Genomic DNA, 57,671 nt, shown 5'->3' with positions numbered 1-57,671 from the left:
TTCTGCGCGCTTTTTATTACACACAACTATCCAGTTTGTGGGGTGATGTCCCATTAATATTGGAACCATTAGAAATCAATGACCATAGAGGTCGTGATGCTAAAGTCAAAGTGGTTGATTTTGTAATTAGTGAATTAGACCTTATTATTACTTCCAATGCTCTTCCCAAAAGTTATAGCAGTGCTGATGTCGGAAGGGTAACCCATGGAGCAGCATTAGCATTAAAAGCAAGAATAGCTCTCCGTAATGGTCGGTTTGGGGTAGCGCGCGATGCTGCACAAGCGGTGATGAATTTAGGAGTATATGAGTTGTATCCGAATTATGGTAAGCTGTTTCAGTATGCCGGTGAAAATTCTAAAGAAGTAATTTTTGACAGGCAATACACAGTAGGTGGTAATACATATAATGCTTTTGCTTACTCTGCGGCTACCATAGGTGGAAGTTCTGTTGTAGAACCAATTCATAATTTGTTTAAAAAATATGAATACAAGGGGACGGTAAATCCAAATAATCCTTATGAGAACATTGATCCTCGATGGAACTTTACTGCTTATTACACCGGAGAGCCCATCGGTAACAGTGTATATAACTCCTGGCCGGATAGTAAAACGACTGATAGGGTAAGTGCTAATGAATGGGCTACTGATCATGGCTATAATCTTAAAAAATGGATTGACTATGACTTGGATAAGGGTAATCCGGGAATTGGAGCCATTAATATGATTCTTATACGATATGCTGACGTACTTTTAATGTACGCTGAAGCAAAAATTGAATTGAATGAGCTTGACCAATCAGTATACAAGGCAATAAATGATGTTCGTGGACGACCTAGTGTTGAAATGCCTCCCATTACTACGGGTAAGACTCAATCTGAATTAAGGCAAATAGTCAGAAATGAACGTGCCGTGGAACTGGCGTTTGAAGGGTTGCGTCTATTTGATATGAACCGGTGGAAAATTGGTGATGAAAAAGCTGGGCTGGTACAAGGAATGTATTACCAGGCTCAGGGTAGCACGAATTGGATAATTTGGAATAATGGCTTTGTAAGAAAATTTAGAGCTGACAGGGACTATCTATGGCCTATTCCCCAAGTAGAAATGGAAATTAATGACAAAATAACTCAAAATCCAAATTATTAAATTATCAATAGTCATGAAAGAAAATATGCCTGGATACTGGGCTACAAACCGTAGATCATTTTTGAAATCAACCGGCGCTGTAGTACTTGGAAGTACAATTGGGTTAAATGTGGGATTTCAAAATCCCACATTTGCCCGAAGTAAAAACACATTGAAAGTAGGTTTAATCGGATGTGGAGGAAGAGGTACCGGTGCCGCCAGTCAGGCTTTAAAAGCAGATCCGAACGTTATTCTTACAGCAATGGCTGATGTTTTTCAGGATCGCCTGGATTCATCTTATGATATTTTGCTTAAAGCACATCCGGATAAAGTAAAGGTTCCCAGCGAAAACAGATTTGTTGGTTTTGATGCTTACCAGCGTTTGATTGACTCAGGGGTTGATGTGGTTTTACTGACCACCCCGCCTGCATTTCGTCCGGAGCAGTTAACAGCTGCCGTGAATGCCGGTAAACATATATTCTGTGAAAAACCGGTTGCGGTTGATGCTCCGGGAGTAAGAAAAGTTCTGGCAGCTGCAAAGAAGGCCAAAGAGAAAGGTTTGTCGCTGGTTTCAGGATTCACTTTCCGCTATGACCAACCGAAACGTGAGTTGTTTGGCCGGGTTCAGAATGGTGAGATTGGGGATGTGAAAATGGTTAATTCTACAAGAAATGGTGGAGGACTCTGGTATTTCGAGCGTAAACCGGAATGGACAGAGATGGAATATCAGATGCGTAACTGGTACTATTACGATTGGCTTTCGGGCGATTTTATCGTTGAAATGGTTGTCCATAATCTGGATATGATGACCTGGGCTATAGGCAGCCAGATGCCTTTGAAAGCTTTTGGCACCGGAGGAAGACAATCCAGAGTTGAAGAGAAGTTCGGTAATATTTACGATCATTTTGCCTTGGAGTTTGACTTTGCCGGCGGTATCAAGGGATATAATTTCTGCCGTCAGCAGGATGGATGTGCTTCCAAAAATTCTGTTGAAATCATAGGCTCTGAAGGTACGGCCTTTTATCAGGGTAACGTTCACAAAATCAGCGGTAAAAATAACTGGGAGTATCAGGGCGAAAAGAAAGATATGTATCAGGTACAGCATAATGAACTTTTTGAATCAATCAGAGCCGGAAAGCCTATGAATGATGGAGAGATGATGGCTAATAGTACCATGCTGGGAATTATGGCCAGGATGGCAGCTTACAGTGGTCAGAATATAACATGGGAACAGGCAATGAATTCCAATCAGGTTCTGGGCCCCGATTTTTATCAGTATAGCTGGGATTTAAAATGGCCGGTTCCACCACCCGCAATACCGGGTGTGACTAAAGTTTTGTAAGGTTTGTCTCGCCAAGACGCTAAGTGAATGACAGAAAACGAAATATCATCAATAATTGTAAACACGGCTTACCATGTTCATTATAAACTTGGGCCAGGTTTGCTCGAATCGGTTTATGAAGAAATAATGTATTATGAGTTACGTAAACAGGGATTAAATGTTGAAAGACAACAAAGTATTCCGATAATTTGGGACGAGTTGAAAATGGAAATTGGTTTTAGGGCAGATTTAATTATTGAAAACAAAGTAATTGTTGAATTGAAATCAGTTGAAACGATCGCACCAGTTCATCCTAAGCAATTACTAACGTATTTAAAAGTTGCGGGAATCAGACTTGGATTGCTAATTAATTTCAACGAACCCTTTATTAAAAATGGAATAACTAGAATTGTTAATAATTTATAAACCTTTGCGTCTTAGCGTCTTTGCGAGAGGTTATTTGTTTTGTGTAATAATATTGGTAGTAGAAATTATAAAGTCGTCAATTGTAATATTTTTTTAAAAAAGGCCTCGCAAAGACGCTAAGACGCAAAAAGGGGGAAATCTTTCATGAATGATTTATAAGCCTTACACTTTAACATCTTTGCAAGTGCTAAAATTTTATATAATTCTTAGCAGCTAGAAACAAAATACAACAAAAAATATAGAATGATTTTAGGACTGAAAAAACAAATTATGAATAGCTCATTAAAAAGAGGACTAATGTTGCTTGGGATTCTGCTGATTGGTAGCAAGATATCTTATTCGCAGGAAACAATGTTTGAATTTGGAACATCAACCAGTATGGATGCGGTGTTATCTAAATCAAAAGAGAAAGAGAGCAAATTAAAATGGATAAACGTCAACACGACAAAAGATACCTGGAAGGTGATGAAAGATGGAACACTTTCCAATACCGGACTTCCAATTGGAGTTGTGCGTTCAGAAAAACAATATGAGAATTTTATTCTCCATGTGGAATGGAAGCATATGGAACCAGGAGGTAATTCTGGTGTGTTTGTATGGAGTGGTGCTAATCCTAAGGGTAAAAATCCTCTTCCTGACGGGGTTGAAGTACAGATGCTGGAACTTGATTGGGTGAATCTTAATTTGAGAGATGGGGTTAAACCTCCGATAGCCTACGTTCATGGTGAACTTTTTGGAGTTCAGGGAGTAAATACTACGCCCGACAATCCAAGAGGGGAAAGAAGTAAGTCGATAGAAAACCGCGCTAAGGGCAGGGGAGAATGGAATACCTATGATGTGGTTTGTGTTGATGGTGTGATCAAGCTTGCCGTTAACGGAAAATTCGTGAATGGTATCAGTAAATCCACTCAGAAAAAGGGATACCTGTGTCTTGAGGCTGAGGGTGCACAAATGTATTTCCGTAATTTCAGGGTTATTGAACTTGCACCAGGAGTTACCTCATCTGAACAGATTGCGCCATTACTGCCATAATAATCAGGTTTGCAACAGAAGGCTGTAATTGAAAAGATTACGGCCTTTTTATTTGATTACTTTTAAAGGATTATCATTTCCATTTATAATTTTGCGTGTTGCACTCAATGTAATAATCCAATTTGATGAAAAAATATATTCTCTTTCTATTAGCTGGTCTGATCATTTCTTCCTGTTCTCCGCATCGTCAGCCATTCAGGGTGCTTTATTTTTCTAAAGATACTACCGGCCGGCATGCAGAAAATCTGAAAATTGCAGGCAGAGCCAATGGCTGGAAAATTATTTTGACTAACAATGAAAATTATTTTCTTCAGGATTCACTTTCAGGGATGGATGCGATATTTCTGCCATATTCATCCGTTAACAGGTTGGGATACAGGTCTGTTCCTGAACTGAAACGTTATCTGGAAGCAGGGAGAGGTGGAATAATCACGATCCGGGACACTGTGTTGACTCAGCAATGGCCCTGGTTGAGTGCATGGAATGATCAGGGGGATGAGTGGAAACAGGATAAAGGCTGGGTCAGGAGGATAGAAATTAACTACAATGCAGATGATCTGAGAAAGTCGCTTGCAGAGAACATAGCAAAGAATAAGACTCCTGATTATGCACATGTAACAACCTCAAATGTACCTGACAGCAGCAGATATATCCGGACAGTTCTGGCACAGGGTTTTGATGAGCCCATGGCGATGGCAATACTTCCAAACAATGACGTAGTTCTTGCCGAGCGTAAAGGAAGTTTAAAAATCTACAATCGTGAAACTAAGCAAATACGAACCATCACTAATTTTAATGTATTCAGTGGCATTGAGGATGGCCTTTTAGGATTAGCGGCTGATCCCCGGTTCAAAGAAAATCACTGGATGTATTTTTATTATTCGGTGGCAGGTGAAAGAGCTGTTAACCGTTTGTCGAGATTTGAATTGAGTGGTGATAGTCTGGTTATGAGTTCGGAGAAAATTCTCATGGAAATTCCTACCCAGAGAAAATATTGCTGTCACTCAGCAGGCTATATTACATTTGATAAGAATGGCCTGTTGTATCTTTCAACCGGTGATAATACGAATGCTGAAGAAACTGAAGGATATACTCCGGTTGATGAGCGCCCGGGACATTCCCTGGCTGATGATCAGGCTACAGCGGCAAATACCAATGATCTGAGAGGAAAAATATTGCGCATTAAGCCTTTGGATAATGGAACTTATGCTATTCCTGAGGGTAATTTGTTTCCCGAAGGGAATCCCAAAGGTCGGCCGGAAATTTATATCATGGGCTCCCGAAATCCTTACCGATTCAGTGTGGATAAGAAAAGTAATTATTTGTATTGGGGGGATGTTGGTCCGGATACCAAAGTAATGGGACAAGAAGGAGAGTTTATGAGTTATGATGAAATCAATCAGGCCAGAAAGCCGGGCTTTTATGGCTGGCCCTATTTTTTAGGTAATAACGAAGCGTTCCCGAAGTACGATTTTGCAACAAAGCAGCCGGGGGCAAAGAAGGATCCTTCCAATCCGGTAAACGACTCGCCGAATAATACCGGAGAGCGCATTTTACCTCCTGCACAGCCGGCTATGATCTGGTTTGGTAAAAAGACATCGAAGCGCTTTCCTCTGCTTGGTAATGGAGGGGCTTCCGCAATGGCCGGACCTGTTTATTACAGCGATCAATATCCCGGCTCTCCTTATAAATTGCACGACTATTACAATGGTAAATTATTTATCTATGAATGGATCCGGGGATGGATCATGGCAGTAAGCCTCGACGAAAATGGGAATTACCTTCGGATGGAGCCTTTTCTGGAGCATCTTAAATTTAAGGCTCCGGTTGATATGCAGTTTGGGCCTGACGGGGCTTTGTATGTACTGGAATATGGTACTAACTGGTTCTCTAAAAATATCGATGCGAAGCTTGTTCGAATTGAATACATGGAAGGGAACAGAAATCCGGTAGCAGAGATAGCTATAGATAAACAATATGGAGCGGCTCCATTTACGGTACATTTTTCAGGTAAAAAATCTCTAGATCATGACCCTGATGATCAGTTAAGTTATAGCTGGAATCTGGATGGCAAAGATTTGAAAGGTGAAACGATAAGTTATACGTTTGTCAAATCCGGGGTTCATACAGTCACGCTAACAGTCAGCGACAATAAAGGTGGAAAAGGTATTGTAACATCACAGGTTTTTGCGGGGAATACTCCACCCGAGATCCGGATTGCAACATCGGCCAACCGTAGTTTTTACTGGGATAATTCCTTGCTCGACTATCAGGTGCTTGTTAACGATCAGGAAGAAAAAATAATTAACCCTGAAAAAGTAAAAGTCTCTTTTGGCTACATACCGCGCGGGAAGGACCTTGCTGTAATTTTGAGCAGAAATCAGGATGCCGGAAGTTCGGGATATTTAAAGGGGCAACAACTTGCAGCCACTCTGGATTGCAGAGCCTGTCATTCTCTGGATAAGGCATCTGTAGGGCCCACATATCAGGCTATTTCAACGCGCTATAAAGGCAAAGCAGCAGCAGTTGCAAGCCTGAGCGATAAAATCATAAAGGGTGGCAGCGGAGTTTGGGGTGAACGAGCCATGACGCCTCATCCTGAGCTTTCTAAAGCTGATGCTGAGGAAATCGTTAATTATATCCTTTCGGTATCCGAAAAACCTGAAAAACAAGCTTTGAATGATAGAATTGTGTTAAAAGATCATATAGGAAAGGGAACAGAAGGTACTTACCTGCTGAACGCAAGTTATACTGATCAGGGAGCAAATGGGATTGAACCCATTCAAAGTCGCGATTATATTGCTTTGAGAAACCCTCTTGTGCAGGCTGAAGATTTTGATGAGGGCAATGTACGCTTAGGAACCATCACAACAGTTTTTCTTACGTATGCCACAGGTATTGGTCATAACAGTTTTATGCGTTTTAATAAAATCGACCTTAGCCATGTAAAGCAATTGAAATACAGGGTTCAGGCACAGGCCGGAGGGAAAATAGAAGTTCGGATTGGCCGGATGGACGGGCCTCTTATCAGTTCGCTGAATATTCCTTCAAGACCTGCAGGTGTTCAGGCTTCATGGAAAGAGTTTATGGCTGATCTGAATGAAACTTCCGGAGTACACGATCTTTATTTTGTTTTTACAGATACAGCAGGGAAGAAAGGTTTATTCGATATAGACTGGATTTATTTTTCAAATATCAGGGAATAAGAATTGGATTATGAGCTTCCTTGTTTGTATTTTATAATATGAACAGGGAGTTTTTAATTTGTTGTTTCACAGGTATGCAGGAACGTTTTGAGAATCCCCAAAATCATTGAAAAATTACATAAGCAGCCGCAAAAATTCAGTATTTTTCCTAATATTTAGCTTTTTATTCAGGAGAGATCAAATCTCATTTAATTAATCAGAACATTCATAATGCAAAAATTATTTCTGTTACTTTTTTCCATTTTAAGCATTCAGGTTATGGCTCAGAAGGCAGATCCAATGTATGCAATAATTATCAAGGGTGGACATGTGATTGACCCGAAGAACAGCATCAACGAAGTGATGGATGTGGCCATCGATAAGGCGGGTAAGATAGCAGCCGTTTCAAAAAATATTGATCCAGAATCTGCAGCGCGTGTGGTGAATGCAAAGGGCTTGTATGTAACACCGGGTATCATTGATATGCATACTCATAATTTCGCCGGGACTGAGCCTGACAAGTATTTGAGAAACAGTTATTATGCCAATCAGCCGGATGGCTTTACTTTCCGCACAGGGGTTACTACAGTAGTGGATGCCGGGAGTGCAGGCTGGAGAAACTTCGAGAAGTTTAAGGATCAGACCATTGACAGGGCAAGAACCAGGGTGCTTGCATTTCTGAATATTGTTGGTGAAGGAATGGCCGGCGGTGCCACCGAGCAAAATAACGAAGATATGGACGCCCGATTATCAGCAGATATGGCTCTGAAATACAAGGAGCAAATTGTTGGTTTCAAGGTGGCACATTACAATAAACCGGATTGGGTTCCGATTGACCGGGCTATTGAAGCCGGTAAGGTCGCAGGAAATATTCCGGTAATCGTGGATTTCGGAGGCGGAGGTTTATCGCTTGAAGAACTTACCATGAAGAAATTCCGTCCGGGAGATATTTATACCCATACGTATGGTGGCGGAGGCAAAGAGCGTGAAGCAATTACTGATGAGGAAACAAAGAAACTTCGTCCTTTCGTTTTTGAGGCAAGAAACAGAGGTGTGATCTGGGATGTTGGTCATGGTGCTGCCAGTTTTTCATTTGCTCATGCAATTCCTGCAACAAAGGAAGGATTCTTCCCAGATGTGATCAGTACTGACCATCATGGAGGAAGTATGAATTCTGCCATGAAAGATATTTTGAATGTGATGAACAAGTTCCTGACCCTTGGAATGGAAGTTCCGGCGATCATCAATTCGGTGACATGGAAGCCGGCACAGGTAATTCACAGAGAGCAGCTTGGTAATTTGTCGGTAGGTTCAGAGGGGGATGTTACAGTTTTGCGTATCCGTAAAGGTAAGTTTGGAGTTTTTGACCAGATGGGACAGAAACTTGAAGGAAACAAAAAGTTTGAGTGTGAAGTAACGATCAAAGGCGGAAGGGTATTTTATGATCTGAATGGGTTAACTAATCCACTCCCGAGAGTAGCAGGCGGACTTCCTGCACTCTGATTTTTTAATCATTAAAGTCTGCATCCCGCACGTGCGGGATTAAAAACAAGAAAACTAAACGGATGAAAAGAAGAGAATTAATCAAAGGCCTGAGTCTGTTGCCGATTGCAGGTGCGGTTTCAGGAACTTCCATGCAATCAGCGTTTGCAGCGGCACCTTTAGCTCAGCAAAAAGCCGGGCAAAGTATATATGAGGCTATTGGTGTTCGTCCGCTGATTAATGCCCGTGGTACAGTTACCGTTGTAGGAGCAAGCCAGATATTACCTGAAGTTCAGCAGGCGATGGATGAAGCGGTGAAGGAATATGTTCAGATTGATGAGCTGATGGATGCTGTAGGGGCAAGACTGGGCAAGCTGACCGGAGCTGAATATGGCTATGTCAGTTCGGGTGCTTCAGCTGCAATCACTGCCGGAACCGCGGGTTGTGTAACCGGAGGTGATCCTGATAAATTATGGATGATTCCGGATCTTACAGGAATGAAGGATGAAGTGATTATTCCTGCTTATTCGCGTACAGCTTATGATGCTGCGGCAAAGGCGGTGGGTGTTCGAATGGTCGAGGTATCTGACCTTAATGATCTGAAGCTGGCTATTGGTCCGCGTACAGCTATGATCCTTGTTCTGGCTGGATCACGCTCTGAAAATGGTCCTTTGTCTTTGAGAGAAATTTCTTCAGTGGCGAAGCCTTTAGGTGTGCCGATCCTTGTGGATGCTGCCGCAGAGGGGCTTGAGCTGCCTAATCCTCATATTAGTCAGGGAGCTGACCTTGTAGCATACAGTGGAGGCAAATACCTTCGCGGACCACAGTGTGCCGGTTTGCTGATTGGCCGTAAAGATCTGATCATTGCTGCCCGTATTAATGCAGGTCCGCATCATGGTTTTGGCCGTGGATTTAAAGTGGGCCGGGAGGAGATCATGGGCATGCTTGCTGCCGTAGAAACATGGCATAAGCGCGATCATGCCGGAGAATGGAAAACCTGGGTTTCATGGGCAAATCATATTATCCAGCGACTTTCTAAAATTCCGGGTGTAAGCACTACACTGGTTGAACCGAAAGCACGTTCAAACCGGGCTCCATCTGTTACGGTAAAGTGGGATAACTCTGTTATTCAGCTCACCGGCGAGGATTTGGAAAAGCTTTTATGGGATGGAAGTCCGAGAATTGCAGTAAGCGGTGCCGGAAGCTTTTTACCTTTCCCTCCGAATCTTCAGCCGAATATCAGCGTAGCTACTTCATCACTTCAGGCAGGTGAAGAAAAGATCATTGCTGAAAAGCTATTCTCGATCCTGTCTAAACCGCCAATGATTAAGCGGGCAGCAGGAGCTCCGGGAACTAATCTGACCGGTCAGTGGGATCTTAAAATGAAGTTCTCTGCAAGTACAGTGGATCAGGTCCTGATCCTTGAGCAGGAAGGATCAACATTAATCGGGACTCACATTGCCAGCATCGGATCACGCGATCTTGACGGTACTCTGCATGGCAATGATGTTTTGATCAGGAGCTCTTATACCAAAGACGGGGTGCGGATAAATTATACATTTACAGGAACAGTTCAGGGTAATACCATGCAGGGCGAAGTGAGTTTGAGCGAGTATGGTGATGCTGAGTGGTCAGCCCAAAGGCATGAGTATCGTCCGGCAGGCTCTCCGCGTTCAAGAGGATAAAAGTAAGTATATCCGGGTTCAGTCCGGATAAATTTAAGATAATGTCAAAAAGCAAATTTGTGTTTATTCTTGCCGGACTGGCGATGTCCCTTATCTCTTTTACGGGGAATATCGAAGCACTGCAGCAGCCGTGGACAGCTCCTTCATGGACTGATACTTTGTACAACCCTTACCATGTTGAACCGCTGACCCTGCCACAGGCACAGGAAGTATATAATCTGTATTGTGTTTCCTGTCATGGTAATCAGGGTGAGGGGTATCCACTGGAGCATACTAATCAGGAAGTGCCTGATTTTAAGGATGACCATGTGAAACAGCAAAGCGATGGCGCTTTGTACTGGAAAATACGCGAAGGCCGGGGAATTATGCGGGGGTTTAAATCAAAATTGTCAGACGAGCAGCACTGGCAGCTGGTAGAGTATATCCGCGATCTTTCCAGGCCTTTTGACCAACAAAAAAATCCTTTCAAAATTTTTAATAATTAATAACGAATCCTTTTTTTATTTTTAAGAATCATTTACTAAAAACATGATTATGAGGAAGTTTATTTCGTTTTGTATTACAGCTGTTCTGTTCTTTACAGGTTTAGCAAATCTTTTTGCCCAGTCAGATTCAAAAGAGATTATCTATGCCGGTACTTCTTCTGCACGGGGAAGTAAGGGAATTTATGTTCTGGAGTTCGATCGTTCTGCAGGAAAATTGCGGGAACTGCAAACGGTAAATGAGGGGAATGGTCCAGGTTTTTTAGCCTTAAGCCCTGATAAGAAGTTTCTCTATTCAATTTATGGAAAGGGAACTCTTGACGATGGAAACGGAGCACTAATGTCATTTTCTATCGATCCATTCACTGGTTTTTTGAAAAAACTTAATGAACAATCAGTAGGGGGTAAGGGTCCTGCACATGTCAGCATTGATCCTCTGGGTCGCTTTGCCTATGTTTCCAATTATGGCGATGCAAGTGTTACTGTTTTCCCGATTAACTCTGATGGTACTTTGGCTAAAGCTTCTGAATATATTAAACATACCGGTAAGAGTATTGATCAGCAGCGTCAGACCAGGCCTTATCCGCACTCTTCAATCCCTTCAGCAGATGGTAAGTTTCTGTATGTTTCAGACTTGGGTACAGATAAGATCGTGATCTACCAGGTATTGGCTGCCGGCAGACTTAAACCTGCACAGGTTCCTTATGCAGATGTAGTTCCAGGCTCCGGTCCGCGACACTTTAAAATCCATAAGAATGGAAAGTTTGCCTATTCTGTAGATGAGTTGTCAAGTACGATTGTTGGTTTTAAAGTGAATAAAAAAACCGGTGCTTTGACTACTATTGAGCGCTTGAATATGCTTCCTGGCGATTTTAAGGAGGTAAGTCATGCTTCTGACGTCCATTTTTCTCCTGACCAGAAATTTATCTATGCATCAAACAGGGGGCATGAAAGTCTTGTTATTTTTAAGGTAAATGATAAAAATGGTAAGCTCACTTTGGTTGGGCACGAGCCAACAGGAGGCAAACATCCCAGAAATTTTATGATAGATAGCGAGGGTAAGTTCGCACTGGTAGGAAATATGAATACTGATAATGTGGTAATCTTTGACAGGGATGCTAAAACCGGAAAGCTGAAACCTAACGGACAGCAGTATACTATTCCGGGTGTTACCTGTTTAATTCAATATTAATTCATCAGGAATATATACCTGCATTTAACGACTTCCGGGTTTATAAACCCGGAAGTCATTTTTATATAAAGGGGTTATCCCTAATCGGCAGCTTGGCGAATTTAATAACCTCAATGCTCTGAGAACCAAAATCATCAACTACCTTTCCCTCAATCAGATAACAGCCTTTTCCTCTGAAAGGATAGGATGGAGTATTATCAGGGAAATGTACGGTATCCATAAAATCGCCTTCAGCATCCAGAAAGGTGCCAAACCACATTTTTTTATTGTTTCTGGTTCGTACGGTCTTTTCACAAACATAATTTCCTACTATTCGTACAGTTTTTCCGATATTTTTTGAGAGTTTATTTACCTGAACATCTCCGCGGTAAGAAGATCTGATCATGTCGAACATATTCATACTGAGAGGGTAACCTAATAGTTCAAGTTCAGTATAGGCATCTTCCAGCAGGGAGCTTTCCAGTTCGGGCAGATAGAATTCTTTGACTTCTGTGCAGAACAGTTCAGTGCTTTGTTTAGGGGCTGTTTTGCTGCCCAAGTAATTGTGAACTTCCCATAAGAGCTCTTTTTTATTCTTCCCGCAAGCGCCGATACGGATCAGGATAATTGCCTGGTCAAGTGATACAGAGGTTCTTTTAATGAAATCCTGAAGATTAAGGTAGGGGCCGTTTGCCATCCGTTCTGCCGGGATCAGCTCAATAAGCTGCGCTTCAAGCCCCTGCAATCCGATAAAGCCCAGCCATACCTCTTTACCCTTAATGGTGACTTTTGCTTCGCTATTGTTTATACAGGGTAAATGTATCCGGGCTCCTGATCTTTGCAGTTCATGAACGTATACCCAGCGCTGGTAAAAGCCGCCGTAATTATTCAGTACAGCCACCATAAACTCAAGCGGATAATAGGTTTTCAGGAAGAGGCTCTGGCAGCTCTCTACAGCGAAGGAAGCGGAGTGAGCTTTTGAAAAGCTGTAACCTGCAAATGATGAAACCTGCCGCCAGACTTCTTCGGTAGTTTTCTCATCCCTGCCGATCTCTTTTGCACGATCGAAAAATCGTTGAACCAGGCGGTCGAATTCTTTTTTGGAGCGGTATTTCCCGCTCATTCCCCGTCGCAAAACATCGGCATCGCTGAGGTCGAGCCCGGCATAATGATAACAGATTTTGATCACATCTTCCTGATAAACCATTATTCCAAAGGTTTCCTGAAGATGTTCCTTCATTACCGGATGCAGATACTCTACTTTTTCCGGAGCATGGTAATTGCGGATAAATGCACTCATCATTCCGGATGAAGCTACCCCCGGTCTTATGATTGAGCTTGCGGCAACGAGCGTGAGATAATCCTCACATCCCAGTTTTTTCAGCAGCTGCCGCATGGCCGGCGATTCAATGTAAAAGCAACCAATCGTATTTCCTGTCTTCAGTCTTGCATTGATCTTTGGGTCTTTCATGAACGAGCTGACTGCATGGATATCCAGCTTTTCTTTCTGATTTGACCGGATCAGATCTACCGCTTCCCTGATATGTCCGATTCCCCTCTGACTAAGAATATCAAACTTCTCGTATCCGATAGCTTCTGACTCATACATATCCCATTGTACCGTTGGCATTCCTTTGGGCGGAAGATCGAGAGCGGTATAATAAGTAACCGGTTCTTCCGATATCAGTATGCCACCTGCATGAATGGATCGTTGGTTAGGCATATCCTTCATCATGCTTTGAATAGCCATAATCTTTTTGAAAGTTGCATTATCCCGATTCTCATTTAATCGTGTCGGATCAGTAAAACTGTCAATCTCCTGCTTTGGCAAACCCATAACTTTGCCGATCTCGCGAATGATTGAGCGGTCTTTAAAGGTGCTCATTGTGCCGAGCAATGCAGTATGCTTATCGCCATAACGCCTGAAGATATAGTTCTGCACATCTCCGCGTTCATCCCAACTGTAGTCAATGTCAAAGTCAGGCGGACTGCTCCGCTGCCGGTTCAGGAAACGTTCAAAATAGAGATCGAGTTCTATCGGGTCTACATCTGTGATGCGCAGACAATAGGAAACAATACTGTTGGCGCCTGAACCCCGTCCGATATGGTAATAGCCTCTGGACATGGAGTAGCGGATAATATCCCAGGTAATCAGAAAATAAGCTGAGAAGTGCAGCTCATCAATAACCGACAGCTCCTTCTGTACCCGTTCTAAAGCTTCCCTGTTCGATCTCCCATATCGGTATTCCATTCCTTCCATAGCGAGTTTTTCCAGCAGCTCTTTATCATCTTTGGCCGATCCGGTAAATGTCTTCCGGTTTTTTGAGCCCTTTTCAAAGCTGCTGCTGCAGTTGTTCATCAGTTTTTCAGTATTGCTGATGATGAAAGGATAAGCCTGGTAAAGTTGTTTCAGCTTATTTTCAGGAAGGAATATTTCCTGCTCATGGCAACGGTCATCTTCTCCGATTTTTGAGAGCAAGGTGTTCAGGTCTATTCCTCTCAGATAGGTATGCAGACGGTGTTCGATCTTATTTCCTACGGTTACGCTGTGCAGAGCCACTATCTTTTCTTTGATTTGCGATAATGGTTTCCCGAAAAGGCTGTTCAGGTCACGGTAGGCGATGCCCAGAAATTCATTCTCTTTAAGTACAGGCTGTTCTCCCCTGTAGGGATAGATGATATATGCGTTCCGGAAGTCCCATGGCTTGTCGGGCAGTTCCATGCCGTTCAGGTTGTAGAAAGTCAGGAAATCATTCAGCTCCTTCATCCCCTCACGGTTACGGGCAATACCGATATAAAGGATACGGCCGGATCTTCTGAATTCGATTCCTGTAATTGCTTTTAATTTTTTGTCCTGACATTCCCTGATAAACTCCATGGCTCCGGTCGAATTATTGATATCAGTCAGTGCCATTTGTTCAATGCCCATTGCCGCAGCCTCTGCAACCAGTTTTTCGATTGTCATGGTGCCATAGCGAAGGCTGTAAGAGGAATGAACATTCAGGTACATGGCTCAGAGCTTGAGATCAATAGTAGATGCCAGCTTAAGTGATTTCTCCCCAAACCTGTTCCGGATACGGTCCATCGCCTGATACAGTTTATATTGCTCTTCAGAAGTATTGTACAGGCTGATCTGTTCATGTCCGTTAACCAGCTGCGAAAGCTTAACACCTACCAGGCGTACCAGCATGCGCCGGTTGTAAACTTTGTCGAATAAGTCTTTTGTCCTGCTGATGATAAAGGAGTCAAGACTTGTATAGGGTATTTTGCTTTGCCTGCTATGGGTCTCAAAATTGGAGTAGCGTATGGTTACAGTAATACAGGCTGCCAGTTTTCGTTGCGATCTTAGTTGAAAACACAGATCCATCACCATAGATGTGAGAAGTTGTTTGATCTTACCTGTGTCGATGCTGTCTGTTTCGAAAGTGCTTTGTGTTCCGATCGATTTTTGTTCATGATAAGGTATTACCGGTGAATTATCTATTCCATGCGCTTTTTGCCAGAGGCTTATGCCATTATTCCCTAATACCCTGAATAACTGCTCCTGTGGAATCCCGGCCAACGTGTAAATATAGCGTACGCCCATTTCGCTCAGTTTAAGGTATGTGGCCTGCCCCAGCCCCGGAATTTTTTTGATCGACAGGGGATTCAAAAAAGGTTGCACTTCCTGATAAGGTACTTGTCGTTCTCCGTTGGGTTTACATTCATTCGTGGCGATCTTTGACACAGTTTTGTTTACCGAAAGTCCGAAGGATAGCGGTAATCCGGTTTCTTTCATCACATGAAGCCTTAATTCATGGGCAAATTTCATGCAGCCATAGAAGCGGTCCATACCGGTCATGTCAATATAGTGCTCATCAATGGATGCTTTTTCAAGTACGGGAACCCTTTCCTGAAGAATGTCGGTTACCATATGCGAGTACTTACTGTATTCATCCATATTCCCACGAATGAATACAGCATGAGGGCATAGTTGCCGGGCCATTCTGGAGGGCATGGCAGAATGGATGCCGAATTTCCGTGCTTCATAACTGCAGGATGCCACCACTCCGCGGTCGGAAATACTTCCGATGATTACCGGTTTGCCTGCAAGGGAAGAATTCTTTAAGAGTTCAACAGATACAAAAAAAGCATCCTGATCAATATGAATAATATGTGTTTCCTTTAGCATAAGTGAAAAATCGGGGAAACAAATTTATGCTAAAATTTTTAGTAAACAGAAAAATGATTTGACAATTTGCCTATTTGTCAAAAGGAGGAGTACTTCAGATGAAATGAGCTGTTTTTAAATTAGCAAATGAATGATCTAAGCTGCCCGATGCCTGATCCATACTTTTGTAAAAAAGCCTTTAAGTATCATTTAGGGGACTTACGCAAAAAAAATCAAAATAAATTAGGAGGCAAAAGGAAAAAAGATTTATAATTGTCGACTAAATCCATAGATTTTGTATTATCAATCTTTTATCAAAACATATTCCACAATCTTTTTAGCACTTTATTCTAATGATTTAAATCATGAATAATTACCTGATAATTCAGTAGTGTTGTACCGGATTGTTCTCATTTAGACAAGAAATAATGCAAGCAAGAGAAAATGCAGGATCTGCAGTGAAAGTAACACAAAGTGCCCAGGAAAAACGCTGGAAAAGAATCGCCTACCTTTCTTTGTTTAGTTTGGCGGTTCTTTTTATAGTTTATGCTGTATACTCTTATATCAGCTATGATTCAGTAGTTAAAATCGGAAAGGATGTGTCTTCAGGTCTGGACGAAAAATTTCTGCTGATGCTGTTTGCCGGCTTCTTTGCTCAATTGGTTGATGGTGCACTCGGAATGGGTTATGGAGTGGTTTCAACATCCTTTCTGCTTTCAGGAGGATTAAATCCGGCAGTGATTTCCGGTAGTATTCACACTGCAGAAATGTTCTCAAGCGGTGCATCCGGTTTTAGTCATTACCGTTTTGGTAACGTTAACATGAAGCTTTTTAAAACATTGCTTATTCCGGGAGTATTGGGAGCGATTATAGGGGCAGTGCTACTGGGGTATGCAGGTGAAAATTACGGAAAAATGATACGGCCGGTAATTTCAGTTTATACTTTATTGCTTGGTCTTCGAATCCTGCTTAATGCTTTCAAGGAAAAAAAGAAAGCTCAGAAAGTTAAACATGCAGGATGGCTTGCCGGTGCGGGTGGCTTCCTCGATTCATTCGGTGGAGGAGGCTGGGGGCCATTAGTGACAAGTACACTGATTTCAAAAGGCCGTACGCCAAAGTATGTGATTGGTTCAGTAAGTCTTACAGAGTTTTTTGTAACAATGGCCAGCGCCCTTACCTTCTTTGTTATTCTGGGTGTCAGTCATTGGCAAACGGTTTTAGGCCTTATTGTAGGTGGGGTACTTGCAGCGCCTCTTGCTGCACGTCTTGCAGGAAAACTGCCGGTTAAAAAGATGTTTATTGGTGTTGGTATTCTGGTGATTATCTCCAGTCTGAGAATTATCTGGAAATCAATTGAGAGCCTGATGTAATTTCTGAGCCCCTCGCCGGGGAGCAAACAGAATTGTTGAGTTTGGGAATAATTTATCGCTAAGAGAAATCGGTAGCTGTGAAGCAGAGGCTTTGAAGATGAGGTTTCTCATCGTACCTCCTTCGAAATGAACGAATTATTTTTATTATTTTAGTATGAAGTCTGATCATTATGCTAAAAACCATTCAACTTTTCTTTGCCGGATTGTTTCTTCTGATGAGCAGTTTTACATCAGGGCTTGTTTCTGATGATTTTTCATTCAATGGTGCCTGGAAGACCCAGGAGGGTACGCTGGAACAGGCTTTACTTTTTTCAGACGGGTATTTCATGCATACTGTTTACGATATCCAAAATAAACAGTTTATTCAGAGCAGAGGGGGAACTTATGAAATCTCAGGTAAGAATCTGAATGTAAAAATTGAATTTAATACTCATGATAAGGAACAGATCGGGCAATCTCTGAGTTATATTTTTGCTGTAAGCAAGGGGAAGTCAAATTCTGATATCAGTGGCAAAAAACTTTCCTGGATGATGCTGGACAAGGGGGAGGGAGAGATTGCCGGAACCTGGCGGATGTCTGGCCGCAAACAGGATGGGAAGATTACTTATAGCCCTCCGCGTGCCCGCAAGACATTAAAAGTTCTTACCGGAACCAGATTTCAATGGGCGGCTATTAACGCTGAAACGAAAGAGTTTTTTGGTACCGGTGGTGGTACTTATACCTTCGAAAAAGGGAAGTACACAGAGAAAATTGAGTTTTTTTCCAGAGATAACAGCAGGGTTGGTGCATCCCTCACATTTGATGGTAAACTGGCAGACGGGAATTGGCATCACTCAGGGTTAAGCTCTACCGGAAATCCGATTTATGAGGTCTGGAGCAGAGAGTTGAAACGGAAATCTGATTGTCAACTCCGGATTTTAGCATGTGCTGATTAGCCTCTTTTCTTTTTCATTGCTGCCTGATCCAGGCATTCCTGCAGAATTTCTGCGAATTCCTTATCATTTGGTGGTGCAAAAATATAATTGTGTTCGCCGGGAATTTCATGGATGTTGATTCCTTTTAATGCAAAGGGTTTCCAACCCAGATACTCGAAATCGTCCATATAGAAAGTTCGTTTTTTTGCTCTGAAAAGTTCGATTGCCCCGTCGTAAGGAGTAAATACATATTTTTCCCAGGCTTGATTATTTTTGATGTCGATATTATTTGCATATCCGAAAAAGCCTTCCTGATTTTGTTTTTCACCGTATTTCAGTTTCCAGTAAAATTGGATTAACCTTCTTTTTATGGCTTCAGATTTATATTCGATCGTCCGTTTAGGGTCTTCTTTCAACAGCGTGAAGGTATAAAGCAATTGCTTGCTGAAGTATCGGGCGCTTTTGAAAAGTTTTTTGAAAGTTGGGTCATACCTGCGCGATTGATAGGCATAGGTATCAAACATGGCCAGCATCTTTACTTCCTTACCTCTTGCTTTGAACTGCTTAGCCATTTCGAAGGCAATGATTCCCCCGAATGAAAATCCAGCCAGAGCATATGGTCCTGAGGGGTTTTGCCTGACTATCTCAGAAATATAATAGGCAGCCATATCTTCAATCTTTTCAAGAGGTTCGTCTACTCCGTTCAGTCCCTTTGCCTGAAGTCCGTATACCGGCTGTTCAGGATCCATGTTTTTAGCAAGCGTATTAAAGAATAATACATTTAAACCGGCTCCATGAACAATGTACAACGGCATTTTGCGGCCATGCGGTTTGATTGGCACCAGTGAATCCCAGGTGATGGACCTGGCATCCATTTTGAGCATCATTGCCATGGCCTCTACCGTGGTATGCTCAAACAATGTAGCAAGCGGTAAACGTTTTCCGGTTTCACGTTCGATCTGATTCAGTACTCTTACAGCCAGCAGTGAATGCCCGCCAAGCTCAAAGAAGTCGTCATAAACACCGATCTTGCCAATCCCAAGATGTTCAGACCATATTTCTGCCACAAGCTGCTCTACATCAGTTCGGGGAGCAATAAATTCTTTTTCCTTTCTTTCCTGATCTGATTTATAGTTATCCTTTTCAGTTCCGGGAATATTTGGTGCGGCATTGCTGAATAGTTCTGCAAATGGTCTGAGTATTGAAACCTTGAAAATGCTCGTTAAAGGCAGCTTGATTCCGGTCTCTTTTTCGATACGGCTCATCACCTGTACGGCCAGCAGCGAATGCCCTCCGAGTTCGAAGAAATCATCGGATGCACCGATGTTTTGAATTTTCAGGATATCTTCCCAGATGCCTGAAATCAGCTTCTCAAGTTCTGTATTTGGCAGTTCTTTAGTTTTTCCGATATCTGAAATCTGATTCGGTTTCGGAAGTGCTTTCCTGTCGGTTTTTCCGTTAGGTAAGAGCGGAAGCTTATCGAGAATAACAAAATCGCCCGGAATCATATAAGGAGGGAGAACCTCTTTTATTCCATTTTTCCAGTTCTCAATCTGTGCCTTATTTGTTTCTGCAGACTCAGAAACTATGTATGCAGTAAGCCTCCGATCTCCCGGACGGTCTTCTCTTGCAATAACAGCCGATTCTTTAACAAGCGGCTGTGTGTTTAAAGCATCTTCAATGGCGCCTAATTCAATGCGGTATCCTCTGATCTTTACCTGATTATCAATTCTGCCATAGCAAATGATATCTCCGTCGGGTAAATATTTACCAAGGTCTCCGGTACGATAAATTCTGGAAGAACTTCCTGTCTTAAACGGTGAAGCAATAAAACCAGTGGAGCTCAGTTCTGGTTTATTCAGGTATTCTCTGGCAAGACCTTCACCACCGATATAAATTTCACCGGTATTTCCCTGTGGAACCGGATTGAGGTGCTGATCAAGTATGTAAATTTGGGTATTATCAATTGGTTTACCGATGCTTATTGGGTCTTTCGTATCCCGTATTTCCTTTAAAGCCGACCAGATTGTTGTTTCTGTTGGCCCATACATATTCCAGAGTGAGCTGCATTTTGCCAGGAGTGATTCTGCGAGATCTTTGGGCAGGGCTTCTCCACCGCAGAGTGCTTTCAACTCAAGTTTTTCAGTCCAGTTGCTTTCAAGCATCATTCTCCATGTGGATGGAGTAGCCTGCAGGATACTTACCCTTTCTTTTCTGATCAGATCGAGAAGTTCTCTCCCATCTTTCGCTGTTTCAGCATCAGTCAGCAGCAGCTCTGCACCGCTAATCAGCGGCAGATAAAGCTCAAGGCCTGAAATGTCAAAAGAGATAGTTGTTACTGCAAGTAGTTTATCTGCAGCACTGATACCGGGCTTTTTCTGCATGCTGCACAGAAAATTTGTCAGACTATGGTGCTCAATGGCGATACCTTTTGGCTGCCCTGTAGAACCAGAGGTGTATATCACATAGGCCAGATCATTGCCTTTAACATTTAGTCCAGGATCGGAGCCTGAATATTGGCTCAATTGCTCCTCAATCTCATCAAAGATGATCTCATTGACATCTGCAATGATGAAATTGCCTTTATACCTGCCTGAACTGATCAGGAACTCTGCAGCAGAATCCCTGAGCATATACTCAATACGCTTTTTAGGGTAATCAGGATCTACAGGAATATAAGCTGCCCCGGATTTCATGATCGCCAAAAGACAGATCAGCATTTTTTCTGAGCGATCCAATGCCAATGCTACCTTGTCGCCATGTTTTATACCCTTACTAATCAGATACGCAGCAAGTCTGTTAGCCTGTTCATTTAATTCTTTGTATGTGATAATTTTGTCGTTAAACTTTAATGCAATTTTATCCGGCAGGAGATCAGCATTTCTGGAAACAAATTCATGAACGGCAGTGTTTATGGGATATTCTGCAGCAGTGTTATTCCATTCTGCAGATACCATCTGAATTTCCGGAGAGCCCTTTTGCAGTAAATCGTTGATCTTAATTTCAGGATCTTTAACTACAGTATAAAGGATCGAAATAAACCTGTCAGACATCGCCCGTATGCTGTCTTCCCTGAATAATTGGGTATTATAGGTCCATTCAAATTTGAATTCTTCTTCTTCAGCTGTTGTATTGACAAACAGTTCGAAATTTTCATAATCTCGTTTATTGTAAATCACTTTTGTTTTAAGCCCCTCCATATGCGAGGCCTTGTTTATGCCTGCGTCCATACCGAATACTGCAGAAACTAATGGCACTCTTGATGGGTCGCGGGGGATATTGAGTATTTTCAACAGACTGCCGAAAGTGAACTGCTGATGATCATATGCATCCAGTGTAGATAATTTGCGCTCTCTAAGATATTCTGTAAATGAATAATCGCTCTGTAGCTTGCTTTTTAAAGGCAGCAGATTGACACAATGTCCCATCAGACTATAATTTCCTGTTAAAGGCTGTCCTGCTGAAGGAAGGCCAAGCACCAATTCATCCTGTCCGCTTACCTGGTAAAGCATGATCTCAAATGCAGCTCTGAAAGTAATGGGAAGGCTGCATGATTGGCTGGTACTTAATGTTTTAATGTCTGACAGAAGTACATGATCAACTTTAATGTCAAAACAGGCACTTTTTGTAGTTCTGTTTGCAGGTCGTGTGAAATCGGGAGGAATATCCAGAACCGGGACACCCTCTTTAAATTGCCTGATCCAGAATTGTCCGAGATTATGATATTCTTTTGAACCCGAAAATTTTTTCTGCTTCAGGGCATATTGGATCCATGACACGGCATGTGGCAGAGAGGGAGTTTCATGCCTTACATAAGCCGAATACAGGTCGCCAAGTTCCTTCAGAAAAAGTCCCATCGACCAGCCATCACAAATAATATGGTGGGCTGTGAATACCAGAACATGCCGATCTTCTGCCAGACGGAACAGGGATAAATTATACAGCGGACCATTGGTCAGATCGAATGCGGTGTTTGTTTCTTGTTTAACGAACAGACCAAGGCCCGAGAGTTGCTGCTCTTTTGACGATTGGCCAAGATCTTCATAATATAAGATAAGATTCTGCTGCGGATGAATACATACCTCTGAAGCATCATCTGTGAAAACGCAGCGCAGGGCTTCATGTCTGTTAATCAGTTCCTGAAGACTTTGTTCGAGATACTCACGGTTTAATGGACCTGAAATATCCAGACTGACAGAAAGATTATAAGAACGGCTGGCATCATCACCTCCCAGGAGACAGGAAATCCATATTTCCTGTTGTGATTCCGTAGCCGGAACATACATCTTTTTAGTATTCAGGTTGATATCAGTAGTCACAATTGAATTTATTTTAGAGCTTCTGTAAATAAGAACACAAATTGTTTCAATCTGTTAAATTTAAAAGGAATTATTAGCCTTAAGCCACTTTTCCCTCATTCTGTTTATGATTGCAACAACAATTCGATCATTTATAAGTACAGCTTTTCCTGAAAATAATTTAATTAGTTTTCAGCTTTAAGAAATCAGTTTCTAATCTTTTAATGTAAAAATGTTACGTTTCGCTCCTGTCATCATAGATGATTTGTTCTTCAGCTATTTGAAGAATTCAAGCTGCCTAAAGATAGATAGTGAGTTTTACTTAAAGTTAAATTTATATCTTAAATATTATTGTTTATTCATTTTAACTTTGACTTTATTCCATTTTAGTTAAATTTTCAAAAAACAAACTTAAATTAAAGGTTAACGTTCATTTAAACAGATTTTTGGAAGAACACAATCGAGCAGGATATCCACAAGAGTTTCTTTACTCTGCTCGGCTGTTTTTAATACCAGGTCTGATTCCAAAGGTATTTCGAAAGGCGAGCTGATGCCGGTAAATTTTTTGATTTCGCCATTTCTTGCTTTTTTATAAAGTCCTTTAACGTCTCTTTGTTCGCAAATTTCTAAAGGACAATCAACAAATACTCTGATCAGGTTTTCACATCCTATCATTTCTCTGATCATCCCTCTGTCTTTTTCGAATGGAGTTATAAATGCCGATAGAACGACCAGTCCTGAATCCATCATCAGACCGGCCACTTCAGCTACCCTGCGAATGTTTTCTGTACGATCGTCTTCAGAGAAACCAAGGTCTTTACAGAGTCCGTTTCTGATTTTGTCTCCGTCCAGAATATAAGTTTTAAATCCGCGAATGAACAGTTCTTTTTCAAGTGCGTCAGAAAGAGTGGTCTTGCCTGATCCTGATAGTCCGGTAAACCAGATCACGATAGGATTTTGTTTCAGTAGGTCCTTCCTGTCCTGAAGGCTTATCACATGTGCTGCCATTTTCTCTTATTAATTGGATTTATACCATATATTAAATCTGTTTAACAGTTTCCTGTACAATCCCTGACACTCTTTCAATAGTTCCTGATCATATTCGCCAACCTGTTTTTCTGAAGGTTTAAAAGACTTAAGATCATTTGCATTGGCATTTACTCTGATCTCTCTGAATAAAACTGAAAGTACGGTGCCGGGCGACTTGCAGAATTCTTCATAAGAGAGGAACAGAGCTTTATCTCCGGCATTTTCTATGGCATAATTATAATAGTTTTTCCAGCTCAGCAGCCAAAAATCTAATGACATTTTATTGGCCGAATGCATTTTATGGAAGATTTCATTGTCAGCAAAGTGAAACGGTTTCTGATTAAGTCCGAATTCAAAATGTCCAAGCCAGTTCATATAATCCAGAGAGAATTTGTCTTTGCTCTGTACTTCTGAAAAATGCAGATGCTGGTTCAGGAGTGAAAGTGCATGTTGCAGGGGATCTCTGAACGGTATAATCAACCGGGCATCCGGAAAGCTTTCAAATAAACCCGGCAGACGCAGAATATTATTGTTGTTTTTCGACAAATATCTGTTTTGTTCCGGTTTTTCAGCACTAAGAATTACATTGCGGATATAGTCTCTGAATTTTTTCGATACAGATTTACTTGTTTTCTGAAGTTCCAGCCGGTCTTTCCCAATATACTGGTCTCCGCAAAATACCCGCCAGAATACTTCTTCGAAGGCCTCCGGACTTTCAAAACTGACCATGATACCATCCTTGTGCGCTCTTTCTTTCAGTTCTCCCGTTACTTTTCTGAAAGAGAGCTTTTTCCAGACATTAGGCATCATTACAAAGGGCATATCCAGATAGGTCAATGATCTGAACTGCCCGCTTTCGTAGAGATATCTCATCAGCATGGTTGTGCCTGAACGGGCAAGCCCTGAAATAAAGACAGGACTTATCGAAACGCCTGGTCCTTTTTTATTGATAAAATTGTTATCCATTTCAAAAGATACCTCTGCCATAGCTTTCGATTGTAAAGCGATTCTGTGCAGGAGTCTGGATGAAAATGTATAATCTGAATTGCTTTTTGCTGAGATTGATTTTTTGATCAGAAAATAAGAGGCGAAGGCAATAACCGATAGTGCGATGCCGGTAGTACTGATCAGTATATTAGTCAGGAAGGATGGATTAAGTGATTCTATAAGAGTGCCGGCCTGAATGGCAGCAACCAGAAGGGCCACTAAGAACAGGGTTAATGCAATAATGAGTAAAGAATTTTTCAGGATAGCCAGCGAGTTGCTTAACAGTATTTTTTGTTTGGTCTCATCATCAATAAGTTCAGATTGTATGGTTGCAAGTGAACCCCGGCTGGTTTGGTTTATCCGCTTTACTGTTAGGATGAAAGGAAGATGATCTGCCACCATAGCCAGCAGAAAGAAAATAATGAATAAATAGACATTGGCAATCAGATCCATTATTCTTCTTCCTTCTTTTTAAATTTTTGAATCAGCTTTTTAAAGGGATACCATAAAATTGCAAACAGAGCAAGGAAAATAGAAATCAAAACTCCTGCCACTGCGGCAATAAAGCCTCCTCCCAAACCGGGACCAACATATGCAAAGATGAAATAGAGGATCATAGTGATTAGCATAATTAGTTATTTAAGAATGTAAAAGGCAGGGGATTAAGTATCCTGCTCCAGCCCAGTACCGATGCAGAATTTTCATCAACACGCTCAACATATTGCCATATCGTATTCCTGGAATTCCCCCTTAGCATTCTGCCAAAATCTGTTTCTTCAATAAATACGTCTCCATTGGGGAGGATCTCTGAACGTCCTCCGGTCATGGTTCTGACTTTGGCTTTTTTCAGGAATTCTGTATAGGGAGTACTCAGTTCTGCTTTGCTGAAATCATAAACATAGACCTCATTATGTCCGTCAATAAAGTCGTATGAAGCATTGCGGATAATGTTATTCCCGAAAATGCTGATCCGGTGATCATCTATGAAATCTGCATCATGCTGATTCAGCCAGGGGCCGGTTTGGAGCCATAAGATTTTGTTGGTGGAGGGGCGATACAGGAAAACTGTACTTTTATTCCGGATACTGACCAGCAGATCGCCTTTCTCCCAGTATGGGCCTGAACTTAAGGCCGGCTGAATGTCATTTAAATGGATTGGGTCTTTTTCCATTGGACCTATGCCAAACAGGAGTCCGCGGTAGCCATTGTCAAGCAATATTTTACTGATGGAAAGCTTCTTTAAAAGGGTGCCTTCAGGCGAGATCTGAGCCAGTGCATCATCACGGTATTCTTTGAAATAACGTGAAATGAAGGGTTTATTCTGTTCAATTACAGATGAGGCCCAGATATTACCTTCAGCATCAAATTCCTGAGAATGGTGAAAAATTCCGTCAAGACTCCATAATACTTTTGAGTTTCTGTCTATCTTAATCAGCGAACGATCTTCGGTATTGAATATCAGTGAACCATCGGCCGAAGGAAGCGGATGCCAAAGGACGAGGTTACCAATATTACTTTGTTCTGAAAGTGATCTGCCTTTATCGCGGAGTTTCATGATATATCTGATGTCAGGAACCCATTTGTGTAAAACCTTTTGGTCTGAAAGCCGGATGAGACGGAATGCAGAATGTCCGGCTTCTTTATCAAATGCAGATAATAAAAGGTAACTGCTGTCTCTATAGTTTTTGTCTGCCGGCTGTAGCCCGCTGATACCCGGGTATCTGTCTTTAATGATTACAGGCATATCTGCAAAGACTTGTCTGATGCTGGTATTAACCAAAGCAGGAAATTTGGCTATTGAAAGGATAATGGTCTTCGGTTTGCCACTTATCAAATGCCCGCCTTCATGGATATAAGCTACGGCCCATCCAAACATCATCATCCCGACCGCTGCAAACCAAATGATCAGTAAAACAAACCAGACAGGCACTTTTTTATTCATAAATATTTTAATTCTGCAGATATTCTTCTCGATTCTATATTATTTCCGGGGCTATACTTTTTGAACTAAGTCTTTTCCTGATGAAACTCAGTATAAGACAAATTAACAAAAAGAATCCTGGCCTGTAATCTTATTCATTATCAATCAGTTTTAGCTTTTTCTTGAAGCTTTCTCCCATATTGCACTTTGTTGTCTGTAGATATAACGCTTTATTCCGGCCAGTACAGCATAGTTCATAATACAGAAGTAATAAGGAACGAAAAATATTTTTATTCTGATTTTTTTATGTTCAAAGATCATTCCAAATAAGGCAAGCAGATAAAAAGCAATTTGTCCGCTGAATAAAAGAGGGTAAATTAATTCACTGCTATGAAAACAAAGTTTTGCATTCAGCAGTATAACAAGAATCAGAAGAAAAGGAGTGATCGTCCAGCGCAATACCCTGTGGCTGATATACTGAAAGCTTAGGATTCCGTATCTGAAAATATTAAGCAGGTTTTTCAGCCGCAGAATAGACTGTATTCCCCCGGCAGCGATCCTTACCTTTCGTTTTAGTTCTTCACTGATATTTGCCGATGCTTGTTCAACAGCATAAGAACGGGGTTCATAAACTATCCGGTAATGTTTTGCGGCAATCAGCATCGAGATCATAAAATCATCGAGAATGGTATCATCCGGGACGGGCTGATAAAGCTGACGTCGAACGCTGAAAAGTTCACCTGCAGCACCAACTACTGAGTAAAGTTCTGAGTCCCATCGCTTTAGTTGTGATTCATATTTCCAGTAAAAACCTTCTCCTGTACTGCCAGCATCTGCTTTTTCTTCCTGATGAACCCGTTTTTCGCCGGCAACTGCTCCGGTTTTAGGATCTTCATAATGTTCAGCAATATAGATGAGAGCATCTTTGTTTAAAAGAGTATTGGCATCCGTAAAAATGATGATCTCAGTATTAACCTGTTCTACAGCACGATGTATTGCGGCCACTTTCCCCTTGCGTTCCGGCTCATGAAGAAGTTTAACTCCGGGAAATTCCCTTAAGATATCGGGAGTACGATCAGTTGATCCGTCTGTGATGAAAAGGATATTGAGTTTTCCTTCCGGATAGCGCAGCGAAAGGGTATTTTTTATCTTCTCCCTGATAAAGGCTTCTTCGTTATAGGCTGCGATAACCAGGGTACAGGAGGGGAGCCGTTTTTCATTCGCACTTCCTGAAGCTATTTTACCGCTGAACATTCTTTTGATAAGTATCAGTACATAAAGCAAAATTCCGTAACCTAAATAGGTATAGAATATGATGAAAATACTGGTCCAGAATGCGGTTTTCATTCTTTTTTTTGTTAGTATTTAGATTAAAGGCTGCTAAATCGGATCAGTACTAAATGTTTGTGCTCCCGGCTCTTTGTTCTTTGCTTGGTAGTGCTGTTCATCTCAAATTATTCATCTCAAACTCAATACTCAGTAGTTCCAAAAGCTTCAATTCCATCTGCAGCTCCCCTCCTGAATGCTTTTAATAAATCCATCCTTCCCTGAAAAATATAACTCAGGATATTTCTTGGCGACACCAGAAAAACAAAATGAAAAAAAAATATTATCCGGGATAGAGCCGGAGCATTTCTGCGAATAAACAGAATCCTGTTCCGTGTCATATAATATTCTTTCAGGGCACTTTTATGCCCTACAGATATTGATTCTTTGTGGTAGATCAGTGCCTGGGGTTCGATCCATATCTGATAGCCGCTTCGCTTAATTCGTTCACACCAATCCATTTCTTCGTAGTATAAAAAGAAGCTTTCATTCATTAGGCCTGCTTTTTCGGTAAGCTCTCTTCTGAACATCATAGCAGCTCCGTGAATATAAGCTGTAGGGCCTTTGGAATGGTCGTATTGCCCTCTGTCTTTTTCAAATTGGCCGATACATTTATTTCTGCCGGTATTATAATTCATTGCTGTATATCCGGCATATTGAATGGTATCAGGTTTATCGAAATAACGGATTTTCGGACTCACAATTCCCACTTCAGGGTTTTGGTTAAGCACATCTGCCAGCTTTTCGATTAGTCCGCGGCTAAATTCAGTATCATTATTCACCAAAAACAGGTACTCGCCCTTTGCTTCCCTGATGGCCAGGTTGTTGCCACCGGCAAAACCCAGGTTTTTCTCCGAGCGAATGAATCGGATCCGGGGATATTTCTCTCTCCATGCCGGGCAAGGATCAGTGCTGCTTCCATTGTCGACAATAATAATTTCCAGATTCGGGTAAGTGCAAACAGTTGCCACAGAACTAAGAAAATCTTCAGTTAGTGCAGGCTGATTAAAATTGATGCTGATTATGGAAATTTTTTTCAATTTCAATTAATATTCTTTTCAAATTACAGAAAAAAATACCGGATTGTTATATCCTCTCCGGTCTGCCGGAATAACAATATGTAATTCATGCTTCATCCGTAGAGCTATCATGTGCCCACATCTATTGTGGATCCGGAAATTTGAAAACCATCCGGTTCCTCTTAGAACCGCTCAGAAATTTCCTGAATTTATGCTTTCGGACTTTAATGCCGGAGCAGCTCCAGTATTTCCGGCAGCAGAGGAAAATCAGGAGTAAGAGCGTTCGGTTTTTTGTATTACAGATTCAATGTATCTGACCGTCAGGCATGCTTTGCAGAACTGTATTACAGCGGGTCTGAATAAGTTAAATATTTTTCCTTTTTTGTAATTTATTAAAAGAGGTGTGGGTGCATGAGAGCATTATAGCAGATGAATATGCTGCGATGATATTGCTAAGAACTAAGGTATTGTTAATAAAATTTGATCGGCGTAAGGACTCATTTTTCTGCTGATTTACAATATATTATTATATTTGTTTAGGTAATTTTTTACTTTATTTGCCGGATTTTTACATTGCTCAGGGTTCAATTGTTCCTGTTAGGGTAATGTCCCGCAGCTTTAATTAATTTATGGACAATTTCTTTAAACGATAAGATTATAACTATAGAAAATTAATACGATTTAAATATTTTGGAAAATCTGAAATTCAACGACTCTCAGGATGAATCAGATCAACTTCACCGCAAGCTGGATGAACTCATTCTTCTTATTTCTGAAACTCCAATGGATAATGAAACTCTCCAGGGTTTACAGAAAAAATTCAATTCTGCTATCCGGAATGCTTCCGGTATCACGGTTCCTGAACCTTATCAGGAGGAAGGTAAAAGAAGAGCACAGACTGAAGGTCCTGAAGAAGATCTTGACCAGCTGCTTTTTATCAATACCGATAAAGTTGCACAACGTAAGCATGCAGTTTCAGGGTATATTGGCCTGGGGCTCAGAGTTCTGATTGCTCTTCTCCTGATTTTGCTTGGGTTTGGGATGATTATCATGCCGGCACCTCCATATTTTGAAATGTTTACCCTGTTTTATCTGAATCCAAATGATGGTGTAACCATCATGGATGTGATTTCTTTAATTATCGCTTTTGTTGGTGTTTATATACTGTTTAGCACTTTTACCGGAAGAAGATCTGGAAGAGTATAATTCATTATGGGGAAAAAATTCCTCAAAATGTGGAGATTCTGCATGTTTCAAAAGGTTTAAATGGATGCTGACTGCGGTGTAGCAATATGTTTAAAAATAAATTCAGGCTGGAGCGGGTTTAAATGCACTTAAATTCTGATAATCTGTGTTTAAAGCCTGATTGGTGTAATATTTGACTTTGTTAATAGTGCTTCTTACTCAGGTTGGAATGTTACAGTTTTGATATAAGATAAATGCTCAAAAGAATATACTCTGCTTTTCTCAACTTCAGGTTCATTCTGATCCTGCTGTTTCTGTTTGTCTTTATGACCGGCAGTGTAAAAGCACAGTTCCCTTACGGAGACAGTTTTATGAATGCTACTTCGCCGGGCATGATATTTGGCGGGACTGTGGGTACAGGACCAATATTACAAAGTCATGCTTTCTTAACAGCAAATCAGGATTCTGTTACAGCCTATGGTTCAGTAGGAACGGGTACTATAAATTCCGGACAACTAGTAACTGCCGATCCCGTCGGATCGGGGTATTTACGATTAACGAGAACTGTAAATAATCAGACCGGATTTGCGAGGAATACCCGATCATTTCCTTCTTCAAATGGTCTGTCAATAAGTTTTGATTATTATACCTATGGTGGTTCTGCCGATGGTATCTCATTTTTTCTTTATGACGCTTCAGTTGTTAACAGAGATTTAACAGCCAGTACGGCTGCGGGATATACCGCTGCCGGATTTAATATTGGAGTTTTTGGAGGCTCACTTGGTTATGCCCAGCATGTTCAGAATGTTCTTCCCGGATTAAGTAAGGGCTTTCTCGGAATAGGTTTTGATGAGTTTGGAAATTTTCAAACATCCAAGGCTGGAGGAGGTAATATAATCAGAACCGGCGATTCCGGTGGAAGCGGAAGTGCTGCAATTTCACAATCTGTTACACTTAGGGGTGATGGTGATGGATTGGGTACCGGTGGAGGGACTAATTATGAGCATTTAATAACTATTGAAACCAAGAATCAAACTGCAATGACTAATGCAGGTGCAGGTACTGCATTTAATGTAAGCGGTGGTGTCGGGCTAACTTCTCTTACTACCCCTACCAGGGCTCAGGGTTTAAGCGGCTCGAATAGTGGGTATCGTAATGCTAAAATTGATATTGAACCTATTCCCTTAACATCCAATTTTAAGATTAACGTTCGTATAACAGAGAATTCAACAGGTGCCGCAACCGCTACGACTCATCACATTATACAAAATTATACCTATGTGCCAAGTTCGCCTGTGCCGGCTAATTTGAGTTATGGATTTGCTGCATCAACCGGCGGTTCGGTTAATGTTCATGAAATCAGGGCTATTTCTATTGTTGTACCTGCTACTACTCCGCTCGCGCCAAATACTCCATCTGATATTTCGAAATCAGGTTTTGAAGATTCAAGCATTCCATTTGCGCAAAGTGATTTTTATAACTCAGATTATTCTTCATCTAATTTTACAGACCCCAATGGTGATGCTCTGGCAAATGTGAGGATTACGAATCTTCCTGATCCTTTGCATGGAGTTTTAAAATTAAGTGGTGTTGATATTACTGATGAACAGGTAATCCCTTATGCTAACCTTGCTAATATAAGCTTTGTGCCGGCAGCAAATTATAATGGTTCAGCATCATTTACCTGGCGTGGAGGCGATGCCGGAGGGTTATATTCAGCAGCAGATGCTACAGTAAATATTACGATTACTGCGGTAAATGATGAACCAAGTTTTACAAAAGGAGCTAATCAAACCGTTAATGAAGATGCCGGAGTTCAGACGGTAACGGGCTGGGCTACAGTTATAAGTGCCGGACCGGCAAATGAGAGTGCCCAGACTCTGACTTTTGCGCTTACCAACGATAATAATACATTGTTTTCCACACAACCGGCCATTAATTCCGGCGGTAATCTTAGCTATACTCCGGCAGCTAATGCGAACGGAACGGCAACAGTTAGTATTGTTCTGTCGGATAATGGGGGTACAGCAAATACCGGGGATGATACTTTTGCGACACAAACCTTTACCATTACAGTGAATCCAGTAAATGATGAACCAGGTTTCACTAAAGGATCTAATCAAACGGTTACTGCATGTGCCGGAGCTCAGACGGCAGCGGCCTGGGCCACAGCACTAAGCAAGGGGCCTGCCGATGAAAATGCACAAACATTAGCATTTACGGTTACCAATGATAATAATTCATTATTCACTGTTCAGCCGGTTATAAATCCCCTAACAGGTGATTTAACTTATACTCCTGCATCAAGCGCCAATGGATTAGCAACAGTTAGTGTTGTTCTGTCGGATAATGGGGGTACAGCCAATACCGGGGATGATACTTATGCCACACAAACCTTTACCATAACAGTTAACGGAGCTGTCCAACCTTCCTCCATTACCGGTTTGGATGCAGTCTGTATCAGTACCTCAAATGTAACTTATACCATAACCAGAGAGCTCGGACATACCTATACCTGGACCTACAGTAATCCTTCGGGAGTAACATTTACTGCCAATCCGGAAGGTAACAGTATTACAGTAAATTATTCTAATACAGCTGTCGGTGGCACCTGGAGTGTAACAGCAACTAATACAGCCACAGGTTGTACCAGTATTGCCCGAACACTTGCAGTGACGGTTAATTCAACACCAACACCAGGTGCCATTAGCGGAAATGCTGCAGTATGTTCAGGAACAAGCGCTAACGTATATAGTGTTACGAGTGTTGCCAATACAAGCTACTCATGGACGTATAGCGGAACCGGGGCGTCGATTGCTTCCGGGGGAGGCACCTCTTCCATTACAGTAAGCTATGCTGCAAATGCTACCAGCGGCAGCTGGAGTGTGGTTGCAACGGGACCCAATGCTTGTCCGAGTCTTCCGGGCACATTTGCGGTAAGTGTCACCAACGGGCCGGCTGCAACAATTACATATGCCGGAACACCTTATTGTGCAGCAGGAACCGCAAGTGTTACCCATACCGGAACTACCGGAGGAACTTATTCTTCTACACTTGGCTTAAGTATCAACTCTTCTAACGGAACGATTGATCTGGCTGCCAGTACTCCGGGTACTTATACAGTAACATATTCATTTACATCAGGATCATGTTCCGGTGCTGCCACTGCTACGGTAACTATTAATGCTCTGCCAACTGTAGCTGCAACAGAGGGTAACAGTACTTTAAATGCAGGGGCAACCACAACGTATACGAATACAACGGTTGGTGGCACATGGAGCAGCAGCAATACTGCTGTGGCAACAGTGAATTCAAGCACGGGTGTGGTTACTGGTGTAGCACAGGGTACTGCGACAATTACCTATACAGTTTCTTCAGTGGGCTGCACTGCCAGCGCTGCTAAAACAATTACAATCAATGCTGCAGTACCGGGAAATACTGCTCCGGTAACGGTTGCCGATACGTATTCAGTATTGAAAGGAGGGACACTAAATGTTCCTGCTCCGGGAGTTTTGACTAATGATACTGATGCCAACAATAACACGCTTACAGCGGTAAAAGTAAGTAATCCGGCAAACGGAACTTTGACGTTTAATAGTAATGGCTCTTTTACTTATGTGCATGGAGGCGGGAATAATACATCTGATAGTTTTAGCTATAAAGCAAATGATGGTATTACCGATGGGAATACGGTAACAGTAAGCATAACAGTTACTGCTACCAATACTGCTCCGGTAACGGTTGCCGACAGCTATGCTGTTACCAGAGGCAGTACTCTTACACAAGCGGCACCTGGTGTACTTGCAAATGATACCGATGCTGAGAGTAATACCCTTTCGGCAGTAAAAGTGCTCGATCCGGCAAACGGGACTTTAACGTTTAACAGTAATGGTTCATTTACCTATCAGCATAATGGAAGTAATACCACTGGCGACAGTTTTACTTATAAAGCGAATGACGGTACCGCTGATGGTAATACTGTAACTGTAAATATAGTTATCAGCTCAGCAAACAATCCTCCTGTTGCGCAGAATGATACTTATACAGTAACACATAATGGTATAACAACGGTATCTGCTCCCGGGGTATTGGGTAACGATACAGATCTGAACAGTGATCCGCTTACTGCAATCAAGGTTTCTAATCCGGCTTACGGTACCCTGACTTTCAATAGCAATGGCTCATTTACTTATGCGAATACAGGTGGTTCGGCTACAAGCGACAGTTTTACCTATAAGGTAAATGATGGAAAAGTTGATGGGAATACGGTTACCGTAACGCTGAACATTGTACGTCCCAATCAGGCCCCGGTGGCTGTTGCCGATTCGTATAACCTAATCAGGGGCTCCACGCTGGCGGTGTCTGTACCTGGAGTACTTTCTAATGATTCTGATTCTGATGGGAATACCATCACCGCAATAAAGATTAGTAATCCTTCACAGGGCACCCTGACTTTTAACAGCAACGGCTCATTTACCTATGTTCATGGGGGCGGAACGAATGATTCTGACAGTTTTGCTTATAAAGTTAATGATGGTACGGTCGACGGCAATATCGTAACCGTAACTCTGACTATTGCTTTGCCGGGAGCTGCGCCGGTTATTGCTGATATCAATAAAACAATCTTTAAGAATCAGACTTATACTTTTGCTGCAATAAACTTTACTGAGAAATTTGTTGACCTGCTGCATGATCTGCAGAAAGTAAAGATCGTAACGCTTCCTTCAAGCGGTATTCTGAAGCTGGGCGGAGTAAATGTTACTGCAGGGCAGGAAATCATTGCCGCAGATCTGGCTAATTTAAGCTTTACCCCGGGGCCGGATTTTACCGGAACTGTGAGCTTTCAGTACAATGCATCCTGTCTGGTAGGTTATGCTTTAGCCGGTAAAAATGTTAATATTACGGTGGTAGAGCCGGGCATTCCTCCGGTAGCTGTTGCCGATACCTATACTACTACCAGAGGCGGTACTTTAACAATTGCAGCACCCGGTTTGCTTGCAAATGATACCGATGCTGACGGTCACCCTCTAACCGCAATTAAAGTCTCAAATCCTTCTCATGGTTCTTTGACCCTGAATGCCAACGGATCATTTACCTATGTGCATAATAATGGAACATTCACAAACGACAGTTTTACCTATAAAGTAAATGACGGTTACAACGACAGTAATGTAGCTACTGTTAATATTTCAACTCCACTGGTGAACATACCGCCGGTAGTTTCCAATGTATATATAACAAGCAATAGCGCTTCTCAGATTGTATTCAATAGGGTAGATTTTGCTGCTAAGTTTGCTGATACGGATACTATCAGCAAGATCAAAATTGTAAGTCTTCCACCTGTTGGTATTCTAAGAGTAAACGGTATTCTCGCCTTTGCAGGTCAGGAGCTCGTTAAATTTCCCAATGTAGTAACTTTTGAGCCGCCATTGCACTGGAACGGAACTACATCATTCTTATGGAATGCATCTGATGGCACACAATATGCAGCTAATGATGCTCAGGTAATTATTACGGTAAATCAGCCAAGCGATCCCGGTGCGAAAATTGGTCTGGCAAAACAGCTTGCCTCAACAAAACCCAATGTTAACGGAACTTACGATCTTAAATTCATCTTTACCGTAGCTAATTTCGGAACAAATGATCTGGATAAGGTTAGTGTGAAAGACAATCTGGCTTTGGCTTTCAATGGTGCTGAGTTCAGGGTCAAATCGGTTACTGCTACCGGTAATCTCCGTGCGAATACCGGTTTTACAGGGATCAGTGATACTGAACTTCTGCTGAATTCAAGTAAGCTTGTTGGGGCTGAAGAAGCTAAGATTGAACTGGATGTTAATGTTAAGTTGTTGCTTGCAGGCGGGACATTCTCTAATTCAGCGGCAGCAGAGGGCACCTCTCACATTACAGGTTATAAGGTAAATGATGTTTCTACCAATGGTTTAAAACCGGATCCTTTACAAACAGGTGATGTGAGTCCGGCTGAGCGCACTCAGATCAAGCTTGACTTGCTTCCTTCCTATGTACCACAGGGCTTCTCGCCTAATGGTGATGGTATCAATGATAAGTTTGTGGTTCAGAATGCAGATGGAAAGCATGTTTCACTGGAGATGTATAATCGATGGGGTAACCCTGTTTATAAGTCAATTGATTATAAAAATGATTGGGGCGGTGAGGTTACTGAAGGATTTTTCCTGGGGAGTGGTATACCTGATGGAACCTATTACTATATCATTATAATAGATAAAAAGGATAAATATGTAGGCTTTATTACTGTGAACAGGTAATGCCGAGATTAGTTTAAGATGCGCATAATAGATAGAGTTGTCCTTATTTTGATTGGGTTTTTTAGTCTGAATGGAACTGTCGTCGCCCAGCAGAATGCTCATTTTTCCCAGTACATGTTCAACTCTCTGGCACTTAACCCTGCCTATGCGGGCAGCCGTAATGTGGTGGCTGCAACTGCTTTGTACAGAAATCAATGGGTTGGGGTTGAGGGCGCACCCAAAACAACAACCTTTACGATGGACGCTCCGCTATCTAATGATCGCATAGGTCTGGGCTTTCAGGTGGGCAGTGATAAGATTGGAATCACCAGATCTGCAAACTTTGTATTAAGCGGGGCTTACAAAATTCCGATCAATGATGGCAGTCTCTCATTTGGCTTGCAGGGCAGTCTGAATAATTACCATGCAGGTTTTTCTACAGTCAACCCCGATCCTGCGGGTCCGATTCCAGACCAGGCCTTTACTGCAGATGTGAATAAAACCCTCTATAATTTTGGTTCGGGTATTTACTATAGTTCAGAACGTTTTTACTCTGGCTTTTCTGTACTTGATTTTATTCCGAACCGATTAAATACCGATTCTATAGGAGTAGATGACATCACTGCCAGACAAAGGGCTCATGCTTATTTCGCTACCGGTTATGTATTTCCTGTTGGTATGGATTTTAACCTGAAGACTTCAGTACTTCTTAAGGGGGTGATGGGAGCGCCAATTCAGGCAGATCTTAATGCCACACTCTGGATTAAAGAAGTTATAGCGATCGGAGCTGAGTACAGAACGGGAGCGGATATTTCTGCTCTGATGGAACTAAGACTTACACCGCAAATCAGAATAGGGTATGCCTACGATAAAAGTATAAGCTCTTTGAGAAACTATAATTCGGGTAGTCATGAATTTATGCTGAGATACGAGTTTTCATTCGATCGAAGCAGAACATTATCACCCAGATATTTCTAAATTACAGACCAGGATCATGAAAATCAGGAAATTAAGCTTAACATTTATTATTTGCCTTATGATAGTTGCTTTGCAGCCGGCGAAGTCGCAACAGGTAGATAATAATCAACTGTTAAGAAAAGCCCTGCTTGAATATCAGAATCTTCGCTTTGCTGATGCCATCAAAGAACTAAAAAGAGTACTGGAGAAGGAACCTGATAATATAAGTGCTCAGGAAATGATAGCCGGAAGTAATCGCAATATCAAAAACTACGATGAAGCTATGTATTGGTATGGGGAATTGTGCAAGCACAAAAATATCAAGCCTGAATGGGCATTGTATTATGCTGAGGCACTGGCCAATAAACAAAAATATGAGCAGTCTGAGCAGTGGTATCGCAAATTTCTGAGTATGAAACCGACTGATCGTCGGGCAGATGCCTTCTCCAAAGCAAATTTTAATTTAATTAATGCTAATGCCGGAGATTATAAAGTAAAGTTTCTGAACATTAATTCTGAAGATTCCGAGTATTCTCCAATGTATTATAAAGATGGTCTTCTGTTTATCTCAAATCGTGCTCAGAAAACAAGATTCGTATTTCAGTGGGACAGAACATCTTACTCTGATATGTATATTGTAGATGATCTGAAAAGTATTACAGAGGGCGAACCAGATAGTGCCAAAAGGGAGGAGAAGAGAAAGGCTACCAGATATATTGCCCAGACAGATACAAAAGACCGTTCATTGATTGGTATGCTGACTTCAGGAAAAAAAGAAATACAGCAGGAGAATGAACCTTATTTGCTTAGAGGAAAGGTAAGGAGCAGTTACCATGAGGGGCCTGCTGCGTTGTTACCGGAGGGAGGGCTTATATTTACGAGAAATAATTATATTTCAGGTAAGGCAGCACAAAGTAAGGGGGGTATCAATAAACTGAAATTGTTTACGGCAAGTGGCAGCGGATGGGAAAAAATCACCCCATTTCCTTATAATAACAATGAATATTCAACCGGACATCCAACGGTATCACCTGATGGACATATTCTGGTATTTGCCTCGGACATGCCCAGAGGGTTTGGAGGTACCGATCTTTACTATTGCGTACGCACCGGTGAAGGGAAAAAATGGGGAAGACCTGTAAATCTTGGCCCTAAGATCAATACAGAAGGTAATGAACAGTTCCCATACCTGCACAATAACGGGAAATTATATTTTTCTTCTACAGGGCATCCGGGTCTTGGTGGACTGGATATCTTCGAGGTAGTTTTAAAAGATCTGAAAGCAATTGGAAATCCATGTAATATGGGTGTAGATATTAACTCCTCAGGGGACGATTTCGGATTCATTCAGGATGAAGAAGGAAAGCGTGGATTCTTCAGCTCTAACCGAAGAGGGAATGACGATATCTATCAGTTTGACTATATGAAATATACAGTTACGCTGAAAGGTCTTATTGTTGATGCCGGAACAAATAAGGCATTGTCAGGAGGAAGGGTGATTATGCGTCATAACGGAATTATTGATACCATCGTTACCAATAGCAGAGGAGAATTTACCAAAGTTCTTGCTAAGGAAATGGATTATGAGTTAAGCGGAAACCGGATGTCTTATGTGAGTCGTCAGGTGTATGTCAGTACCACCGGAATTACTACCGATACTACACTTAATGTAAGCCTGAAGCTGAACAGAGCCGAGAACCTGCAGAACTGGGTAATGGATAATTGTGAAACCTTAAAGAAGAACTTTACTCTTGAGAGTATCTATTATGATCTTGATCAGGCAGAGATTCGTCAGGACGCCGCTGAAACACTTGATGGAATTGCTGAGATAATGAAGCAAAATCCGGAGATCAGTATTATATCTGCAAGCCATACTGACAGCAGAGCTTCTGATGGATACAATAAAGAACTTTCACTAAGACGCGGGGAAGCTGCACGTAATTATCTTATATCCAAAGGTATAGATGGGAGACGGATTGAGGTTCATTATTACGGCAAGAGCCGCTTGATTAATTCCTGCGAAGAGGGTGTACTATGTCCTGAATCTGAACAGCAAAAGAACAGGCGAACTGAGTTTGAAGTATTGCTGAATGGTGTAAATATTACAGTTTTAAATTGCAATAACTGATTTTTCTAAATTAGTCAGCTTGTGATTTTTTGATGTATTTGCTGTAGAACTCAGGATAGAACCTCCATGCGTATACTATGGTATTGGCAATACTCACATTAAGCTCTTTTCTCAGAATGCTTTGCCCGATGCCAAATCCGATGATATGTGCAGTGAGTGTGGCATAGGCAGCGCCTAATACACCAAATTTGTTGATGAACAGATAATTAAGACCGATATTTATTGTGGTAACAAGTAATACAACTAAAAAAGTGAGTTTTGTTTTTCCTATTGAATCAAGGATATTTCCGAACTGTCTGCCGTAAGGAGTAAAAAGACAATAGAGCAGGGTAATATGCAGCAGGGGTATGGTGTCTTTATAATTTGCTCCGGCAATCAGGTTAACCACAAATCCTGAAAATAAGTAAAGGAAAAGGATTCCGGGTATGAGCAGTGCAATGAGTGTTCCTACAGATTTTTCATACAAATATTTAATGCCTTCTTTTCCTTCAGTATTGATACGTTTTGCACTCTGCGGAAATACAATCACCGCAATAGCATTAGTAGGTATATCAAGCAGATTGGTAAGTCGTACCGCCACATTGAATGCGCCTGCCTGTACCGGCGAAAGTATAGCACCCAGCATCATTTGATCTACTGTAACAGAAAGAATTGAGCTGATGGATGTTCCGAAAGCATATTTTCCATAATTGAACAGACGACTAATCCAGTTGCGGCAGCTTTTAAAGTTGATACTCAGGTATGGTTTAACCTGAAAATAAGCAATGAAAGCAGCTAAAGAATAATTGAACATCTGCATATAGATCAGATTAATCAATTCTATCCGGAATTTGAAAACATAACAGATAAGTACGTATACAAAAAAGCTGAATTGTAAAATGAAGGTGCTTATAAAGATGCTTCTGAATTTCAGATTGGCCTGCAGAATGCAGTTAAACTGGGTCAATATGCCTGAAATAATAAATGTAATACAATACATATTGAATATGGAAACCAGCTCGGGAGCTTTCCATAGAGCAGAAAGCAACTCCGAAAAACCAAGGTTTATCAGGATGCAAAATAATGTCAGAAGCCCGCTGATAGTAAATGAAGCAGCAATAATCCCCGGATGTTCTGCTTTTTCTTCCGATGCCAGGTATTTGATCAGTGCATTTTGAACGAGTCCACCCCGTACAGTTTCCAGAATGGTAACTGTAACCATAAATAAGGCCCAAACGCCATATTCGTTTTGACCTAAGAGCCTCAGCAGGATATAAAAGCTTCCAATACTGAAGAATACACCCAACAGATTCTGGAGCAGGGTAAAGAATCCCGATCTGATCCAATAGAGGTCTTTGTTCAGGATCTTCATTTATTCAGGGGAATATTTGCCTCTCAAAAGGTGATGGTCAATTAGTTCTACCAGCTGTTCATCGGTTATGGCATGATAAACAGCTGCTCCCGATAATTTGGGATATAACCTGGTATAGCATTTGAAATGGTGCTCGGGACCTTTTTTCGAGAGGATAATATTAATTCCGCCGAAGTAGCTGGCCAGTGTACCGGTTCCTCCATGTGTTGAGATAAAATGCGAAGCATTGGCATAAACCATCAATTGAAGATGATTAAAGTTATTTGCCTTTACCTTATTTTCTTTAAAAAGATCTTCCATAAGGATCACGTCCGGATGCTCATTCCTAATCCATTCAAATTCGTGAAGATCGTAGATTATACTATCATCATTTGCAATGTTCTGTGGTCTGGGCCGGTTGTAGATAATGGTAAATTTATTTTTTAGTTTTTTGATCATGGTATCCAGTACCGGAATACTAAAAAAGCTGACCGGAGCATCATCCCATTCCATATTATATCTGTTAGCGATAACCAGAATCGGTTTATTATAAACATAGATATTATTCCTGTATGTTTCTTTCATGGGAACCTGTGCCCATTTATTCATATCGTAATCATGGCTGTACAGGATTCGGGGTATCTCAAAATTGTAGTTCCCTTCATTGGAACGTTCATCAAAATTTTCCTCGTGGTTTGGAGAGAAAAAGTATAGCTCCCGGGTAAATTTAGAGGAGATGGTCTTATCCAAAGTTCCGTTCTGATAATGCCAGTAAGCAAATGGCAGAACAAACTGCAACTCAGGGGCAAATTCACCACTGAATGAGATTTGTTTGTATTTCTTTCTGAATATATAATCGCTGAACAGATATTTCAGCTGTACCAGACGGCAGTAATAGGTGTCTTTATAGAATTGTGCATATTCTCTGGCTGTTCCCGGGTATCTCAGCTTTACCCAGGCGCTGAGAAATTTATTAATTACAGCCTTTGAAAGGTCTATGAAGGCATTGTTTTTTTGCCTCAGTTTAGCAATATCTGATTTAATAGCAAAGCCATGATTAACTCTCAGAAACCTAAGGTCATAATTATAGCGGAATTGCCGGTAAATATCACGGATAAAGCTTATAAGCTTATTTTCGCTTAGCGTAAGTTTATTCCTGAACGTAGTGCTTGGTTCGTGTTCTGGATTAATCTGCTGAAAGAGACTTTGATAATCATTGAAGAATAAGCCTTTGCCGCGTTGCTGTATAAATGAAACGCACATTCGGTATTCAGAACGGTCAACGCTTACTTGCTCTGTATATTCTCCAAATTTTTCTATGAAATTCGAACGTCGTAAATGCGGGTGATCACTGTAGTAATAAATCTTCAGGTATTGAAGCGACCAGGGTTTATAAACCATTTCTGAAAAGCCCCGGTCAAAGGCTTTCAGATGCGGGTATCTGATATAAGCATAAAAACGGATGATGTCCAGATCTTTGTGCTTTTGCATGATCTCCAAAGCATCTTTGAAATGATCGCCGAAGGCCGGTAATGGAACAAAATCTTCCTGAACATAAAGCGTAAATGGACAGGTAACTGCTGCCTGTCCCTTGTTGATATTATTTCCAAGACCCTTATTTGAAGGGGTGGTAATCAGTTTAAAATGATATTCATTTTGAAGCTTTCTGACTGAGTTCAGATGTTCCGCCTGGCTGCCATCATCAGAAACCACAATTTCCCCGAAACTGTAACTTAGCTTTTTACATGCTCTTAAAAGGCGTTCAAGTGAATTGCTTCTGTTATAATGGGTAATCAGTAAGCAAACGTCTTTAAAGAAATAGGGTATTGTCATAGCCGGTATTGTCAGGATTTTTTTTCAGCATTCTTTTTTTCAGGTAATCTGGAATGTAAATTATAAAAAAAGCGCCTGAGTTCTTTGAACAGGCGGATGAAAAGAGCTCCGGATATACTTCCATCAAGTTCAAGTGTACGGGTACCCGTCCATATTCTGGCCCTGTTTTTCTTAACCTGTTTAATTTTTCCGTATTGCATCAGATCCAGACATAACTGTCCGTCTTCCCCTCTGCGGTTAACTTTGATGAAGCCAACTTTGAGCCCCGGTTCTTTTAAATAAGCCATACTCATTCCATAGGCATTAAAGTAAGGACGATTAACATGTCTGAATTCAGCGATAATGTCTTTCATCAGTTCAAATATGCTGAGCTTCCACCGGGGAAATCCGGGGCCACTAATGAAGGAATAACGACCGTATACACAAACTACTCCCGGCTGCTTCAATACTTTGATCATTTCATCAATCCAGCAGTCCGGATAAAGACAATCAGCATCACCCATCAGAATATATTTACCCAGGGCATTCTCCTGCCCCAGCTGACGGGCCGGACCACACCCCTGCACTTTTTCAACCAGAGATCTGATGTGAAGCTTGTCAAGTGTTTTTTGTGTCTTATCTGTTGAATTATTATTGACAACAAGAATCTCAAATGGGATAGAAGTCTTTATTTCCGAAAGGCTGGCCACACAGTTTAGAATGTTCATTTCTTCATTCCAGGCTGCGATAACAATGCTCACAAGCGGAGCCTTGCTTTGAATACGATCAAGTTTCAGGTTTATCTCATCGAAAACATAATCAGGTATTTCTTCAAATGCAGAAAAAGGATACTGAAACCGGCTTAACCAGTCTGGATTCTTGAAAAAATTCATTTTTCGATTTATGGTATCGTTTCCGGTTGTTGCGTTAAAAGTTTTGCTGATTATAGGACTAATCTTTAGGTTTCTTTATAAGAAACTAATTATCGATTGTCTGATTTTATTTAGCTTATAAATATAATTATAAACTGATTGAATTAAAACTCATTCGTTATCCTATAGAAATGCCCTGAAAATAGTTTAATTTGTCTCAAGGCTGTTGAGTATTGCTATGGCAAATAATTTAAAGGTTTATGTTTTAGGTCATTACAGGCCGGGTGCAGCAGACGGGCTGGGAGAATTTAACTTTCAGAATGTGAATATGCTGAAAGAAAGCATTGATTTTCACTTTCTGGAATTTGTAAATGATAAAGGGTCTCTGTATCATTTTTCTGCTCCTGAGGGACCGGTAATTGTTCACCGTTTCGGATCTCTGAATGTTTCCTTAAATGCTCTGCCGTCCGGGTTCAAATTCTGGTTGAAAGCTCAGGATTTTGAAAATTCGGTCTTTCACCTCAATCATATTTATAATGTAAGGAATTTCCTGGTGGCCCGTCTTCTGATGAGTATGAAAATTCCATACCTGATCACTCCCCATGATTCTTATGTTTACTGTAATGAGTTCAGATCAACACGTCCGCTTCTTAAACGATGGTACAGAGATTTGTTTGTAAGGTTAATTGATAAATATGTACTCGATCATGCTGCATTGATTCAGGCGCTGACACCCCGGTGCCTTCCCTGCCTTGCTTTAATCAGTAAAAATGAAGTTGTAGTTGTTGCGAATCAGGTGAGCGATCTGGGGCTTAGCCAGGATATGTCTGTAATAAAACCTGTATTCTGTTTTATAGGCCGTTCAGAGATTTACCAAAAGGGGATCGACAGGGCATTGAGAGGTTTTGCAAGGCTCAGAAATCTGAATCCGGATATAAAAGGATATCAGTTTAAGATTGTTGGTCCTGCTGATGAGGCTTCAGACCGGTTAAGACGCAGGATATGTATGGAAAATGATTTACTTCCCGGCAGGGATGTGATTCTTTGCGGGAGGGTGGAGGAGGTTGAGCGGAACAGAATTCTTACGGAGTCAATCGCATATATTCATTTGTCAAGATTTGAGGGTTTCGGACTGAGTGTAATCCAGGCTTTGTCGGCCGGTAAGCCTGTTATTATCTCCTCTCAGGTTCCAACTCATGATAAGATATCTGCTTATGGTGCGGGTTATGTTGTCAATACTGATGAAGAAGTTGCGGAAGCGATGGCTTCAGTAATTGCCTTGCCGGATGAAGAGTACAGGAAGATGGCCATGAATGCCAGGCTTTGTTATGAAAAGGAGTTTCATCCTGCTGTGATTGGTCCGCAATTACTGCGGCTTTATTATAAAGCAGCAGGCAAAATCTGATGTCATCCGGCTACTCCTGTTTTTTGTGTAATCAATAGCTTTAAGTATCTTAGTACTGATGAAATTAAGGAATCCAGATTCGAGATTTGACTTGTCTATAAAGGCAGATTATAAAGTACTGGAAATTGGTGGAGGGCATAATCCACACCCCCGGGCCAATATCATCGTGGATAAATTTGTGGAATCTAATTATCATCGCAGCGGTGATATCAAAGTGCTTACTCATCAGCAGTTCATCAACGCCGATGGAGAAGATCTTCCTTTTGAAGATAAATCATTTGATTATGTAATATGTGCTCAGGTTCTGGAGCATGTCAATGATCCGGTTCGCTTTCTTAAGGAGCAAACAAGGGTTGCATCTTCCGGATATCTCGAAACTCCCAATATTATCGGAGAGTTCCTGATTCCGAAAGAATCTCATCGCTGGATATTGCAGGAGATAGATGATAAGGTGGTGATGTATGATAAAGAGTACATCGGCTTTAAACCTATCATGGATTTTGGTTATGTTTTTCAGGAGTTTCTTCCCAAGCATTCATTAGGCTTTAAGATTATGCAGCAAACGCACGGTGATCTTACCTTAATGAAACTGGAATGGAAAGATGATATCGAAGTACTGGTTAATCCTGACAGTTCCTATTATATGGATTATTTTACAAAACCATGGGGAGAAGAAGCTTGTAAACGTTTTTTTGTTAACCGGTCGCTGGCCAGTGAAGGGGCTTCCAGCTTCTCGGCTTTTCTGGATATATGCCGTTCTGTATTTAAGAGTAAGATACTGAAAGTAAAATCCTGACTATTTCTGCTTTTTCTGAAGTTCTGCTGAGATTAGTTCAGCAATCTCCTGACCGCGTTTTTCCCATGTATTTTCAGCTGCAATAGTAAGTATAGCCTGTTTCAGGTGCGGATCATCTGATCTTAAGGCGTCTTCAATGGCATTGCTGAAAGCCTCTGCACTATCGCAATAGGAAACGAATCCATGAGTAAATTCCTCCAGGTCCGGATTGAAATTGCTTGCCACCACAGGTTTACCTGCACCCAGATATTCAAAAAGCTTGAGAGGAAAAATGGTTTTACTTACCCGGTCCTTTTTAAAAGGGATGATTGCCACATCGAATCCCCTGATCAATGCAGGCATATCTTCAAAGGGTAATCTTCCGATATAGTAAATATTCTCAGTTCTTAAGAACCATTCCGGTACAAATTCGGGGATTAGCTGACCGGCAAAAATAAAACTCTTGTCTTTGTTTGCTTCTGCTACAGTGCGTATAAGTTCAAAGTCAAAGCGTCTTTCAATTGCACCTGTATAGCCTATACGGGGCTTTTTAATAGAGGATAGTACAGGGTGTATTTCGAGCTCATCACTTAGCGCTTTTGAACTGTGGATTAAGTCTGCTGCATTCGGAATAAAATAGGTATTGCTGTTCTGCCGCTTCTTTTCTTCATAAAGCTGTCGGCTGGTACAGATCACTAAATCGCTTTTGGCTACCAGTTCATTCTCAGATATAATCCCGTGTTTCATATCGTAAGGTATGATCATAGGATCTACGCAATGGTAAATGCTCAATGCTGGTTTCAGGGCGTCTGCAATCCGGGGATAATGGAAATTGAATGAATTGATATAAATGAAATTAGAGATGCCCTTTAGTTTGATCACCCTGCTAATACGGTCTCTGATAATTTTCTCATTGATCTTCAGCAAAGCCCGGTATAATTTACCTTCGGGCAGAAAGTTAATGCTCATCACCGGAGGACAGATAATGATACTCAGATTCTCAATGTCTCCGGGAATGAGTCCATCTGAAAACGGAGAGAAAAAACGCTTTCTGAATCGGATTTGTTTACTGCCCCATTGTTGTACATAATCCTTCCAGGTGATCGGATAATCAATATAATAAACCTTATTGTTTTTGGCCAGCTCTCTGGCAATGTTGAAGCTGGTGGACTGATCAGGGCCGTCAAATTTTGAGGTTCCCAGAATAAAGATATGCTGGTTCTTCAGGATCATGAATTCTTAATCTTTTCCCAAAGTCCGGTTTCCTGATTATAGCGTTTGATGATCTTTGCCGGATTACCTGCAGCAACACAATACTCTGGCAGATCTTTGGTAACTACACTGCCCGCACCAACAACGGTATGTCTGCCGATACTTACTCCGGCAGTAATTACTGAATTTGCACCAAGCCAGACATTTTCGGCAATACGGATCGGGGATGTACTCACTTTTTGCATGGTTGGGGGTGTGTGAATATCCTCATAGCTGTGGTTCATTCCTGAGATGACCACATTTTGTGCAGTCATCACATGGTCTGCAATTTCAACGGGTCCAATGATTACATTGGAAACACCTATGAATGAACGATTGCCGATCGAAACATCGCCAACACCATTATTGATTGTAGTAAAATCTTCGATGACAGAATAATCTCCAAGAGAGAATTTTTTATAGGGAAAAAGATCCATCTTGGTTCTTCGCCTGATGATGGAGCCCTTGCCTCTGTGATGTTTCAGCGGGTTCAGAAACATTCTTACCCATAAACGTGGCCGGTATTGATTGGGTGCAATCATAGCCCAGCGTGCTGCCTTTTTCAGGGAGTCATTGGAGCGGATTATGGAGGTAATTGACATGTCGTCTGATTTTATTTTTCAAAAATAAACATTGGATATTCACCCTTCCGTCCACAAAGCCCGGGTTCTTTTTCTTCCTTATTGTATACCCAGTTCAGAATTTGTTTCCCGAACAAACCAGAGTGGATATAATATCGCATAAAAGGTACACTCAGGCTTCTCCATACAGCTAATTTGAAAGGCGGAAGCTGTTCTGAGAAAAATTTATAGGTATGGGCATAAAAATAAAGCCTTTTCTTCGGGGCTTCTCCTCCAGAAATTTTTGCTGAAAGGCTCAGTATACGATTTTTTAGAAATACAAAGGCTCTGAATGGCAGCAGGAAAAAATTCATCCATTGGGAGTGTTTATACCAGTCGTAAACTACTACTCCCTTCCCTTTGTTTGCCAGCAGACGGTATAATTCACGGATAGCTAATACCTGTTGCTCTTTGGGAATATGATATATTGTGTTCAGCGATACAAAGCCGTCCATTACCTTATCTTTAAATGGCATATTGCACATATCTGCAAGTATGTATATTCCACGGTCGCCCAGTTTTTTTCTGGCTTCAGAAAGAGCCTGAAACGAGAAGTCGACACATACCCGGTATTTATACCCGGCTGAGTATTGCAGGTAATCGTCAAACTGTAAAGCCCCGGATGCAGCATCCAGCATATAAAGTCCATTCGGATTTAAATATCTGGCAACACGGTTATGGCATTTTTTCAGATATTCTTTCGACACATCTCTCAGATCTTCATAAATAACAGCATCTTCATAATTGCCTTCCTCATCAGTAAACCAACCTTTCTGATTATAGAAGTCCTGAACCAGCTGTTTGTTTTTGTCAACCGGGAGTTCATTGATAAAATCAACTGAGCGGGTTAAAGCCAGATCCTTCAGCAGAATTACAATTCCATTAATGACCGGATAGATATAGGTACGGTTTAGAGTGATAAGACCTGTTTCAATTCCTTTATCCCTGAGCTGTCCATTGACCTGCCAGAGCTGCCCCCTGTCTGCATCCCGGTTGATTTCCATTATCTCATCTGATCCAAGAACCTCAAGATCCTGTCCGCTAATGGGGCATTTCAATATGCTGATCCAATCTGAATTCATTTTCTAAATTTAATTAATGTCTGATACTGCCTCCAATGGTATTATTATTACCGGCTATAAGTTTTCTTTTTTCCTTGTCGAGCTGGTAAGTTGCATTGATTAATGCAGCGACCAGAAAGAAATAAACATTCAGTGGGTATTGAGTAATTGCTTCCTGTGGGTAATTGCCTATCGTCAGAGCATAGACCATCAGCACCATAGCCAGGCAATAACTCTTTAGTTCCGGGTCAAGTATTTTAAAGTAATTAGAGATTCCCGTTTTAAGAATCATGAATAACAGCAAACAGAATAAAAATAATCCTACCCAGCCCATTTCTACAGCTACCCTTACATAACCACTGTCGGGGGGGAAAGATGCAAGGAATGATCCCGGCGAAAATTTTGCTCCCCAAACACCTGTTGAACCTAATCCTCCTCCAATAGGATGAGTCAGGATATAAGGCTGTATCATTTTCTGATTTCTTGCCCTTACGTTGAAGGAGGCATCATCAGAAGGTTTGAAGGCTGATTGGAAACGGTACAATGCCGGATTACTGGTAGGCATGAATATCAGTACAGCCATGATCAGACCGGCAGCTGAGGTGGCAAGCAGGATTTTTTTATTAAATACAAGTATTGTTAACATGATCATAGATGCAGGCAGCAAAACGTATGCACTGCGGGTTCCTGAGAAAAGCATATTGGTTAGAAAAAACATGGTCATACAAGCCAAGATGAACTTTTTGAAATTGGATATCGGGCTGAACATCAGTCCGATGCAGAGCAGGCTGCTCAGTATCATATTGTATGAAAATGCTGTGGGATCTGAAAATATAGAAAACTTTCTCCAAACACCATTGATAAAAAGCAGATCCATGATCAGCGGATCAGAATAGAGATAGGCTTCCTCATAAGCGAAGAAACCTATGAATTGTTGTTTGAATCCAAATGCTGCGGCGAAAAGACTTAAACCCAGCCAGAGCTTAATAATCAGTCTGATAAATTTGATATCGCGAATATGATAGCTGAACACGAAATATGTCAGCATGACAATTGCCATACTGCGGATAGTGTACAGCCAGGCCATTTTAGACTCAGCAACAGGGTTAAATACAAGAATGAAATTATAGATAATCCAGATGATAATCATGATGCTGATCGGGCTGCTCAGGAATGACCAGTCTGGTCTGTATTTTAGCTGTATAAACAGACCTGCGATCAGAAGGGCAAGCAGCGCATCCATGATGGTTCCTAAAGGGAAATTAATAAGATCCATTCGAAGAATCCACATGATCAGGTAAGCGGCAATCAGTAAAACCGTTATACCGAACCTGGGTTTTGCAATGATTCCAAATGCTATTGGCGGCCCGATCATCAGAACAAATATGATTGCAGCTCCTTTGATTTGCATACTTTTGATCACATAGGCAAAAACCAGCGATATAACTAATAGCATAGCAAATCCTGCAGGTTTTGCTAAAAGCCTGAATGCAGTGCCAATACCTTTAAAGCCGGGCCTGATCGAAATCATATTTCTTACAAGAATAAAATTTTAATAAAAAAGAAAAATACGGTAATGAATGCAAGTGCCAATGAGCCATACTTGCTGATCAGGAGAAATATCTCGGCACTTGTCATTTTATCCTTGATGTGATTGTATCTCATACGAATAAAAATAATTGGTTTTAAATTCCCTCTGTATTTTTAGGGTGTACATGTCTCGTAGCTATTGATATTTTATTTGCAGATCTGATCTTAAGCAGGGAAAGAATCTGAAAAAATATGAATCGTGGAATTCCTGACAAAGCAAGGTATATTCTGTGATCTGTCCCTTTTTGAACTATACTGAGTGCAAAGCCTGTTATAAAGCAGATCAGTGAAAAAAGCCATATAATGGCTGTTGCAGGGCTAATAAAGGCATTGATCAACAGACATATCAAAGACAGGATCAGGAAGATAAACAGGGGAGGTCTTAACATAATTATACTGAACAGAAATTGATTCAGGTTTGTATTGCTGATCCCTTTTCTGAGTAATGTGAATCCGTTAGAAAAGTATCTGAACCATGAATTAATCCATCGTGAACGTTGCTTTACCAGTTGCTCAGTTCCGGATGTTTTTTCATCAAATACAATTGCATTTTCTGCAAAGGCGATTCTGTAACCCTTACTTACAAGGACGTATTGAAGGAATTTATCGAAGCCGGCACCTTTAATCGGATTGTTTTTAAGTGCCTCAATATAGAGACTGCTGCTGAAAGCCATTCCTGATCCCGATAGGGTAGCAGAGGACCCCAGTCTGAACAGAATCTTACCATCATAGAAGTGATAGTACATATCTCTTGCTGCATCTAATGCCGCAATGGTACTGTCAAGGTTTTTAGCTTTCCTCAATCCCTGTACTGCATGGAAATCTCTATCGAACCAGTAGTCGAGTGCTTTCAGGTAATTCCTGTCTACCAGATTGTCACTGTCGATGATGGTCAGTCGCTCATGCTGCCGTTTAAAGTGGTTGATTGCATAAAAATGAGAACCTGTATTGCTGGCCAGAACTTCCGGGGGGCGTAAAATGATTACCCGATCTTTATCGAATTGCAGTGCCGAAACATCGCAGTTATCAGCCACAACATAAACCAGGTAATTATTGTAATCGAGTTTCAGGATTGAAGCAATGACAGCCGGTAAGAGCTCTGTCTGCTCATAAGCTGTAACTATGATGGCATAGTCATGTTCTGATACCTCAGTTCTGACAAATGCAGGTTTTTTAAATAATCCGGTGATTTTATAAAAAAAAAAGAGTAGCAGAGGTAAAATGAGATTATATCCGATCAAAATCTGGAGCAAAGTCCATAAAAATATGATGAAAGGATACAGCATATTAATCTAAAACATTTGCATGATCTATTTTATTGCTCACTTTTCCCTGTTGTTTTACCTTGTTCAGAATCCAGCCGATAAACTGGCCGTTCAGGGAAGTCAGGAAATTAATATGCTGATTTTTAATTTCATTGATGGTCTGTTCAGCTTCAAAGACACTGACAGTCTTATCCGTAAAGAGAATCCATTCTTTGGCTTTGTTAAGCGCATCCAGTGGAGGGGTCTCTACAAGGATCACATCAAACCGGGAACGCAGCTGTTCAAGTCTTTCCAGAATGGTTTCTTCATCACTGACTTCGAGCAATGATTTATCACCACCATGATTTCCCATGACCGTAATCCCCGAATTTAAATTTATATTTTCAAGGCTTCCACTATTCAGAAAGTCTTCCAGAAAAAATTTAGTATTTGAATTTCTGGTGATGGAAGGGTTGTCGAAATTACCGTCGATCAGTAATACCTTCTTATTTACCATAACATAGGTATAAGCGATACATGCAGAAATCAAAGTTTTCCCCTCGCCTTCAGAGATACTGGTAACACTTAATACCTGTCCGCGGTCTGAAGTTCTTGCCAGTTCTCTGTTTACCTCGAATCGGGTGGAGCGTAATTGCTTTTTAAATTCACGCATCTCAGGTGTTCCGTGAAGGTTCTTCCAGATGCCTTTGAGGTCGAGGGTGGATTTTCCAACAAGATTCAGGTAACCCAGTACGGGAGCCTTGGTAAGTAATACAAGGTCTGACGGAACTTTAATCCGGTTATCAAGGAAGAACATGATGAACAGAACAATCACACAGAATATACCACTCATGATACCGCTGATAATAACAAGAAGCATTTTCTTTGATGGCAGCGGAAGTCCGGGCATTGCAACCTGTGCCTGTCTGAGTTTAACCGGAAACTCAGCTTCCATGGTTACTTTATTGTATTGTGCCAGAAGATCCTGATACTCTTCGCTTCCGGTTTGGATATCCCGTTCAAAAGTTTGAATTACAGCCTCATGAGGAACAAGTCTTTCAAATTTGCTGCTCATTTCGCTGAGCTGTTTTTTCAGAGAGTTCAAACCGTAAACAGTACGATCCAGTTCAATCTGCAGCTCAAGCTTTTTCTGTATGAGCTGAGCTTTGGAGTTCATCGGATTATCTGTGTATTTATCTGAAACTGTATTTATCTGATTGCTGATTACCTGCTGGATGGAGTCGATAGAGTTTTTATACTTTTCATCAAAATCACTCTTGGTGTATTTATCCTGCAGGGCATTCAATTCAGCGCGTGTGCCAATGATTTTTTGATTCAGATTGGTAAAAGTCGACTCCATATAGCGGCGATCTTTCGGGTCGAATTTTTTATCAATATTTGCTATGGTCCCTTTTAATGCTACAATATCTTTCTCTGCCTGCTGCATTCTTAATTCATAATCTGCTGTTTGAGTATAGATTTGTGAGGATTGTTCATTCAGATTCAGAATCCGGTTTTTTATTTTATACTCGCGTAGTCCGGTTATGCGGGCCTGCAAAGTGTCAGATTTAACTTTCAGAAGATTTTTGAGGAAGTTTACTGATGAGCGCTGATTTTCCTTTACCAGAATGGTATAATAATCTGTAAACTCATTGGATAGGGTATTAACTACAAAAGCAGATAATTCCGGATTTTCTGATTGATAATCAATAAAAATAAAGTCTGTAGTACCGGCACGATAAACAAGAAGATCGTTTTTCAGGGATAATTCATCATATCCCATTGACCCCAGAACGCGATGCAGACCTTCTTCATCTGCATTTCTTAAGTTTAATCCCTCTTTTTTAGCATATTTTTCCTTGAAAACACTTAAAGCATGCTTTTGGGCTTCAAGATTCAGTGTTTTTAATAAGTCGCTGGGCTCTCTGAAGGGTTTGGAGGTAAGATCGTGGATAATCAGCTCGTATGAAACCAGATCAACCATGCTTTTGGATTGCATGATCTGTACCATATTGATGAATTTCTGGTTGATACGGTTTTCCTGAAGTACACTTGCCTCAGAAAGTGCCATTTGCTGGGTCTCATCAACTATTCCTGTTGCAATCTGAGCCTGTGCAGGGTAAACATCAGGCAAATTTCTAACTATATAAAAAGTTACCATTACCGTAATAAGCGGAATGGTTATTAATACAAATTTGTAACGCAATAAAAGATCAATAAATTTTTTAATCTCTTCCATGAACCTTATTGAACTTCCTCGATCTTTTTGGTTAATAACTCCTCAAGTGATGCTTTAGCGATTAAAAAATTTGATTCAGCTGTGATTTTAGACTGCAGGGCACCTGAATATGACATTTGTGACATACTATATTGCTCAAAGGTAGCTTCACTTTTTTCGTATTTTGTTTTGATTTCCCTGCTGATATTAAGGGCGTCGGATGATATCTTGGATTGCAGACGCAAATTGGACATTGCCTGTATATAAGCGAAATAACGCCTCTTAACTTCTGTTTCCAATGTCAGGTGGTATTCTTCAAGGTCGTACCGGGCAATTTTTACGCTTTCTTTTGCCTGTTTTACATTACCCGGTTTTTGCAGAAAGGAGCTTAAGTTAACATTAAAAGCTACCTGATACCCGTTAAAGAATTGAGGAACGATAACATTTAATGTATTATTTGGGTTGTATATATATGAAAATGAAAAGGCATCCAGCCAGGAGAGCTGCTCCTGCCCAACGGTGGTCTTTGCAGATTTTATCCGGCTCTCAAAACTATTCATACGTGGATAATTTTCTTTTGCTGTTGCAATCAGTTTTTCCAGAAAAACATAGGAGATTTCGGTCATCATAGATTCCTGGGCCCTGGTGTAGCTGATTTGCAGAACAATTGAAAGAGCTGTTAATAAAAAATACTTCCTGAACATGCTTAAAATCTTTCTTTATGTAATATAACAGGTATAGTTTTAATCAATATTTCCAGATCGAACCAGAAAGAATATTTAGATGCGTAAAAGTTATCAAATTTTTTTCGTTCCCGTTCAGAAATGTCTCTTTTCCCTCTGCTTTTTATTTGCCACAGTCCGGTAACACCTGCCGGACCCATAAATCGCATCGACCATTCATTTGATGTAAGCATTTCAGCCTCATAAAGCGGTAGCGGGCGGTTCCCTACCAGCGACATGTCTCCTTTCAGAACATTAAACAGTTGGGGCAGTTCGTCAATACTGGTTCTTCTGATAAAATGCCCGAATCTGGTAACACGCGGGTCATCCATCAATTTTACAAATGCAGCTTTTTTCTGCTCCTCATCTTCGTTATCATCTTCTGTCTTATATAAATTCAGTCCGGTAAGTTCTTCCAGTTTTTGTTCGGCATCAGAATACATGGACCTGAATTTATAGAAATTAAAAACCCGATATCCGGTGCCTACCCTTTTGCTTTTGTAGATTATTGGTCCGCGGGAATCCAGTTTAACAATAATGGCAGTAAGCAGCAGAACCGGAGTCAGGATTAAAATGGATAGTGATGCAATGATAAGATCGAACAGTCTTTTACCAAATGGTAACTCATATATTATATCCTCGTTTTCCAGAATTGAAAGAGAGGGTTTAATGAGTTTAAACTTTACCAGAAAACTCAGCCTTTCAACCAGGTGTTCAATTGGAAAAGGAATGACATAGTAATCATGTACCTTTAATTTAAGCGCTTTTGCTTTCCATCCTTTAACCTCTTTGGGGCCGATAAGAACGATAATCAACTCACGCCAAAGCGGATTTTTTTTGATTCTTTCGATAAATGTAAAACAGTCTCCATCCGAATCAGTCTCCATTAAAACAACATCCGGAAGCGTTAAAATAGATTGATTACTGAGATGTTTGTGAAGTTCATGAAGAGAGTCAGTTTTGCAGATCCGGAATTCGGCAGGAAGATTATTTACTATGTTTTTAGTTGCAGGAGTACCCATATAAGTAACACTTAGATGCATTCCTATATTAAAGGGGGGACTGTACTGCTTAGTTTGTAACATCTTGCTGTAAAAGGGCTTCGGCTATTGATGATTTTAATTCAGATGGATTAAAAGGCTTTTTGAAATAACAATCGGCCCGAAATGGCATCTGAGCAACAATCTTTTCAAGGTTATCAGCGCCCGAAAGTAAAAAAACAGGGGTGTTCCTGTAAAATCCACTAATCTTTAAATTTCGGATGAATGAGCCTCCATCTATGTATGGCATTTCAAGGTCAGAAATGATTAGAGCAGGATCATTGCCATCCTCCAGCCATGAAATAGCATCTGCACCATTTTGTTTAATGATCAAGTCATAATCCTTTGATAAGATAAAGTTGAGCAGTTTTAAAATGCTCAGTTCATCATCAACAACGAGAATTTGTTTTTTCATAAAACATGAATGATCGCTGGTTTTTTACTCAATAGAGAAATTTTATTTCATTATTTAGTAAAAATACTTAATAAATTGGTATTAAAATTAATCTTAAGAATAATAAAATAATCAAATTGTTCAGCCAGAATATACTGCAATGCCAGTGCCATAATTATTAAATAGCTTCTGAGTCTTTGCAGAATAAGTTGTGGAAAAATATCCGGATTCTGTGTGGAATTATTTCTACAGATGTGGCAAAATATTGACCAGAGGGCTGAGAGTTCCCCGTATTCAGATAAATGAAAAGCCAGGCTGAATCTAATTTAAGCAGGCTTTATCCTAATTGTTTGATTTTTATTTAAATTATTTTTTGGCCATTGGATAACCTTTATCAATCCAGTTCTGTTTGAGGTTGGTTGGAATATTCAGCAATTTACCATTACTGTAACCCATACTTTTCATCAGATTAAACGCCGGACGAATGTTTGGGCATTTTTCAAAAGGGCAGCAGCCGCAATAAACTACTACCTGAGCAGACTTTGGAAGTTTTGATAACTCTTGTCTGAATTTATTGAGATTCTCCTTGTCGCTTGCTCCGCCAATATTTTTAGCCCCTTTGATATCTTCTACTACTCCGATATTGAAAATATATGCTTGTTTAGCCTTCGGATTTGCAATCGAAGCAGCAAGATCGGCAGGCTGCATAAGGTCTTTTTGTGTCCATGTATCTCTCTTATCTAATGATTGTCTGGGGTTAATTCCCTGAGCTTTAAGACCTGAGCCTGCCATTAGCAGGATGAATAGTGCGAAAAATACGGTTTTCATGTTTTTATTATTCTTTATATCCAAAAGTAATCATTTTTTTTGTCCGCGAAACGGGCTAATACTTAAGGGATAAGGGTGTTGATGAAATTTACCATCTCCTGACTGTCATAATCTGCCATACCACTATGTCTGAATACAATTTTCCCTTCTGAATTTATAATTACAGTGGTAGGTAATGTGCCATTGAAAAGTATCTCCGGTATTGGTGAATCTGCATTATAAACCTGTAGGTTCATTTTCCGTTTTTGCATATATCTTACTGATGCATCCATCTTATTATCTACATCAACCATCACAAATTTGACTTTGCTCTTGTCGGTAATTTTGGATGAAAGTGCGTTTATCGATGGCATCTCTGCCCGGCATGGAGGGCACCAGGTAGCCCAGAAATTAATGAAGTAAACCTTTCCTTTATCCCTGCCAATATTTATAACCTCTCCATCCTGCGATCTGAAAATTATTTCAGGAGCAATCATATTATCCGAACTCTCAGAATCAGGTGCGTCGGCATTGTAGAGACCTGTTAACAGTAAGCCTTTAATCAGGATAGTTCTGGCATCGTTGCTGAAGAATAACAGTGCCGTAAATGAGAAGAATAGTATGTTGCTGATATTGGATCTAAGGAATTTCAATAGGTTCATTTCGAAAGTTTTAACTTTTGTAAAATTAGTTTCTGGAATGGACAAGCTGTGTAACATGAGTCACACTATGTAGAGCAATTTATACAACTTATTACACTTTAAATGGAATTATGAGTTCTTTCAAACTTTTCATAAGTCATTAGTTTGCAATTTTTTACAAATTAAAATTCTCCTGCGGCATTGATTTAAGCTTTTTTTCGGAACCGCTGATCAATTGTGACTTAAGTCACAATGATTTCTATACGTTTGGTCTAATTTTCACTTATCAAACTGAACCCAATATGATTATTATTAATCATCAAAGGCTCCATCCCTCACGTGCGGGATTAAAAACAGGAAAAATGAACAGATGAAGCGAACATGAGATTTTAGCACACACAGGGGCATGTAAATAAGAGTTGGTAACTTTCTACAAA

General features: G+C 40.9%; 41 protein-coding genes (1 of these 41 running past the window's edge). 17 read left to right on the top strand and 24 right to left on the bottom strand.

Going from position 1 to position 57,671, the window contains the following annotated elements:
* From P2W72_RS02795 to P2W72_RS02755, 9 genes are all read left to right on the top strand, one after another.
* Positions 1-1,142: the 3' portion of a RagB/SusD family nutrient uptake outer membrane protein gene (locus tag P2W72_RS02795; protein WP_276359361.1), read on the top strand. 403 nt of this gene lie to the left of the window's left edge; 1,142 of the gene's 1,545 nt are visible here — the last part of the coding sequence; the start codon falls outside the window, past its left edge; its stop codon occupies positions 1,140-1,142.
* A 13-nt stretch (positions 1,143-1,155) separates the two neighbouring features.
* The gene (locus P2W72_RS02790) at positions 1,156-2,463 is read left to right on the top strand and encodes a Gfo/Idh/MocA family oxidoreductase (RefSeq protein ID WP_276359360.1); all 1,308 of its coding nucleotides are present in this window, start codon (positions 1,156-1,158) and stop codon (positions 2,461-2,463) included.
* Positions 2,464-2,490: 27 nt separating this feature from the next.
* Entirely contained in the window at positions 2,491-2,868 is a 378-nt protein-coding gene (locus tag P2W72_RS02785; RefSeq protein ID WP_276359359.1) for a GxxExxY protein, read from the top strand.
* A gap of 243 nt (positions 2,869-3,111) precedes the next feature.
* Entirely contained in the window at positions 3,112-3,900 is a 789-nt protein-coding gene (locus P2W72_RS02780) for a DUF1080 domain-containing protein (RefSeq protein ID WP_276359358.1), read from the top strand.
* Between the two features lie 125 nt (positions 3,901-4,025).
* Complete coding sequence (locus tag P2W72_RS02775; protein ID WP_276359357.1) at positions 4,026-7,106, top strand: PQQ-dependent sugar dehydrogenase; 3,081 nt, start codon at positions 4,026-4,028, stop codon at positions 7,104-7,106.
* Between the two features lie 210 nt (positions 7,107-7,316).
* Positions 7,317-8,588: an amidohydrolase/deacetylase family metallohydrolase gene (locus tag P2W72_RS02770; protein WP_276359356.1), complete on the top strand. Its 1,272-nt coding sequence runs from the start codon at positions 7,317-7,319 to the stop codon at positions 8,586-8,588.
* A gap of 62 nt (positions 8,589-8,650) precedes the next feature.
* Positions 8,651-10,252, top strand: coding sequence for an aminotransferase class V-fold PLP-dependent enzyme (locus P2W72_RS02765; protein WP_276359355.1), 1,602 nt, complete (start codon positions 8,651-8,653; stop codon positions 10,250-10,252).
* A 41-nt stretch (positions 10,253-10,293) separates the two neighbouring features.
* Positions 10,294-10,737, top strand: coding sequence for a cytochrome c (locus tag P2W72_RS02760; protein ID WP_276359354.1), 444 nt, complete (start codon positions 10,294-10,296; stop codon positions 10,735-10,737).
* A gap of 49 nt (positions 10,738-10,786) precedes the next feature.
* A complete protein-coding gene (locus tag P2W72_RS02755; protein WP_276359353.1) occupies positions 10,787-11,926 on the top strand; it encodes a lactonase family protein in 1,140 nt (379 codons plus the stop codon).
* Positions 11,927-11,987: 61 nt separating this feature from the next.
* Here P2W72_RS02755 and dnaE read toward each other — a convergent pair whose 3' ends face one another.
* Positions 11,988-14,915 (bottom strand): DNA polymerase III subunit alpha, encoded by a 2,928-nt coding sequence (dnaE, locus tag P2W72_RS02750; protein WP_276359352.1) that lies wholly within the window; start codon positions 14,913-14,915, stop codon positions 11,988-11,990.
* Between the two features lie 3 nt (positions 14,916-14,918).
* Complete coding sequence (gene dinB, locus P2W72_RS02745; RefSeq protein ID WP_276359351.1) at positions 14,919-16,076, bottom strand: DNA polymerase IV; 1,158 nt, start codon at positions 16,074-16,076, stop codon at positions 14,919-14,921.
* A gap of 407 nt (positions 16,077-16,483) precedes the next feature.
* Between dinB and P2W72_RS02740 the strand changes: the two genes are divergently transcribed.
* Positions 16,484-17,425 (top strand): sulfite exporter TauE/SafE family protein, encoded by a 942-nt coding sequence (locus P2W72_RS02740; protein ID WP_276359350.1) that lies wholly within the window; start codon positions 16,484-16,486, stop codon positions 17,423-17,425.
* Between the two features lie 170 nt (positions 17,426-17,595).
* On the top strand, positions 17,596-18,360 hold the full coding sequence (locus tag P2W72_RS02735; protein WP_276359349.1) for a hypothetical protein: 765 nt from the start codon (positions 17,596-17,598) through the stop codon (positions 18,358-18,360).
* On the opposite strand, the gene P2W72_RS02730 is transcribed toward P2W72_RS02735, so the two are convergent.
* The 7 genes from P2W72_RS02730 to P2W72_RS02700 form a co-directional block, all read right to left on the bottom strand.
* A complete protein-coding gene (locus P2W72_RS02730) occupies positions 18,357-22,658 on the bottom strand; it encodes a non-ribosomal peptide synthetase (protein WP_276359348.1) in 4,302 nt (1,433 codons plus the stop codon). The genes P2W72_RS02735 and P2W72_RS02730 overlap by 4 nt on opposite strands.
* A gap of 402 nt (positions 22,659-23,060) precedes the next feature.
* Positions 23,061-23,645, bottom strand: coding sequence for an adenylyl-sulfate kinase (gene cysC, locus P2W72_RS02725; protein WP_276359347.1), 585 nt, complete (start codon positions 23,643-23,645; stop codon positions 23,061-23,063).
* Positions 23,646-23,654: 9 nt separating this feature from the next.
* On the bottom strand, positions 23,655-25,106 hold the full coding sequence (locus tag P2W72_RS02720) for a sulfotransferase (RefSeq protein WP_276359346.1): 1,452 nt from the start codon (positions 25,104-25,106) through the stop codon (positions 23,655-23,657).
* Positions 25,106-25,282 (bottom strand): hypothetical protein, encoded by a 177-nt coding sequence (locus P2W72_RS02715; RefSeq protein WP_276359345.1) that lies wholly within the window; start codon positions 25,280-25,282, stop codon positions 25,106-25,108. Before P2W72_RS02715 ends, P2W72_RS02720 begins: the two co-directional genes overlap by 1 nt.
* Positions 25,283-25,284: 2 nt before the next feature.
* A complete protein-coding gene (locus tag P2W72_RS02710) occupies positions 25,285-26,595 on the bottom strand; it encodes an arylsulfotransferase family protein (protein ID WP_276359344.1) in 1,311 nt (436 codons plus the stop codon).
* 150 nt (positions 26,596-26,745) lie between these two features.
* On the bottom strand, positions 26,746-27,921 hold the full coding sequence (locus tag P2W72_RS02705) for a glycosyltransferase family 2 protein (protein WP_276359343.1): 1,176 nt from the start codon (positions 27,919-27,921) through the stop codon (positions 26,746-26,748).
* 122 nt (positions 27,922-28,043) lie between these two features.
* Positions 28,044-28,940, bottom strand: coding sequence for a glycosyltransferase family 2 protein (locus tag P2W72_RS02700; RefSeq protein WP_276359341.1), 897 nt, complete (start codon positions 28,938-28,940; stop codon positions 28,044-28,046).
* A gap of 669 nt (positions 28,941-29,609) precedes the next feature.
* Here P2W72_RS02700 and P2W72_RS02695 point away from each other — a divergent pair.
* The 4 genes from P2W72_RS02695 (at position 29,610) to P2W72_RS02680 (ending at position 39,452) form a co-directional block, all read left to right on the top strand.
* Complete coding sequence (locus P2W72_RS02695; protein WP_276359340.1) at positions 29,610-30,125, top strand: hypothetical protein; 516 nt, start codon at positions 29,610-29,612, stop codon at positions 30,123-30,125.
* 233 nt (positions 30,126-30,358) lie between these two features.
* The gene (locus tag P2W72_RS02690; RefSeq protein WP_276359339.1) at positions 30,359-36,388 is read left to right on the top strand and encodes an Ig-like domain-containing protein; all 6,030 of its coding nucleotides are present in this window, start codon (positions 30,359-30,361) and stop codon (positions 36,386-36,388) included.
* Between the two features lie 18 nt (positions 36,389-36,406).
* A complete protein-coding gene (locus P2W72_RS02685) occupies positions 36,407-37,345 on the top strand; it encodes a type IX secretion system membrane protein PorP/SprF (protein WP_276359338.1) in 939 nt (312 codons plus the stop codon).
* 58 nt (positions 37,346-37,403) lie between these two features.
* Complete coding sequence (locus P2W72_RS02680; protein ID WP_276359337.1) at positions 37,404-39,452, top strand: OmpA family protein; 2,049 nt, start codon at positions 37,404-37,406, stop codon at positions 39,450-39,452.
* Positions 39,453-39,462: 10 nt separating this feature from the next.
* Here P2W72_RS02680 and P2W72_RS02675 read toward each other — a convergent pair whose 3' ends face one another.
* Genes P2W72_RS02675 through P2W72_RS02665 form a run of 3 tightly spaced genes read right to left on the bottom strand, consistent with a single transcriptional unit; the run spans position 39,463 to position 43,487 of the window.
* A complete protein-coding gene (locus tag P2W72_RS02675) occupies positions 39,463-40,803 on the bottom strand; it encodes a flippase (protein WP_276359336.1) in 1,341 nt (446 codons plus the stop codon).
* Complete coding sequence (locus P2W72_RS02670) at positions 40,804-42,615, bottom strand: glycosyltransferase (RefSeq protein ID WP_276359335.1); 1,812 nt, start codon at positions 42,613-42,615, stop codon at positions 40,804-40,806. It lies immediately after the preceding gene.
* 11 nt (positions 42,616-42,626) lie between these two features.
* Positions 42,627-43,487 (bottom strand): glycosyltransferase family 2 protein, encoded by an 861-nt coding sequence (locus P2W72_RS02665; protein WP_276359334.1) that lies wholly within the window; start codon positions 43,485-43,487, stop codon positions 42,627-42,629.
* 217 nt (positions 43,488-43,704) lie between these two features.
* Between P2W72_RS02665 and P2W72_RS02660 the strand changes: the two genes are divergently transcribed.
* Entirely contained in the window at positions 43,705-44,871 is a 1,167-nt protein-coding gene (locus P2W72_RS02660) for a glycosyltransferase (RefSeq protein ID WP_276359333.1), read from the top strand.
* A gap of 58 nt (positions 44,872-44,929) precedes the next feature.
* A complete protein-coding gene (locus tag P2W72_RS02655) occupies positions 44,930-45,667 on the top strand; it encodes a class I SAM-dependent methyltransferase (protein WP_276359332.1) in 738 nt (245 codons plus the stop codon).
* Here the strand turns inward: P2W72_RS02655 and P2W72_RS02650 are convergent, their stop codons facing one another.
* The 12 genes from P2W72_RS02650 to P2W72_RS02595 form a co-directional block, all read right to left on the bottom strand.
* Positions 45,668-46,879, bottom strand: coding sequence for a glycosyltransferase (locus P2W72_RS02650; RefSeq protein ID WP_276359331.1), 1,212 nt, complete (start codon positions 46,877-46,879; stop codon positions 45,668-45,670).
* Positions 46,876-47,499 carry an acyltransferase gene (locus tag P2W72_RS02645; protein WP_276359330.1) on the bottom strand — a complete coding sequence of 208 codons (624 nt, stop codon included), beginning with the start codon at positions 47,497-47,499 and terminating at the stop codon, positions 46,876-46,878. Before P2W72_RS02645 ends, P2W72_RS02650 begins: the two co-directional genes overlap by 4 nt.
* Positions 47,500-47,510: 11 nt before the next feature.
* Positions 47,511-48,599 (bottom strand): class I SAM-dependent methyltransferase, encoded by a 1,089-nt coding sequence (locus P2W72_RS02640; RefSeq protein WP_276359329.1) that lies wholly within the window; start codon positions 48,597-48,599, stop codon positions 47,511-47,513.
* A gap of 13 nt (positions 48,600-48,612) precedes the next feature.
* A complete protein-coding gene (locus tag P2W72_RS02635; RefSeq protein ID WP_276359328.1) occupies positions 48,613-50,109 on the bottom strand; it encodes an O-antigen ligase family protein in 1,497 nt (498 codons plus the stop codon).
* Between the two features lie 5 nt (positions 50,110-50,114).
* On the bottom strand, positions 50,115-50,243 hold the full coding sequence (locus tag P2W72_RS02630) for a hypothetical protein (RefSeq protein WP_276359327.1): 129 nt from the start codon (positions 50,241-50,243) through the stop codon (positions 50,115-50,117).
* Positions 50,244-50,263: 20 nt separating this feature from the next.
* Positions 50,264-51,454 (bottom strand): glycosyltransferase, encoded by a 1,191-nt coding sequence (locus P2W72_RS02625; protein WP_276359326.1) that lies wholly within the window; start codon positions 51,452-51,454, stop codon positions 50,264-50,266.
* A 1-nt stretch (position 51,455) separates the two neighbouring features.
* Positions 51,456-53,651, bottom strand: a complete 2,196-nt coding sequence (locus P2W72_RS02620) for a lipopolysaccharide biosynthesis protein (RefSeq protein ID WP_276359325.1) — start codon at positions 53,649-53,651, stop codon at positions 51,456-51,458.
* Positions 53,652-53,656: 5 nt separating this feature from the next.
* Positions 53,657-54,334 (bottom strand): TolC family protein, encoded by a 678-nt coding sequence (locus P2W72_RS02615; RefSeq protein ID WP_276359324.1) that lies wholly within the window; start codon positions 54,332-54,334, stop codon positions 53,657-53,659.
* A 2-nt stretch (positions 54,335-54,336) separates the two neighbouring features.
* On the bottom strand, positions 54,337-55,437 hold the full coding sequence (locus tag P2W72_RS02610) for a sugar transferase (RefSeq protein ID WP_276359323.1): 1,101 nt from the start codon (positions 55,435-55,437) through the stop codon (positions 54,337-54,339).
* Positions 55,424-55,807, bottom strand: a complete 384-nt coding sequence (locus P2W72_RS02605) for a response regulator (protein WP_276359322.1) — start codon at positions 55,805-55,807, stop codon at positions 55,424-55,426. The genes P2W72_RS02610 and P2W72_RS02605 overlap by 14 nt, the downstream gene beginning before the upstream one ends.
* A gap of 345 nt (positions 55,808-56,152) precedes the next feature.
* Complete coding sequence (locus tag P2W72_RS02600; RefSeq protein ID WP_276359321.1) at positions 56,153-56,614, bottom strand: rhodanese-like domain-containing protein; 462 nt, start codon at positions 56,612-56,614, stop codon at positions 56,153-56,155.
* 62 nt (positions 56,615-56,676) lie between these two features.
* On the bottom strand, positions 56,677-57,255 hold the full coding sequence (locus P2W72_RS02595) for a TlpA disulfide reductase family protein (protein ID WP_276359320.1): 579 nt from the start codon (positions 57,253-57,255) through the stop codon (positions 56,677-56,679).
* Positions 57,256-57,671: the final 416 nt, after the last annotated feature.

The organism is Daejeonella sp. H1SJ63 (assembly GCF_029360775.1).
Classification (GTDB): domain Bacteria; phylum Bacteroidota; class Bacteroidia; order Sphingobacteriales; family Sphingobacteriaceae; genus Daejeonella.
The sequence above is the reverse complement of the archived record's forward strand: the minus strand, read 5'-3'. Positions and strand labels throughout refer to the sequence as shown.

Coding starts and splice junctions, on each gene's coding strand:
- P2W72_RS02790 (WP_276359360.1), top strand. CDS start 1,156: ATGAAAGAAAATATGCCTGGATACTGGGCTACAAACCGTAGATCATTT.
- P2W72_RS02785 (WP_276359359.1), top strand. CDS start 2,491: ATGACAGAAAACGAAATATCATCAATAATTGTAAACACGGCTTACCAT.
- P2W72_RS02780 (WP_276359358.1), top strand. CDS start 3,112: ATGATTTTAGGACTGAAAAAACAAATTATGAATAGCTCATTAAAAAGA.
- P2W72_RS02775 (WP_276359357.1), top strand. CDS start 4,026: ATGAAAAAATATATTCTCTTTCTATTAGCTGGTCTGATCATTTCTTCC.
- P2W72_RS02770 (WP_276359356.1), top strand. CDS start 7,317: ATGCAAAAATTATTTCTGTTACTTTTTTCCATTTTAAGCATTCAGGTT.
- P2W72_RS02765 (WP_276359355.1), top strand. CDS start 8,651: ATGAAAAGAAGAGAATTAATCAAAGGCCTGAGTCTGTTGCCGATTGCA.
- P2W72_RS02760 (WP_276359354.1), top strand. CDS start 10,294: ATGTCAAAAAGCAAATTTGTGTTTATTCTTGCCGGACTGGCGATGTCC.
- P2W72_RS02755 (WP_276359353.1), top strand. CDS start 10,787: ATGAGGAAGTTTATTTCGTTTTGTATTACAGCTGTTCTGTTCTTTACA.
- dnaE (WP_276359352.1), bottom strand. CDS start 14,915: ATGTACCTGAATGTTCATTCCTCTTACAGCCTTCGCTATGGCACCATG.
- dinB (WP_276359351.1), bottom strand. CDS start 16,076: ATGCTAAAGGAAACACATATTATTCATATTGATCAGGATGCTTTTTTT.
- P2W72_RS02740 (WP_276359350.1), top strand. CDS start 16,484: ATGCAAGCAAGAGAAAATGCAGGATCTGCAGTGAAAGTAACACAAAGT.
- P2W72_RS02735 (WP_276359349.1), top strand. CDS start 17,596: ATGCTAAAAACCATTCAACTTTTCTTTGCCGGATTGTTTCTTCTGATG.
- cysC (WP_276359347.1), bottom strand. CDS start 23,645: ATGGCAGCACATGTGATAAGCCTTCAGGACAGGAAGGACCTACTGAAA.
- P2W72_RS02720 (WP_276359346.1), bottom strand. CDS start 25,106: ATGGATCTGATTGCCAATGTCTATTTATTCATTATTTTCTTTCTGCTG.
- P2W72_RS02715 (WP_276359345.1), bottom strand. CDS start 25,282: ATGCTAATCACTATGATCCTCTATTTCATCTTTGCATATGTTGGTCCC.
- P2W72_RS02710 (WP_276359344.1), bottom strand. CDS start 26,595: ATGAATAAAAAAGTGCCTGTCTGGTTTGTTTTACTGATCATTTGGTTT.
- P2W72_RS02705 (WP_276359343.1), bottom strand. CDS start 27,921: ATGAAAACCGCATTCTGGACCAGTATTTTCATCATATTCTATACCTAT.
- P2W72_RS02690 (WP_276359339.1), top strand. CDS start 30,359: ATGCTCAAAAGAATATACTCTGCTTTTCTCAACTTCAGGTTCATTCTG.
- P2W72_RS02685 (WP_276359338.1), top strand. CDS start 36,407: ATGCGCATAATAGATAGAGTTGTCCTTATTTTGATTGGGTTTTTTAGT.
- P2W72_RS02680 (WP_276359337.1), top strand. CDS start 37,404: ATGATAGTTGCTTTGCAGCCGGCGAAGTCGCAACAGGTAGATAATAAT.
- P2W72_RS02675 (WP_276359336.1), bottom strand. CDS start 40,803: ATGAAGATCCTGAACAAAGACCTCTATTGGATCAGATCGGGATTCTTT.
- P2W72_RS02670 (WP_276359335.1), bottom strand. CDS start 42,615: ATGACAATACCCTATTTCTTTAAAGACGTTTGCTTACTGATTACCCAT.
- P2W72_RS02665 (WP_276359334.1), bottom strand. CDS start 43,487: ATGAATTTTTTCAAGAATCCAGACTGGTTAAGCCGGTTTCAGTATCCT.
- P2W72_RS02660 (WP_276359333.1), top strand. CDS start 43,705: ATGGCAAATAATTTAAAGGTTTATGTTTTAGGTCATTACAGGCCGGGT.
- P2W72_RS02655 (WP_276359332.1), top strand. CDS start 44,930: ATGAAATTAAGGAATCCAGATTCGAGATTTGACTTGTCTATAAAGGCA.
- P2W72_RS02650 (WP_276359331.1), bottom strand. CDS start 46,879: ATGATCCTGAAGAACCAGCATATCTTTATTCTGGGAACCTCAAAATTT.
- P2W72_RS02645 (WP_276359330.1), bottom strand. CDS start 47,499: ATGTCAATTACCTCCATAATCCGCTCCAATGACTCCCTGAAAAAGGCA.
- P2W72_RS02640 (WP_276359329.1), bottom strand. CDS start 48,599: ATGAATTCAGATTGGATCAGCATATTGAAATGCCCCATTAGCGGACAG.
- P2W72_RS02635 (WP_276359328.1), bottom strand. CDS start 50,109: ATGATTTCGATCAGGCCCGGCTTTAAAGGTATTGGCACTGCATTCAGG.
- P2W72_RS02630 (WP_276359327.1), bottom strand. CDS start 50,243: ATGAGATACAATCACATCAAGGATAAAATGACAAGTGCCGAGATATTT.
- P2W72_RS02625 (WP_276359326.1), bottom strand. CDS start 51,454: ATGCTGTATCCTTTCATCATATTTTTATGGACTTTGCTCCAGATTTTG.
- P2W72_RS02620 (WP_276359325.1), bottom strand. CDS start 53,651: ATGGAAGAGATTAAAAAATTTATTGATCTTTTATTGCGTTACAAATTT.
- P2W72_RS02615 (WP_276359324.1), bottom strand. CDS start 54,334: ATGTTCAGGAAGTATTTTTTATTAACAGCTCTTTCAATTGTTCTGCAA.
- P2W72_RS02610 (WP_276359323.1), bottom strand. CDS start 55,437: ATGTTACAAACTAAGCAGTACAGTCCCCCCTTTAATATAGGAATGCAT.
- P2W72_RS02605 (WP_276359322.1), bottom strand. CDS start 55,807: ATGAAAAAACAAATTCTCGTTGTTGATGATGAACTGAGCATTTTAAAA.
- P2W72_RS02600 (WP_276359321.1), bottom strand. CDS start 56,614: ATGAAAACCGTATTTTTCGCACTATTCATCCTGCTAATGGCAGGCTCA.
- P2W72_RS02595 (WP_276359320.1), bottom strand. CDS start 57,255: ATGAACCTATTGAAATTCCTTAGATCCAATATCAGCAACATACTATTC.